We start from the raw sequence: 54216 nt of genomic DNA, 5'->3' as shown, positions 1-54216 counted from the left end.
CCGTCGAGCAGCGCCTCGGCGACGGCGAGCCCCCAGCCGATGAACCGGGGCACGCGCGGCCCGAGCGCCCCCACGATGCCCAACGCCCGCTCGGCGGCCGTGCGGTGGGCCTCGGAGCCGGTGTGCGCGGCGTAGCTCAGCAGGGCGCCCGCGGCGGCCGACCAGCCGGACGGGGTGGCGTTGTCGGTGGGGTCCTGGGGGCGGCGGATGAGCCGTTCGGCGTCGGCGGCGGTGTCGTAGAGCGCGCCGGAGCCGGGGTCGGTGAAGCGGTCGAGGACTTGGCCGAGGAGCAGTCCGGCGAAGTCCAGCCAGACGCCCTCGCCGGTCACCGAGGCGAGCGCCAGGAAGCCCTCGGCGACGTCGGCGTAGTCCTCCAGGACACCGGAGTTGGGCCCGACGCGGCCGTCCTTGCTGGTGCGGGCGAGCCGGCCGTGCTCGTCCAGATGCACCCGCACCAGCAGGTCCGCGGCGCCGAGGGCGGCCTCGACCAGGTCGGGGCGGTCGAAGTAGGCGCCGGTCTCGGCGAGCGCGGCGATGGCGAGGCCGTTCCAGGCGGCGACGACCTTGTCGTCCCGGCCGGGCGCGGTCCGCAGGGCGCGGGCCGCCAGCAGCCGGCTCTTGACGGAGGCGATCTTCTCGGCGTCGAACACACCCTCGTCCTGCGGGAGTCGCAGGACCGACTGGCCCTCCTCGAAGGTGCCCTCCTCGGTCACCCCGAAGAACTGGGCGGCGACTTCGGCGTCGTCGCCGAGGACGTCGCGCAGTTGCTCGGGCGTCCACACGTAGTACGCGCCCTCCACGTGCCGCCCGCTGCCGTCGTCGCTGTCCGCGTCGAGCGCCGAGGCGAACCCGCCGTCGTCGGTGCGCAGTTCACGGACGAGGAAGTCGGCGGTCTCCAGGGCGACCCGGCGGGCGAGACCGGACCCGGTCACCCGCCACAGGTGTGCGTACACCCGGCACAGGAGGGCGTTGTCGTACAGCATTTTCTCGAAGTGCGGCACCGTCCAGTCCCGGTCGACGGAGTACCGGGCGAACCCGCCGCCGAGCTGGTCGTAGATGCCGCCGCGGGCCATCCGCTCACAGGTGTCCTGCGCCATCTGGAGCGCGCCCTCGGCCCCGGTGCGCGCGTGGTGGCGCAGCAGGAACTCCAGCACCATGGACGGCGGGAACTTGGGCGCGCCGCCGAATCCGCCGCGCTGCGGGTCGTACTCACGGGTCAGCCCGAGCAGCGCCTGCGCCAGTTCCTGCTCCCCCGGCGGCCGGGTGCCCTCGTGCGCGATCTCCCGCTGCGCCAGGTCCCGGACGATCTTCCCGGCGACCTCGCCGACCTCCTCGCGCCGGGTGCTCCACGCCTGCTGGACTCCTTCCAGCACCTGCCGGAAGGAGGGCATGCCGTGCCGGGGCTCGGGCGGGAAGTAGGTGCCGAAGTAGAACGGCTCGGCGTCCGGGGTGAGGAACACGGTCATCGGCCAGCCACCCTGGCCGGTGGCGGCCTGCACGGCCTCCATGTAGACGGCGTCGACGTCCGGCCGCTCCTCACGGTCGACCTTGACGCTGACGAAGTGCTCGTTGAGGTAGCCGGCGGTCTCCTGGTCCTCGAAGGACTCGTGGGCCATGACGTGGCACCAGTGACAGCTGCTGTACCCCACGCTGAGCAGCACCGGCATCCCCCGACGCCGAGCCTCCTCGAACGCCTCCGGACACCACGGCCACCAGTCGACCGGGTTGTCCGCGTGCTGGAGGAGGTAGGGCGAGGTCACGCCAGCCAACCGGTTCATACGGACCAGCCTCTCACAACGCCCGATAGCCCTCGCGGAGCCCACGAGCCCCGCTCGCGCTCGCACTGACGAGTCGGGCGATGACAGCGGGGTCGCGAGTTCACTGGCCCCAGTGACAGCTGCTGTCCCCCACGCTGAGCAGCACCGGTCTGCCGCTTTGGCGCGGCTCCTCGAAGGCCTCGGCCAACCAGGGCCACCAGTCGACGTGGTTGGCGGCGTGCTGGAGCAGACACGGCGACGCCTTATGGGCCAGTCGGTTCACCGTTCCACTCTCCCGTGAGCCCGGTCATCTCCCCATGCGTCGGGTCCGGGTCCCTCACGACAGCCCTGGAGTATGCGCGTCGGGGCATGCGTCCGGACCGCCACACCCGGTGGGGGTGGCGGTCCGGAGGGCCCGGTGTCAGCGCCGGGGGGCCGCGGTGTCGGCCGGGTGGCCGGTCTCCCCCTGCACGTCGGAGGGCTCCTTGAAGTCGACCTTCCGCATGTGCTTGTTCATCGACTTCATCAGGCCCCACACCGCCAAGGCCATCACCGCGAACACGATGAAGCCGAGGACACCGGGGGTGACCTTGTTCTGGTCGAGATCGGCGAGGGAGACGAGGTCCGTCGCTGCCAGGCTCACGCTTGCGCTCATATCAGGCATTGTCGCGGATGCCCGCGAAGAGGTCGTCCTCGGGGAGGGAGGTGTCCACGAGCGACTTCGCGAGCTCGTACTCCTCCGTCGGCCAGACCTCCTTCTGCAGCTCCATCGGCACCCGGAACCAGCCGCCGTCCGGGTCGATCTGCGTGGCGTGCGCGATCAGCGCCTTGTCGCGGACCTCGAAGAAGTCCGCGCACGGAACATGCGTGGTCAGAGTGCGTTCGGTGCGCTCCATCTCGCTCCAGCGCTTAAGCCACTCCCCGTACGGCGACTCCAGACCGCGGTCGAGCATCGCCTGGTGCAGGGCCTCGGTGCGCGGGCGGTTGAAGCCCTGGTTGTAGTACAGCTTCAGCGGCTGGAAGGCGGGCCCGAACTCGTCCTCGGGGTACTTCTCGGTGTCCGCCGCGCCCTCGAAGGCCACCATCGAGATCTTGTGGGTCATGATGTGGTCGGGGTGCGGGTAGCCGCCGTTCTCGTCGTAGGTGGTGATCACCTGCGGACGGAAGGAGCGGATCTGGCGCACCAGCTCGCCGGCCGCCTTGTCGACGTCCTCCAGGGCGAAGCAGCCCTCGGGCAGCGGCGGCAGCGGGTCGCCCTCGGGCAGCCCGGAGTCCACGAAGCCGAGCCACTCCTGCTTGACGCCCAGGATCTCGCGGGCCTCGTCCATCTCCTTGCGGCGCACCTCGTGGATGTTCGCCTCGATGTACGGGTCGCCCTGGAGCTTGGGGTTGAGGATGGAGCCACGCTCTCCGCCGGTGCAGGTCACCACCAGCACGTCCACCCCCTCGGACACGTACTTCGCCATGGTGGCCGCGCCCTTGCTCGACTCGTCGTCGGGGTGCGCGTGAACGGCCATCAGTCGCAACTGATCAGTCAAGACTCAATCCTCGGTAGGTCGGCGCCCCAAGGGTCAAGGCGCAATCGCGGGCTTCTATAGTGACCGAATCGGGGGGCGATTAATTCCGCGGAGAGGACGATCATGAGTACGGCGAGCACGGGGCTGCCCGCGGGCCGCTACGGCCGCTCCTCGGACGAGCGCGCCGACCGCAAGCTCAAGGTCGCCGCGGTGGTGCTCGGCGCGGCGCTGCTGGCGCTGGTCGGCTACTTCGCCTACCACTACATCGTGCAGACGGAGATAAGCGCCCAGGTCATCACCTTCGAGGCCACGGACAACGCGGTCAAGGCGCACCTGGAGGTCCACAAGGACGCCGGTACGGACGGCTACTGCACCCTGCGCTCGCAGGCGGCGGACGGCACCGAGGTGGGCCGCGCCGACTTCCGCTTCACCGGTTCGGCCACCCGTATCGACAAGGTCGTCACGCTCCGTACGACCGCCAAGGGCACCACGGCCGAGCTGCTGGGCTGCCACGCGGGCTGACCTGGGCTCCGAGCCGCCCGGCCGGTCGCGGCCCGTGGTCCGGCACGCCCGGGCGCCGCGCGGTTCTCGTCCGGAATGTCCGGGGCCTCACCTGCGTTGACGTGATTCTGAGGGCTTATGTCCTCCCCCTTCCGCGGATGAATTGTTAGGCTCGTGGTTTCGCCCATCCATGAGGGAACAGTCTTTCTGGGTAGGGCGATGCTTTGTATTCCCAGTACCGACGAGGAGCACCCTGTGACCCAGACCAGCGAGAACGTCACCTGGCTGACCCAGGAGGCGTACAACAAGCTCAAGGACGAGCTTGCGTACCTTACTGGTCCTGCGCGCACGGAGATCGCCGCCAAGATCGCGGCCGCGCGCGAGGAGGGCGACCTGCGCGAGAACGGCGGGTACCACGCGGCCAAGGAGGAGCAGGGCAAGCAGGAGCTGCGCGTGCGGCAGCTGACCCAGCTTCTCGAGAACGCCAAGGTGGGTGAGGCCCCGGCCTCCGCCGACGGCGCCGTCGCGCCGGGCATGGTCGTCACGATCGCCTTCGACGGTGACGAAGACGACACACTGACCTTCCTGCTCGCGTCCCGCGAGTACGCGAGCGCCGACGTCGAGACGTACTCGCCGCAGTCGCCGCTGGGCGCCGGTGTCATCGGCCACAAGGTCGGCGAGGACGCCGAGTACGAGCTGCCGAACGGCAAGAAGGCCTCGGTGCGGATCCTGAAGGCCGAGCCCTACAACGGCTGAGCCGGCCCCGGTCCGCCGACGGGACCCCCGGCGCCCGCCCTGGGCGCCGGGGGTCCCGTCGTGTGGTTCCGCCGTACCCGCCGTACCGGCTTGCGCGGGCGGGCGCCGGGCTCAGGGGATGACCGTGTAGCCCGCGTCGCGCAGCGCCTGGCCGACCTCGGTGCAGTGTGCGGGGCCCTTCGTCTCCAGGTGCAGCTCGACCTCCGCCTCGCTGAGTCCCAGCCGGGGGTCGGTGCGGACATGGCTGACGTCGAGGACGTTGGCGTCCACCTGCGACAGCACCCCAAGGAGCGTGGCCAGGGCGCCGGGGCGGTCGGTGAGCCGGAGCCGTACGGCCAGGTAGCGGCCCTGCGCGGACATGCCGTGCCGCAGCACCCGCTGCAACAGCACCGGGTCCACGTTGCCGCCGGACAGCACCGCGACGACCGGGCCCTCGAAGTCGCCCGGGGCCGCGAGCAGCGCCGCGACCGGGCTGGCCCCGGCCGGTTCCACCACCAGCTTGGCCCGCTCCAGGCACAGCAGCAGCGCCGCCGACAGCTGGTCCTCGCTGACCGTGCGCACCTCGTCCACCAGCTCGCGGATGATGCCGAACGGCACCACGCCCGGGCGGCCCACCTTGATGCCGTCGGCCATCGTCGACGGGTTCGCCACGGCCACCGGGTGCCCGAGGGCCAGCGAGGGCGGGTAGGCCGCGGCGCCCTCCGCCTGGACGCCGATGATCCGCACGTCCGGCCGGACGGCCTTCACCGCGACCGCGATCCCGGCCGCGAGCCCGCCGCCGCCGATGCCGACGACGATGGTGCGCACCTGCGGGCACTGCTCCAGGATCTCCAGGCCGACCGTGCCCTGGCCCGCGATGATGTCCGGGTGGTCGAAGGGGTGGATGAAGACGGCGCCGGTCCGCGCCGCGTGGTTCTGGGCGGCGGCCAGCGTCTCGTCCACCACCTGGCCGGCCAGCCGCACCTCGGCGCCGTACTCACGGGTCGCGCTGACCTTGGGCAGCGGGGCGCCGTGCGGCATGAACACGGTGGCGTGCACGCCCAGCAGGGAGGAGGCGAGGGCCACACCCTGCGCGTGGTTCCCGGCACTCGCGGCCACCACCCCGGCCGCCCGCTCCTCCGGCAGCAGCCCGGCGATCCGCACATAGGCGCCGCGCAGCTTGAACGAGCCGGTCCGCTGGAGGTTCTCGCACTTCAGTTGTACCGGCGCGCCGACCAGCTGGGACAGGTGCCGGCTGCCCTCCATCGCGGTCGTCCGTGCCACGCCGGAGAGCATCTTCTGCGCTCCGCGCACATCGTCGAGGGTGACGGAACGCAGGGCGGCGGCGGTGCGGTGACTCATGCCTCCAGCATCGCAGCTCGCGTCGGTGCCCGGCGGTCGTGACCAAGCTCCGGGACGGGTTTGCGCAGCGCCGGTACGGTCCGGCGCCGGGCCGCGTACCCTGTCCCCCAACCTTGCAGCCCTTCATGAAGCGAGCCTCCGGCCATGCCCACAACACCTGAAATGTCGATGGACATGACGACCGTCGGTGATCCCGGTCTTCTCGACGCCCTCCAGCACGAGGTCGCGGTGTTCGCGCGCCGAGCCGAACAGACGCGCCTCGGCGGTGTCGGGCAGGTGCGCAACTCCATGGACCGCGCCGCCTATCTGCTGCTCAACCGCCTGGACAGCGAGGGCCCGATGGGCGTCAAGGCACTCGCCGCGGGCATGGGCATCGACTCCTCCACGGTCACCCGGCAGGTGGCCCCGCTGGTCGACACCGGCCTGGTCAAGCGCACCTCGCACCCGGAGGACGGCCGTGCGGTGGTGCTCCAGCTGTCCCCGCGCGGCGCGGCCCGGCTGGCGGAGGTGCGTTCGTCCAGGCGCCGGCTGATGGCCGAGCTGACCCAGGACTGGGCGCCCGAGGAGCGCGAGCAGTTCTGCACCCTGCTGACCCGGTTCAACCACGCCCTGTCGACCCGTACGGCGCAGGGCGGGCCGGCCGCCGCGGAGCGGCCGTCGGCGTCCTGACCGGCCCGGCCCACGGGTGGTGCCCCGAGTCTTGACCCCGGGCCCCGTCCGGCCTCATATGAGACCCGGGTCCCACGTCGTACGCGATGCACCCGTCCCGTACCGGACGGGCCGGACGGGGCCCTCGACGGGGGAGGCGCGGTGCATGATCGGCAGGTGTCCCGGGAGGACCGCCGGGCCCGGGAGTTCGAGTCGTTCGTCGCGGGCGCGGCCGGACGGCTGCTGCGCGCCGCCACGCTGCTCACCGCGGAGGACCCCGACGCCAATCCGCGCGCCCGGCGCCTGCTGACGCTGGCCCTCGGCCACACCTACGCCCGCTGGCACCGGCTGCGCGGCGAGGATCCGTACGACTGCGCGCGCCAGTACCTCGCCGTCCGCTTCACCCGTACCGCCTGGCACCGGCCCTGGGTGCCCGGCCGCGCCCGGCCGGGTCCGCGCGGCCCGCTCGCCGCGCTCACCGCGCAGGAGCGGCTGGTCCTGGTGCTGCGGGTGTACGAGGGGATCCCCGAGGAGCGGACGGCGGCGCTGCTGGGATTCCCGCCGGAGCGCGTGCGCACGATCTGCGACCGTGCGGTCTCCTCGGTGCTGCACCCGGTGCGCCCGCCCGGTCCGCGCGCGCTGGGCGCGAAGGTGGCACCGTCGTGAGCCGCCCGGGTCCCAGGGGCCGGGCCGGTACGGCGAGTGCGACGGGTACGGCACGTCCGGGGAGGGCGGTGTGAACCGGGCCGAGCGGGAGGCCGCCGTGCGGCGGGTGCTGAACGAGCGGCCGGTGCCGGTGCCGCCGGAGCTGCACCCGGAGGCGGTGCGGCGCGGCGAGCGGCTGCTGCGGCGCGGGCGGCTGGTGCGCCGGGTGCTGTGGGTGCTGGCGTGCGCGGCGGCCGTGGCGTTCGGCGTCTGGGCGGTGTACGCGCACCCCTGGGTGGAGCCGCCCTCGCGGACGACTCCACCCGTCGACGGCTGGTGACCGGGCCGGCGCCGGGAAGGGCCCGGCGCCGTGCCGGGCCCCGGTGCGGGTACCGGCACCGGTCCGTACCCGTACCCCGTACCCGGGCTCTAGCCGAGGGCCTGGCGCAGGTCCTCCAGCAGGTCGTCGGCGTTCTCGATGCCGACGGACAGGCGGACGAGGTCGGCGGGGACCTCCAGGGCCGAACCGGCCGCGGAGGCGTGCGTCATCCGGCCGGGGTGCTCGATCAGGGACTCGACGCCGCCCAGGGACTCGCCGAGGGTGAACACCTTGGCGCGGTTGCAGACCTCGACGGCCGCCTCCTCGCCGCCCTCGACCCGGAAGGAGACCATGCCGCCGAAGGCCCTCATCTGCTTGGCGGCGACCTCGTGTCCGGGGTGGTCGGGCAGGCCCGGGTAGAGGACGCTGGTCACGCGCGGGTGGCGGCTGAGCATGTCGGCGACCTTGCCGGCGTTCTCGCTGTGCCGGTCCATGCGCACCGCGAGGGTCTTGGTGCCGCGCAGCACCAGCCAGGAGTCGAAGGGGCCGGCGACGGCGCCCATCGCGTTCTGGTGGTAGGCCAGTTCCTCGCCGAGCGCCTGGTCGGAGACGATCAAGGCGCCGCCGACCACGTCCGAGTGGCCGCCCATGTACTTGGTCAGGGAGTGCACGACGACGTCCGCCCCGAGCGACAGCGGCTGCTGGAGGTAGGGCGTGGCGAAGGTGTTGTCCACCACGAGCTTGGCGCCCGCGTCATGCGCGACCTGGGCGACGGCGGCGATGTCGGTGATGCCGAGCAGCGGGTTGGAGGGGGTCTCCACCCAGACGGCCTTGGTGTGGGAGGTGATCGCGGCGCGTACGGCGGCCGGGTCGCTGGTGTCGGCGACCGACCACTTCACGCCCCAGCGGGTGGCGACCTTGGCGAAGAGCCGGAAGGTGCCGCCGTAGGCGTCGTTCGGGATCACCACGTGGTCACCGGGGGTGAGCAGCGTACGCAGCAGGGTGTCCTCGGCCGCGAGGCCGGACGCGAACGCGAGGCCGCGGCTGCCGCCCTCCAGCGCGGCGAGGTTCTCCTCGAGGGCGGTACGGGTGGGGTTGGCGCTGCGGCTGTACTCGTAGCCGCCGCGCAGCCCGCCGACGCCGTCCTGCTTGTAGGTCGAGACCTGGTAGATCGGCGGGACGACCGCGCCGGTGAGGGGATCCGCGGTGTTGCCCGCGTGGATCGCGAGGGTCTCGAAGTGCTGACTGATGTGCCTGTCGCTCATGTGCACCGAGCGTAGTGCGCCCGGCCGGATACTGACGCCCGGCGGACCCGGTGGGCGGCGGGGGAGAGTTTTCCCTGCGTGAGCGCCGGGGCGGGGGGAGGCGGGGGCGGTACCGGCAGGGTTGGGGCCGGTGGCTGAGCCGGGCCGGGCGGTGGGGCGCAGGGTCGGGCCAGTGGGCCGAGCCGGGCCGGATGGTGGGGTGCCGGGCCGGTGGGCCGAGCCGGGCCGGTGGGCCGAGCCGGGCCGGTGGGCCGAGCCGGGCCGGATAGTGGGGCGCAGGGTTGGGCCGGTGGCCGAGCCGGGCCGGGTGGTGGGGGCTCGGCGCCGCCGGTCGGCCGGCCCGCGGCCGGCTGTCATGAGCCGCACCAGAGTTGTCCACAGGCCGAGGGCGGGGTTGGTCAATTGTCGGTCGTGTCTGGTTCGCTTGGGGCATGGCGATTCTCTGGCTGCTCATGGCGCTGCTCATGCTGAGCTTCGTGGTGCTCCCGCTCGTGCGGCGCAGGCGCGGGATGATCGAGCAGGTGCACCCGGGTCACCCGGACGCCGCCGATCCCGCGGCCTACGGCTTCCTGCGCCAGGAGGAGCTGGACATACGCCTGCCCGGCCCGGACCAGGACCTGCTGGACGCGTTGGAACTGGTGCAGCGCACCCAGGACTACACGGCGGCGGCCCAGCTGCTGGCCGGCACCGAGACGGACGGCGAGCTGCGCTGGCAGCGGGTGCAGGCCCTCGCCGGGGCGGCCGCGCTGGAGCTGCGGCAGCGACCGGGCGGGGTGCACGAGACGCCGGGCGGCCAGTGGCTGCGGGTGTGGCGCGCCGAGCGGCCCCAGGACGCGGGCGCCGCCGCCGTACACGCGGAGTTCCTGGTGCAGCAGGGCTGGCGGGCCCTTGCGGACGGTACGAAGGACTTCCGGCTCATCATGGAGGAGGCGCGGGAAGTGTGCGGGCAGGCGGCCGCCCTGGCGCCCGCCGATCCGGTGCCGCACATCATCGAGCTGGCCGTCGCCCGGGGCCTGGGCTGCTCCCGGGAGGAGTTCGAGCAGCTGTGGCTGAAGGTCCTGGACCGCGCCCCGCACCACATGGGCGCGCACCTGGCCGCGCTGCACTACTGGTGCGAGAAGTGGCACGGCTCGCGTGAGCAGGCGTACGCCTTCGCCGAGGCGGCCGCGGCCCGCGCCCCGCGGGGCTCGCTGCTGGCCGCGCTGCCACTGTTCGCGGTCTTCGAGCACCTGCCCGAGGTGAACCTGGTGCTGAGCCTGTACCGCGGCGAGGTCGTCGCCAAGGCCGTCCTGGGCGCGCAGCACGCGGCGCAGGAGGCCCGCTCGGACGACCCGGTGCTCCCGCACGTCCGCCACATGCTGGTCTTCTTCCTGGTCCGCGCCGAGCGCTGGGCCGAGGCCATGCACCAGCTGATACGGGTGGACGGTCATGTCGGCGCCCTGCCCTGGAGCCTGGCGGCCGATCCGGCGGCCGAGTTCGCCGTCTACCGCGCCCTCGCGGTGGCCGGTTACGAGGCCAACGGCGGCAACCCGGCCAGCCTGCCGCACTGACCCCGGCCGGACCCCGGGAACAACACGATTGCCCTTCTGACCTGCGGTAGGGCATACTCCGGCATCCCCCCACACCGCGGCGCGCGCACCGGCATCCACCGGCGCGGGCGCGCCGTACCCGTCCCTTTCCCGTCTTCGAGGTCCTGTGGGGGGATCCACCCGATGGGCGCAACTCTGCGCGCGCTGCGCGCTCTTGTGCTGCTGCTCGGCTTCTATCTGCTGAGCCTGGTCCTGCTGGCCGCACTGGTCGGCGTCGACATCGCCGCCTTCACCTGGGGCCACGGCCCCGTGGTGTTCAAACTCGGCTTCGTCACCGTGCTGCTGGCCATCCCGGTCGTGCGGGGCATGCTGATGCTGCGCACCCCGAAGGGCGAGGACGGCCCCGGGATCGACGTCACCGAGGCGGCCGAGCCCCGGCTGTGGGCGCTGGTCCGGGAGGTCGCGGCGGCGGCCGGCACCCGCGCCCCCGACCGGATCCGGCTCACCGGCGAGGTCAACGCGGCGGTCAGCGAGGAGCCGCGGCTGCTCGGTCTGCTCCCGGGCCCGCGCCGCCTCTACCTGGGCGTACCGCTGCTGATCGGTCTCACTGAGGCGCAGCTGAGGTCCGTGCTCGGCCATGAGTACGGGCACTTCACCGGCGGCGACACCCGGCTGTCCGCGCTGGTGGTGCGGGGCCGGGTGCAGATCGGCCGGGTCATCGAGCAGTTCCACGAGCGGGCGGACGGCAAGGTGGCCGCCGACCGCGGCAAGCAGGAGCGGGCCGCGGCCAAGCGGGTCGCCAAGGGGAAGAAGGCCAAGGCGGTCGACACCTCGGGCTCCGGGGCGATGTACCGGATGATGGCCGCGATCTACACCCAGTACGCCAAGCTGTACCTGCGCGCCTCCCTGTCCACGGCGCGCGGCCAGGAGTTCGCCGCCGACCAGGTGGCCGCCCGGATCGCGGGGCGCGACGCGACGGCCGCCACGCTGCGCGAGATCCCGGTGCTGTCCGTCTCCCACGGTTTCTACCTGGACTCGTACGCCACCCTGGGGCTGTCGGCCCGGCTGCTGCCGCCGCGCGGCGAGTTCTTCGGCGGCTTCGGCCGCCTGCTGACGGCCCGTGAGCAGGAGCTGGAGCGGTTGCGCACCGAGCTGCCGGAGGAGACGGAGGACGCGTACGACTCGCATCCGCCGATCGCCGAGCGGGTGCGGCGGATCGAGGCGCTGCCCGTCGACGGCCGCGCCGGGGAGGCCACCGGGCCGGCGCTCGCCCTGCTCGCCGACCCGCAGCGGACCCTGGCCGCGCTGGAGGACGCCGTCCTGACCGACGAGGTGCTGGCCTTCGGCCGCGCCACCGGCTGGCCGGAGCTGCTGAACGCCTCGATGGCCTCGGGCCTGTCCGCCGCGCGGACCCCGCTGCACCAGGCGCTGGCCGCCTACACCGGGCAGCCGCCGACGCTGGCCGCGCTGCTGGAGACGGTCGACGACGGCCGGCTGTGGCAGCTGGCCGACCGGTTGCCGCTGTCGCCGGAGGCGTCCGCGGCGCGGGGCCGGGCCCGGCGCGAGTTCGCCCGGCCGGTGCTGCGCCGGTCGCTGCGGACCATGGTGCTGGCCGAGTTCAGCGCACGCTCCCTGCTGAACTGGGAGTTCTCCTGGTCCCGCCCGGCCGAGGTACGGCTGCCCGGCGAGCCGACGGCGGCCGCCGGGGCCGGAGCGGACCCGGAGGCCGCCCTGGAGGCGGCACTGGACGCGGTCCTGGCGGACCAGCCCGACACCGGTGCCCTGCGCGCCCTGCTGCCGCCGGCTCCCCAGCCCGCGTGACTCCCCCTTCCCGCCGGCCTCCCGCCGGCTCCTCCCTGACGAGACGAACGGACCGCACTCACCGATGACCGTCCTCCTGTGGATCCTGGGCATCCTGGCCCTGCCCGTGGTGATCGCCGCCGTGTGGTTCACCGGTGTGTTCCTGAAGGAGCTGTTCTCCCCGAGTCCGCCGGACCCGGACGAGACGGCGATCGCCGCCGAGCAGCGGGGGCTGCTGCCCCCGGAGCGCCAGGACACCGAGCACGCGGCGCCCGTGCCCGCCGCCTGGTCGGCGGCCCTGGAGGGGGCGCGCGGCGGCGACTGGCAGCCGGCGGCGGCACTGCTGGACGCCAACGGGCGCGACTGGGAACGCCGTTCGTCGATCGTCTCGCTGCTGGGCACGTTCGCGGCCCAGGAGGACGGCTGGCTGACGGACTGGGAGGCCGCGCGCCCCGGGGACCCGGACGCGGCCGTGGTCAGGGCGCAGAGCACGGTGTACCTGGCGTGGGAGCTGCGCGGCGCGCAGCGGGCCGGGTCCACCACCCGGGAGCAGTTCGACGGCTTCCACCGCACGCTGGCCGCGGCCCGCGAGGAGATCGCGCGGGCCGCGGAGCTGAACCCCGAGGACCCGACGCCGTACGTGGTGGAGGTCTGGGTGGCGCTGGGTCTCGGGTATCCGCACGCCGAGATGGACAAGCTGTGGGCGGAGATCACCACGCGCGCCCCGCACCACTACGGGGCGCACTACGCGGCGCTCCAGTACTGGTGCGAGAAGTGGCGCGGCTCCAAGCGGCTGGCGTTCGAGTTCGCCGCGCGCGCGGCGGCCGGGGCGCCGCCCGGCAGCCTGCTGACGGCGCTGCCGCTGATCGCGCACTTCGAGCACGACGACACCACCGACGTCGCGGTGGACAGCACCCCCGAGATGCTCGCCCTGGTGGACGCGGGTCTCGCCGACGCCGCGGCCTGCGCGGCCGTCGACCCCGACCGTCCGGGCCTCGCCCAGCTGCGCCACCTGCTCGCCTACCACCTCCACCTCCAGGACCGGCACGAGGCGGCCCTGGAACAGTTCCTGCTGGTCGACGGACATGTGGACGCCCTGCCGTGGAGCTACCGGAGCGACCCGGCGCAGTACTACTGCCGGGTCCGCAACGAGACCGTGGGTGCGGTGGCCGCCTGACCGGGGCCGGGGCGCCGGCGCCTTGAGGTGTCGTCCTCCGCGCCGGCGGAGACAATGGAAGACTCCCCGCGGTGGTGAGGTGGTGTCCCCATGCCGGCATGGCACCTGCGCGACTATCACGACGACGATCTCGACCAGGCCATCCAGATCTGGGACCAGTCCCGGCAGGCCGACGAGGACCCGGTGTTCCCGGTGTCCGAGGTGATGGCCGCGGCGAAGGCCGGGCAGACGGCGGTGGTCGCCGTGGTCGGGGACGAACTGGTGGGGATGGCCGTGGCCCAGGCCCAGGGCAAGCGGGGCTGGATCCTGCTGATGGCGCTCGCCGCCCGCTGGCGCGAACGCGGGATCGGCAGCGCCCTGCTCGCGGAGCTGGAGCGGCGGCTGCGGGCGCTCGGGATCCGGCACATCAGCGCGCTGCTGCCCTCGGGCGCCGCCGGTTCGAAGGCGCTGGTGAACACCGGTTACCGGTGCCGCGACGACCTCGCCTACTTCGAGAAGCTCGAACCGCTCGGCGCCGCCAACGCGGACGTCCTCGCGGCGCTCGGCGGGCGGATGCTGCCCGAGGGGCTGTGGGACGCCATGGCGGGCATGGAGCGGGAGAAGCAGGTCGTGGAGCGCCGGGTGGTGCTGCCGCTGACGGAGCCGGCACTGGCCGACCGCTACGGCGTCGTGCCGCCCAAGTCGGTCATCCTGTTCGGTCCGCCCGGCACCGGCAAGACCAGCTTCGCCAAGGCGGTCGCCTCCCGGCTCGGCTGGCCGTTCGTGGAGCTGTTCCCGTCCCGGCTCGCCGCCGACACCAGCGAGGGGCTGGCCACGGCGCTGCGGGAGGCGTTCGCGGACCTGGCGGAGCTGGACTCGGTGGTGCTGTTCATCGACGAGGTGGAGGAGATCGCCGCCGCGCGTTCCGGCAAGGCGGTCGATCCCGGCCACGGGGTGACCAACGAACTCCTCAAGCTGATCCCCGTGTTCCGCGAGCCCGACGCCCGGCTGCTGGTGTGCGCGACCAACTCCGTACGGTCCCTGGACGCCGCCTTCCTGCGGCCGGGGCGGTTCGACTACCTCATCCCCATCGGCCCGCCGGACCCGACCGCCCGCGCGGCGATCTGGACCCGCTACCTCAGGGACGCGGGCGACTCGGTCGACCTCGATCGGCTGGTCGCCGCCACCGAGCTGTTCACCCCGGCCGACATCGAGTTCGCCGCCCGCAAGGGGGCGCAGTCGGCCTTCGAGCGCGAGGTCGCCGAGCGCCGGGGCCGCCCGGCCTGCACCGAGGACTACATGGCCGCGGTCTCCGAAACTCGCCCCACCCTCACGCCCCGGGCGGTCAAGGAGTTCCGCGAGGACATCGACACGTACACCCGGCTCTGAGCGCCGCCCCGCGCCCGACCCGACGCACGCGCACCCCGTCCGACGCACGCGCACCCGGCCGCGCGCCGCGGGGAAGCGGCGGGCGACCGGGTGCGCGGACGGCCGGGCTCCCGGCTCAGATCGTGGCGGTGTCGATCACGAAGCGGTACCGGACGTCGCTCGACAGCACCCGCTCGTACGCGTCGTTGATCTCGGACGCGCCGATGAGTTCGATCTCGGCGCCGAGGTTGTGCTCGGCGCAGAAGTCCAGCATCTCCTGGGTCTCCGGGATGCCGCCGATGCTGGAGCTGCTGACGCTGCGGCGGTTGCCGAAGAGGGACTGGAGGACGATCTGGACCGGCTCCTCGGGCAGGCCCACGTTCACCATGGCGCCGTCCGTGCGCAGCAGGGACAGGAACGCGGCGAAGTCGAGCGGGGCCGAGACCGTGTTGAGGATGAGGTCGAAGGTGCCCTTGAGGTCCTCGAAGGTCTTCGGGTCGCCGGTGGCGTAGTAGTGGTCGGCGCCCAGCCGCAGCCCGTCGTCCTTCTTGCGCAGCGACTGGGACAGGACGGTCACCTCGGCGCCCAGCGCGTGGGCGATCTTGACACCCACGTGGCCGAGTCCGCCGAAGCCGACGACGGCGACCTTCTTGCCGGGGCCGGCGTTCCAGTGCTTCAGCGGCGAGTAGGTGGTGATACCGGCGCACAGCAGCGGGGCGGCCACGTCGAGGGCGAGGCCGTCGGGGATGCGGACGACGTAGTTCTCGTCCACGACGATCTTCTGCGAGTAGCCGCCGTAGGTGGGCCGGCCGTCCTTGCCGATGCCGTTGTAGGTCATGGTCGGACGCTGGTCGCAGTACTGCTGGAGGCCGGCCCTGCAGTTGTCGCACTCCCGGCAGGAGTCGACCATGCAGCCGACGCCCACGCGGTCTCCGACGGCGTACTTCGTCACTCCGGAACCGACCTCGGAGACGACTCCGGCGATCTCGTGGCCCGGCACCATCGGGAAGATGCCCTTGCCCCAGCCCTCACGGACCTGGTGGATGTCGGAGTGGCAGATACCGGCGAACTTGATGTCGATCAGTACGTCGAACTCGCCGACCGCCCGTCGCTCGATGGTGGTGCGCTCCAGGGGGGCCTTGGGGGCGGGCGCGGCGTACGCGGCAACACTGGTCATGTCGGGGTTCTCCCTCACAGGATCTGGCAGGCGCCGGCTGTCTTTCCACCGAGCGCACCACCAGCGTGCCCCGTCCGGCCCGCGTCACCCAGCCCACGCCTTTGCGTACGACTGCCGTGCCTACCACTGGCGGGATCAGGCTGGCACGCCCACGACCGGCGGCCCCACCGGATACTGGTGGTATGGACGAACAGCCGGAAGCAGCCGTCGCCGGCCCGCCCCTGGACCGGCGGGCCGAGCTCAGCGAGTTCCTGCGCAGCCGGCGGGCCCGGCTGAAGCCGGAGGACGTGGGACTGCCCGACTTCGGCCGGCACCGCCGGGTACCGGGACTGCGCCGGGAGGAGCTGGCGCAGCTGGCCGGCGTGTCGGTGGCGTACTACACGCGCCTGGAACAGGGCAACGGCCGCAATGTCTCGGCGGAGGTCCTGGACTCCATCGCCCGCGCCCTGCGCCTCACCGACGCGGAGCACGCGCACCTGACGCACCTGGCCAAGCCGAAGTCGCACAAGAAGAGGCCCGCGGCCCGCCAGCAGCACGTGCGCCCGGCGCTGCGGCAGCTGCTGGACACGATGGAGGGCGTACCGGCGTACGTCGTGGGCCGGCGCTCGGAGATCCTCGCCTGGAACCGGATGGCGGCCGCGGTCTTCGGGGACTGGGAGGACCTGCCGGCGGCCGAGCGCAACTGGGCGCGGCTGGTGTTCCTGCGGCCCGAGTACCGGGAGCTGTTCGTCGACTGGGAGCAGAAGGCGATCGACATCGTCTGCGCCCTGCGCATGGACGCGGGCTGCTGGCCGGACGACCCGCGGCTGTCCGCGCTGGTGGGTGAACTCTCCGTCAAGAGCGAGGAGTTCCGCCGGCTGTGGGCGACGCACGACGTCAAGGAGAAGAGCCACGGCGTCAAGCGGCTGCACCATCCGCTGGTGGGCGACCTGGCCCTGAACTTCGAGTCCCTCCGGCTGTCGGACGGCACCGACCAGTCGCTGCTCGTCTATCACGCGGAACCCGGCTCCCCGTCCGCCGAGTCCCTGCGTCTGCTGGCCAGTTGGGGCACGGACGCCACCCGGGCGGGGACGTCCGCGCAGCCCCTCAGGCCCCGGCGTTCTCCTTCACCGTGATCTTGCCCTTGCGGATGGTGACCAGTCGGGGCGCCTTCTTCGCGAGGGCGGAGTCGTGGGTGACCATGACGAAGGTCAGCCCGTGCTCCTGCCACAGGCGTTCGAGTACGTCCATGATCTCGTCGCGCATGCCCTCGTCGAGGTTGCCGGTCGGCTCGTCGGCGAGCAGCACCTTGGGCCTCTTCACCAGCGCGCGGGCGATGGCGACGCGCTGCTGCTGACCGCCGGACATCTCCGAGGGCAGGTGGGTGAGGCGTTCGCCGAGGCCCACGGAGTTCAGCGCGTCGGCGGCCAGTTCGCGCCGTTCCTTCGCCTTGATGCCGAGGGGGACGAGGGCGGTCTCCACGTTCTCCTGGGCGGTGAGGGTGGGGATGAGGTTGAAGGACTGGAAGACGAAGCCGATGTTCTCGCTGCGGACCCGGGTCAGCCGGGCCTCGCCGAGCGTGGCCAGGTCCGTGCCGTCGAGGACGACCTGACCGGAGGTGGGGCGGTCCAGGCCGCCGAGCATCTGGAGGAGGGTGGACTTGCCGCCGCCGGTGGGGCCCTGGATGACGAGGCGGTCGCCGTCGCCGATGGTCAGGTCGACGCCGTCGAGGGCGTGGACGGTCTCCTTGCCCCGGGTGTAGCGCTTGGTGACGTTCTTGAGGTCGTACATGGTGGCTCCTGGGAGGGTTGGGGGTGGGTGCGCCGCGCGGCCGTTACTCCACCCGTCGCAGCGCGTCCGCCGGTCGCAGCCGCGACGCGCGCCAGCCGCCGAACGCCCCCGCGATCAGGCCGCCCGCCACCGCGAGGCACACCGCCAGGACGATGGTCGTCACGCTCACCGGGGCGGTGAGGGCGATCTCCAGGGACTTCGCCGCCTGCCGGCCGGGTCCGCCGAAGCCGGCGCCACCGCCGCCGAACGCGCCGCCGCCGGGCCGCCCGGCGCCGAAGCCGCCCCCGGTCGCGCCCAGTTGGGCGGAGAGGGTGGGGCTGATCGCGGTGACGACGTAGGCGCCCGCGAGGCCCAGGGCGATGCCGAGGACGCCGCCCACCAGGCCGTTGACGACGGCCTCGCCGACCACCTGCCGGGTGACCCGGCCCGATTTCCAGCCCAGCGCCTTCAGGGTGCCGAACTCGCGGACCCGGCGGGAGACCGCGGAGGAGGTGAGCAGCCCGGCGACCAGGAACGCGGCGACGAGCACGGCGATCGACAGCCACTTGCCGACGTTGGTGGCGAGCGAGGAGGCGGTGGACAGGGAGCCCGAGACCGTCTTGGCGAGGTCGGAGGAGGTGGTGACCGTGGTACCGGAGACGTTCTTCTGGATGGCGCTCTTGACGGTGTCGATGCGCTGGGAGTCGGTCGCCCTGACGTAGATCGTGGTGACCTTGTCCTTCTCGTCCGCGAGGGTCTGCGCCTGCTTCAGCGGGATGTACAGGTTGGCCGCGGAGTCGCCGCTGTCCGCGGTGGCGATGCCGATCACCTTGTACGCGGTGCCCTTGATGGTGACGGTGGAGCCGACCTTGTACTTCTTCTCCTTGGCGTAGGCCGAGTCGGCCACCGCCACCTTGGCGTCGGTCTCGGTGGTCTTGAAGCCGCGGCCGCTGGTGATCTTCGAGGAGGTCAGCGGGCCGAGCCCGGTCCGGGTGACGTCGGTGCCGTAGACCGAGTACTGGTTGATGCCGAAGTCGGCGCCGCCGCCCTTGACTTCGCCCTGCGGGCCGCCGGAGGCGCCGCCGCGCCGGAAGCCGCCGGCACCGCCGTCCTGCCGGAACTGGCCGCGGGTGAAGGTGCCGCTGACCTTGACCACGGAGAGGTTCAGCCCGCCGGCGGCCGCCGCCACGCCCCGCTGGCCCGCGACCTTGTCGACGGTGGAGGAGGCGAGGGTGGTGAAGCCCTGCACCCGGACCCGGTCGCTGCTCTGCGTCGTCTTGTCGCCCTCGCCGCGCGCGCCGAACTGGAAGCGGGGCTGCTGGGAGCCGGCGGCCGCGGGCGTGGCCGCCTTGGTGACCGTCATGTCCGTACCGAGGCCGTAGAGCGACTGCAGGACCTTGTCCTGGGCCTTGCCCATGCCGTTGGCCACGGAGTTGACCACGATGACCAGCGCGATGCCCAGCGCGAGGCCGGAGGCGACGACGAGCGCCGCCTTCCTGCGGCGACGCAGTTCGCGTCTCAGGTAGGTGAAGAACATGGCGGCACGTTAGGAGCGCGGCGTGACGACACCCTGAGGCCGTCCTGAGAGGGCGATGAGAAGGCCCGGAAACGGCGAGTGCCGCCCCCCGAGGGGGGCGGCACAGGCACGGGGTGCGGGAGGGGCTCAGACGGCCGAACCGGCCTTCCACTGGGCCCAGTCCATGTTCCAGCCGTTGAGGCCGTTGTCCGGGGAGACGGTCTTGTCGCCGGTGTGCCGGATGACCACGACGTCGCCGATCAGCGAGTGGTTGTAGAACCAGGCGGCCGGGGTGCTCGGGTCGCCGGCGCCCTTGACGTCCCGGAGGCCGACGCAGCCGTGGCTGGTGTTGACGCTGCCGAACACCGAGGGGGCGCCCCAGTAGTTGCCGTGGATGAAGGTGCCGGAGGTGGTCAGGCGCATGGCGTGCGGCACGTCCTTGATGTCGTACTCGCCCTTGCCGTCGTCGTCGGTGAAGCCGACCGTCGCGCCGTTCATGCGGGTCTGCTTGAACTTCTCCGAGATCACCATCTGCCCCTCGTACGTGGTGTGCTCGGGGGAGCCGGCGGAGATCGGGATGGTCTTGACGACCTTGCCGTCCTGCGTGACCTTCATCTGGTGGGTCTGCGCGTCGACGTAGGAGACCTGGTTGCGGCCGATGTGGAAGGTGACCGTCTTCTGCTGGACGCCGTAGACGCCGTTGGCACCCTGGACGCCGTCGAGGGCGAGCTTCAGGGTGACGGTGGAGCCTTCCTTCCAGTAGTCCTGGGGTCGGCAGTCCATGCGGTTGGCGTTGAACCAGTGGCAGGCGACCTCCTGGCCGCTGCTGGAGGTGACCGTGATGCCCTTCTGCACGGCCGCCTTGTTGGTGATCGCCTTGTCGAAGTTGATCGAGACCGGCATGCCCACGCCGACGGTCGAGCCGTTGTCCGGGGTGAAGGTGCCGATGAAGCTGTTGCTCGGGGAGACGGTGGTGAAGGACGCGTTCTCGTGGGCTATGCGGCCCTGCGAGTCCTTGGCCTCCGCGGCGATCTTGTAGGTGGTGGAGCGTTCCAGCTGGACCGTCGGCTTCCAGCTGGTCTTGTCCGCGGACAGCTGGCCGGCGACGCTCTTGCCGTCCTCGGTGGTCATGGTGACCGTGGTGAGCGTGCCCTTGCTGACCGTGACGGTGCCGGAGTTGTTGATCGACGCGTTGTTCGAGCCGTCCTTCGGCGTCACCGCGATCTGCGCCTCCGACGACTTCTTGGCCGCCGCCGCGTCCGCCTGGGCCTGCGATGATTCGCCGTTGCCGTGGGCCGAGGCCTTGTCCCCTCCGGAACAGGCCGAGAGCATCAGCACACCACCGAGCAGAGCGGACGCGGCCACCAGGCCCTTGCGCCGCTTACCGTCCGTCATCACAAACTTCTCCATCGTTGCCGAGTCGCAGATAACCCCGAGAGTTCCCCGTGAGGACCTTCAACGCTACGGCCGGTTCGTCCCGTTCCGGATCCGCCGGATTGTGGGGCACACCACCTCCGCCAGGTGATGGGCGGTCCCCCGCCGGGCGGTGCGTGGTGCGTGGCCGTTCCGTACGCCCCCCGAGACGGCGAAACCCCGGACGGCGGTTGCCGTCCGGGGTCAGGAGTGCCCCGGGACGCTCAGCCGATGCCGTCCTCTTCTTCGTCGTCGTGCCCATCATCCCCGTCCATGTCCCATTCGGGCGAGTCCGGGTCGTAGTCGATCCGCTCGCTCGACCAGGAGGCCTGCTGGAGCTCCACCCCGGGCACCTCGCTGACCAGGTCGAACGGATCCACGAGATACGCCAGCGCCTCCGCGGTGTCTTCCGTCACAGCACTCTCGGCCTGGCCGCGCTCGGCCTGGGGCAGCTCCGGATCGGCGGCGATCCGACGCAACGCGGCCTTGGCCACCGCGTCCTCGTCCCGCACCTCGACCACCAGCTCCACGCGAAGCCGCACAAAACGTGATGTCTCTTCGTCGTTCATGGCGCGAGCGTACGGCCGAAACCTCCCGTGACTTTCCCGTGACCCGCGCCTTTCACTAACATCGCCTCACACGGCCAATTCGCCAGCGTCACAAGGGGATCGATATTCCGTGTCATCCGCTCGCCGCCCGTTGCTGACCGCCACCGCCGCGGGCACCCTGCTCTGCGCCCTGTGGTTCGTCCCGTCCGCGAACGCGTCCCAGGAAACCCCGGCGAGAGACACGGCGTCCGGTTCCGTCCCGGCCCCCTCCGCGCCGGTCGCCGAGCAGGCCAGGGCGGTCTCGGCGGACACCGCGCGGACCGGTACCGGGGCGGCGGACGGCACCGCCCAACTCGCCGACACCGGTAGCCCCGACACCACGCCCTACGTCGTCGGCGGCACCCTGTTCCTCGCCCTGGGCGCCGGATTCGTGGTGTATTCGGTGCGCCGCGAACGCCTGGGTTTTTAATCTCCCTTGACTGATCTTTCACGGCGATTACATAGTTCGCTCATGAAGAGATCATCGGGCGTGCGACTGTGCGCCGCCGTCGCTGTGAGCGCGCTGTCGTTCGCCCTTGTCACGGGCTGTTCCGGGGAATCTTCGGACAGTTCCTCGGACGCCAAGGGCAAGAGCCCCGAAAGGGCGCTGAGTGCGGCCGAGTTGAAGAAGCTGGTCGTCACCGGGGACGAACTGCCCGGGTTCGACGTGGGGCCGGTCAAGCAGGCCGAGACCAAGCAGGTCACCACCGACAACGCGGACTGCCGCCCCCTGACACAGGTGCTCAGCGGGCTCCCGCCCGTCGACGCGCGGGCCAGCGCCGACCAGCTCGCCACCGAGAAGGCGCAGAAGCAGCCCGCGAGCAAGCCGACGTCCCTGGATGACCTGGACGAGGACGAGTTCGCGGGCGCGCTGCAGAAGTCCCTGGACCGGGACGTCACCACGGTGACGCTCGCCTCGTACGACGGCAACGGCGCCGAGCAGGCCCTGAAGGCGGTGTCGGCCGCGGTGAAGGCGTGCGCGGGCGGCTTCGTCGGCCAACAGGCGGGCAGCAAGGTGAACTTCACCAAGGTGACCGAGGAGAAGGCCGCGGGCGGCGGCGACGGCTCGGTGGCGTTCGCCGCGTTCAGCAGGACGGACGGGGAGACGGCCCCGGTCTACGGCGAGGTCGACCGGTACGGCACCACCCTGTCCGGCTACTTCACGGTGAACCTGGGCTCGATGATGGCCAAGAAGGCGTACGCGGTGACGCCGGCCGTGGTGAAGGCCCAGGAGGCCAAGCTCAAGTGACGTAAGCCAGGGGCCCTGTCCGACGACAGGGCCCCTTTTTTTTCACGGCTCGCCGCGCACGGCCTACCGCAACGGGCCGGTGACCGTCTCCGCGGCGGCGACCAGGTGGCCGCCGCGCACGAAGGCGTCGGCCGCGGCCAGGTCGGGGGCGAGGAAGCGGTCCGGGCCGGGGCCCTGGACGCCGGCGGCGCGGGCGGCCTCGATCACGGCCCGGGAGGCGGGCGCCGGGCTCAGGCCCTCGCGCAGCTCCAGGGCGCGGGTGGCCGCGTACAGCTCGACGGCGATGATCCGGGTGAGGTTGTCCACGGCGGTGCGCAGCTTGCGCGCGGCCGACCAGCCCATGGAGACGTGGTCCTCCTGCATCGCGGAGGACGGGATGGAGTCGGCCGAGGCCGGTACGGCGAGCCGCTTCATCTCGCTGACCAGGGCGGCCTGCGTGTACTGGGCGATCATCAGACCGGAGTCCACGCCGGCGTCGTCGGCGAGGAAGGGCGGCAGGCCGTGGCTGCGGTTCTTGTCCAGCAGCCGGTCGGTGCGCCGCTCGGCGATGGAGCCGAGGTCGGCGGCGGCGATCGCGAGGAAGTCGAGGACGTAGGCGACCGGGGCGCCGTGGAAGTTGCCGTTGGACTCCACCCGCCCTCCCCCGGAGCCGAAGGCCTGGGAGGTGCCCCCAGGCAGCACCACCGGGTTGTCCACGGCGGAGGCCAGCTCGCGCTCGGCGACCAGGCGGGCGTGCGCCATGGTGTCCCGGCCGGCGCCCGCGACCTGCGGGGCGCAGCGCACCGAGTAGGCGTCCTGGACGCGCGGGGCGTCGTCCTGGTGGTGGCCGGTGAGCTGGGAACCCTTCAGCACGGCCAACATGTTGGCGGCGGAGTCGCCCTGGCCCGGGTGCGGGCGGATGGCGTGCAGCTCGGGCGCGAGCACCTTGTCGGTGCCGAGCAGTGCCTCCAGGGTGAGGGCGGCGGTGACGTCGGCGGACTTGTAGAGGGTGTCGAGGTCGGCGAGGGCCATGATCAGCATGCCGAGCATGCCGTCGGTGCCGTTGAGGAGGGCGAGCCCCTCCTTCTCGCGCAGCTCGACCGGCTGGATCCCGTGCGCGGCGAGCAGTTCGCCCGCGGGCCGTACGACGCCGTCGGGGCCCTCGGCCTCGCCCTCCCCCATCAGGGTCAGCGCGCAGTGCGACAGCGGGGCGAGGTCGCCGGAGCAGCCGAGGGAGCCGTACTCGTGCACGACCGGGGTGATCCCGGCGTTGAGCACGTCCGCCATGGTCTGGGCGACCTCGGGGCGTACGCCGGTGTGCCCGGAGCAGACGGTCTTCAGCCGCAGGAACATCAGGGCCCGGACGACTTCCCGCTCCACGCGCGGGCCCATGCCGGCGGCGTGCGAACGGACGATGTTGCGCTGCAGCTGGGCGCGGAGTTCCGGGCTGATGTGCCGGGTCGCCAGGGCGCCGAAGCCGGTGGAGACGCCGTAGACCGGGTCCGGCTTGGCCGCCAGCGCGTCCACGATCTCGCGGGCCGCGGCCAGGGCGGCCACCGCCTCCTCCGACAGCTCGATGCGGGCACCGCCGCGCGCCACGGCGAGAACGTCGGACGCCGAGACACCGGACGTCCCCACCACCACAGTGTGCATATCCATATTCAGGAGCGTACGCATTGAATGCAGTGGTGTCACTAGTGGGGACCGGGAGCGCCCCTTACGGGACGGTGTGGCCTTCGCCTCACGGGGGCACGCCCTGACGGGGCCGTGGCCGACGTGCCGTGGCCGGCGGATCGGGGTCCGGCCGTCACGGGCGACGGCCGCGGAAGCGGCGGCGTTCGGCACGGGAGGGCGGCGGCTCGTCGGCGAGGCGTACGACCGGATCGTCCGGCCCCTCCCGGCCGGCCACCACGGGCCGGTCCGCGCGCATGGCCTTGGCCCGGTACTGGGCGGCGTCCGCGAGCCGGAAGAGCCGCCGGGCGTCGTCCACCGGGCCGATCGGGTCCTCGGTGGAGGCGACCCCGCAGGCCACCCCCTCGCCCAGCTCCAGCACGCCCGCCCGGCGGCACAGCTCGTCCGCCGCCTTGACCACCTCGTCGGCGGGCGGGCCGACCGCGAGCAGGCAGAACTCGTCCCCGCCGAGCCGCGCGGCGAGGGCACCCGGCACCATCGCCCCGCACAGCGACAGCACCGACCCGAAGCGCTCCAGGAGCCGGTCGCCCACCGCGTGCCCCTGGGTGTCGTTGACCCGCTTGAGCCCGTTGAGGTCGCAGACCACGAGGCTGACGACGGCGCCGTCCGCGCGGTGCCGCTCGATCGCCTCCTCCAGGTGGACGTCGACGGCCCGGCGGTTGGCGAGACCGGTGAGGGAGTCGGTGAAGGCGAGCCTGCGGGCCTCCTCCAGCTGCTCGGTCTGCGCGAGCCCGGCCGCCACGACCGCGGCGAGCACGGTGGCGAAGTCGGCGTCGGCGCGGTCGAAGACCGGAGCCCCGACGGCGCGGGCGACGTACACCTCCCCCCAGGCCCTGCCGTGCAGCACCACGGGGGCGACGACGCAGCAGCCGCGGCCGCGGCGGCGCAGGGCGGCGACGCGCTGGTGGAAGTAGCCGGGGGTGCCGGCGGCGGTGCCCTCGGCGGTCTCCACCCAGGCGTTGGGGCCACCGCCGCCGGCCCAGCGTTCGTGCAGGAACTCGGTGATCTCCGGGAACTGGTGCACCGGGTAGGCCTCGGCCTCCGGGAACTCCTGCTCGTCCGGGCGCCGGTCCCCGACGTTCACCAGCACCCGCAGCCGGCCCAGCTCCCGCTCCCACACCGACAGCGCGGCGAAACTGCCGTCCAGCGCGCGGCAGGCGCCGAGGGCGGCGGCCTGCCACGAGTCGCGGGGGGTGTGCGCCGCGGCCATCCCCTGGGCCAGCGCCACCACTGCGGCAAGCCGCTTGTCGTCAGCCATTACTCCAGGCTAGGGAGGTTTTGGGCGGTTTGTGACGTTGGCGGGCGGCGCGGGTGAGCGGTGGCCCCGGGCACCTACTCGCCCGGCCACTGCGGCTTCCGCTTCTCGTTGAACACGGCGACCCCCTCCGCCCGGTCCCCCGAGAACGCCACCGACCGCCAGGCCGCGTCCTCCACCTCCAGGCCGGTCCGCAGGTCCAGGCCGTGTCCGAGGCGCAGCGCCCGCTTCGCCGCCCGCAGCCCCACCGGGGAGTTCGCCGCGATCCGCGCGCCGAGCGCCAGCGCCTCGTCCCGGTCCCGGCCCTCCTCGACCACCTGGTCCACCAGCCCCAGCTCACCGGCCTCCGCGGCCTCCAGCCGCCGCGCCGAGAAGATCAGCTCGGCCGCCCTGGCCGCCCCGACCCGCCGCGGCAGCAGCTGCGTACCGCCGCCGCCGGGGATCACGCCCACGGACACCTCCGGCAGCCCCACCACGGCCGTGCGGTCGGCCACGATCAGGTCGCAGGAGAGCGCCAGCTCGAACCCGCCGCCCAGCGCGAACCCGTGCACCGCCGCGATCGTCGGCATCGGCAGCTCCAGCACCCCGGTGTACGCGCCCCGCGCCACCGGCCGCTGCCGCATCAGGTCGGCGTCGGTGAAGGAGTTCCGCTCCTTGAGGTCCGCGCCGACGCAGAAGGCCCGCTCGTGCGAGGAGGTCAGGACGACCACGCGCGCGTCCCGGTCCGCCCCGAGCGCCGTGCAGGCGGCCGCGATCGAGCGGGCCATCTCCGTGGAGACGGCGTTCATCGCCTTGGGCCGGTCCAGCACCAGCTCCGCGACGTACCCGTGCCGCCGTACCAGCACGAACTCCCCGAACCGCGCCTCGCTCATCGCATCCTCCGGTACACCTGTTAACGCGGGTTAACCCACTGTCGGCCCGATCATCGCAGCCGCACCCGATCACAGGAAACCCCGCACCGCTACGCCCGTTCGAGTGACATCACGGCCGTCTCCCCCCACATCACCCACAGGAGCGCATAGCGTGCGCTGCGCGGTGGGGGGAGAGGGAACATGCGAGCGACACGTACTCCGATGCGTACGACGACGGCACCGGCGGAGCCGGGCGGCCGGTTCCGCGGCTTCCGGCGCGGCCGGCACCGCAGGCCCCGCCACCGCAGGGCCCTGCTCGCCGTCGGCGGCCTCGCCCTCGCGGCGGCGGTTCTGAGCCTGGTCCGCATCTCCCCGGAGTCCGGCGTCGGCGCCCCGGGCACCGCGGCGGCCGAACCCCGGCTCGGCCCGGGCATCACCCCCGGCACCACTCCGGGACCCGCCCCCAAGGGTGGTTCCGCGACCACCACCGCGACCCGCGCCACCGGCCCCGACGCACTCGCCCCGGCGGCCTCCGGCCCGCGCGGATCGGACACCGCACCGGCACCCGGCGGCTCCGCACAGACGCCCGGCACCCCGGGCCGTTCGGCGGCACCGCCCCGGACGGTCACCGCCGCGCCGAGCGCCCCGCCCCGGCCGACGGCCCCGGCGCCCACCGGCTCCGCCCCGCCCGCCTCGCACCCCGCTCCGGCACCGACGCCCCCGCCCACGCCCGGCCCCGGGCAGAGCGCACCGGCGCCGGGCCCCGGCGGGCTGTGCCTGCCGGTGATCGGCCTCTGCGTGGACGTGACGGAGCCGCGCCGGGGCTGACGGCTACGCTTGCCGGCCGTCCCGGCGGGCGAGCAGCCACGGCTCGACCACGCCGAGCCCGCGCACGGGCCGCTGCCACATCGGCTGGAGCGCGAAGCGGTACGACGGCGGCTCCTCGCCCTCCTTCTCGGCGGCCGCCGCGGCCTCGGCCGCCTGCGCCTCCGAGGCGGGCGCCTCACGGGTGCGGATCAGCTCCTCGGCGAACGCGCTGTCCACCAGCACGGCGTCGCGCGGGGCGATGGAGGTCAGCCGGGAGGCGAGGTTCACCGTCGTACCGAAGACATCGCCCATCCGGGTGGTCACGGTGCCGAAGGCCATGCCGACGCGCAGCTCGGGCATCGTCTCGTCGTTGGCCAGCGTCTCCACCAGGCGCAACGCGATGTCCGCGGCCGTGCCCGCGTCGTCCGCGGCGTAGAGCACCTCGTCGCCGAGGGTCTTGATGAGCCGGCCGCCGCGGGCGGCCACCAGGTCGGCGGCGGTGGTCTCGAAGGCCTCGACGAGTTCGCCGAGTTCCTCCTCCTCCATGCGGCGGGTCAGCCGGGTGAACCCGACGAGGTCGGCGAAGCCCACGGCCAGGCGCCGGTCGACCATCTCCTCGTCGTCGGCGGCCTGGACGACCCGGCCGGTGGCGGCGGCGAGCTGCCGGCGCCAGACGTAGACCAGGAACTCCTCCAGCTCCGGCAGCAGCAGCTCGACCAGGGGGTACGTCACCTCGGTGCGGGTCATGCCGGGCTCGGGGGGCTCGGTCAGGCCCTCCAGGAAGGAATCGATCTGCCACTCCGCCAACCGGGCGGTGGTCTGGCCGGTCGAACGGGCCACCTGCACCGCCATGGCCTCGCTGAGCAGGCCCGCCTCCACCAGACCGGCGAGCCGGCGCAGGGCGAGCACGTCCGCCTCGGTGAGGGCCTTGGCCTGGCCTATGTCCGCGAAGCCCATCGCCCGCCAGAAGCGGGACGCCAGCTCCATGGAGACGCCTGCGCTGCGGGCGGCCTGGAAAGGGGTGTAGCGGCGCTCGGCGCCCAGGATGAGCTGTTCGAGACGGAGCGCGAGCGGATCCTCGCCGGAGTCGGCGGCGCTGGGGTCCGTCCGGCCTTGCTCGCCGGGGCCCGTGTCGTCGACGGTCACGCCTGCTGCCCTTCCGATCTGCCGCGGTCAGGTATCGACCGGCCTCAACTCTACGGCAGGTGTGCGCCAGCTCACTCCGTTGGGTTGCCGACGTCCACTTGTCCCGCACCGGCAGGTCCCCGCGCCCTCGGAGGCCCGTCATCAGCTTGCGGCCCCCGGCCGCCGCACGCACCCGCGGGCCACACGCACCCGGCCCGGCCGGGCGGCCCGCTCCGGGACACCGGGGCCGCGCCCCGCCGTCCCGTCGAGGCGCCGCGCCCCTGTCCCGCCAGGGGTCACGCCGGGCGCAGATGGACGATGTCGCCCGCGCCCACCGGTGCCTGGACGCCCTCCGCCGTGGCGATGACCAGTCGGCCGTCGCCGTCCACGGCGACCGCCTCGCCGACGAGGTCGCGGTCGCCCGGCAGCTGTGCCCGCACGGTGCGGCCGAGCGTCGCGCAGCCCGCCGCGTAGGCCTCCTGGAGGCCGCACGCGGCGGGGTCTCCGTCCGCCGCGCGCCAGCGGCCGTACCAGGTCTCCAGGGAGCGCAGCACGGCCCGCAGCAGCGGGTCGCGGTCCGTGTTCACGGCCCCCGCCAGCAGCAGCGAACCCGCGCCCGCGACCGGCAGTTCGTCCGCCCGCAGCGAGACGTTGAGGCCGAAGCCGATCACCACGCCGTCGTCGCCGGCCCGTTCGAGGAGGATGCCCCCGGCCTTGCGCTCCTCGCCGTCCACGGTCACCAGCAGGTCGTTCGGCCACTTCAGCGCCATGTCCACGCCCGCCGCCCGCGCCAGCCCCGTGGCCACCGCGACGCCGGTGAGCAGCGGCAGCCAGCCCCAGCGCTCGACCGGCACCCCGGCGGGCCGCAGCAGCACGGAGACGAAGAGGCCGGAGCGCGGCGGCGCCGTCCAGCGCCGGTCCAGGCGGCCCTTCCCGGTCGTCTGCTCCTCCGCCACCAGCACCGCGCCCTCCGGGACCGGCCCGGCCGCCACCCGGGCCACCAGGTCGTCGTTGGTGGAACCGGTGCGCTGCACCACCTCGAGTCCGGACCACAGGCCGCCCTCGCGCACCAGGGCCCGGCGCAGGGCGGTCGCGTTCAGCGGCGGGCGGTCCAGATCGGACCAGCGGCCGCGGTTGTCGTCTGCTGCATCTCGGGGCGTCATGCAAGCCACCCTAGGTGTGGCAAACGACGCAGTGCTGATCGGTAGGCCCCGCACTACTCTACGAACGAGTAACCGTCCCCCCTTTTGAGCAGGCAGGGAGCCGCATCCCGATGTCCGAGCCGGAAGAGCGTCAAGAGATCCAAGGGATCGACATTCACACGACCGCGGGGAAACTCGCGGATCTCCAGCGGCGCATCCACGAGGCGACGCACGCCGGCTCGGAGCGCGCCGTCGAGAAGCAGCACGCCAAGGGCAAGCTGACGGCCCGTGAGCGCATCGAACTGCTCCTGGACGAGGGTTCGTTCGTCGAACTCGACGAGTTCGCCCAGCACCGCTCGACCAACTTCGGGCTGGAGCGGAACCGGCCGTACGGAGACGGCGTCGTCACCGGCTACGGCACCGTCGACGGCCGCCCGGTCGCCGTCTTCTCCCAGGACTTCACCGTCTTCGGCGGTGCCCTCGGCGAGGTCTACGGCCAGAAGATCGCCAAGGTGATGGACTTCGCCCTGAAGACCGGCTGCCCGGTCATCGGGATCAACGACTCCGGCGGCGCCCGGATCCAGGAGGGCGTCGCCTCCCTCGGCGCGTACGGCGAGATCTTCCGCCGCAACACCCATGCCTCCGGCGTCATCCCGCAGATCAGCCTGGTCGTCGGCCCGTGCGCGGGCGGCGCGGTGTACTCGCCGGCCATCACCGACTTCACGGTGATGGTCGACCAGACCTCGCACATGTTCATCACCGGCCCGGACGTCATCAAGACCGTCACCGGCGAGGACGTCGGCTTCGAGGAGCTGGGCGGCGCCCGCACCCACAACGCCGTCTCCGGCGTGGCCCACCACATGGCCGGGGACGAGAAGGACGCCGTCGAGTACATCAAGCAGCTGCTGTCCTACCTGCCGTCCAACAACCTCTCCGAGCCCCCGGTGTTCCCCGAGGAGGCGGACCTCTCCCTGACCGACGAGGACCGCGAGCTGGACACCCTCGTCCCGGACAGCGCCAACCAGCCGTACGACATCCGCACGGTGGTCGAACACGTCGTGGACGACGGCGAGTTCTTCGAGACGCAGGCCCTGTTCGCGCCGAACATCGTCACCGGCTTCGGCCGGGTCGAGGGCCACCCGGTGGGCGTCGTCGCCAACCAGCCGATGCAGTTCGCGGGCTGCCTCGACATCGACGCCTCCGAGAAGGCCGCCCGCTTCGTGCGCACCTGCGACGCCTTCAACGTCCCGGTGCTGACCTTCGTGGACGTGCCCGGCTTCCTGCCCGGCGTCGGCCAGGAGCACGAGGGCATCATCCGGCGCGGCGCCAAGCTGATCTACGCCTACGCCGAGGCCACCGTCCCGCTGATCACCGTGATCACCCGCAAGGCCTTCGGCGGTGCCTACGACGTCATGGGCTCCAAGCACCTGGGCGCCGACCTCAACCTGGCCTGGCCGACCGCCCAGATCGCCGTCATGGGCGCCCAGGGCGCGGTCAACATCCTGCACCGGCGCACCCTCGCCGAGGCGGAGGCGAGCGGCGAGGACGTGGAGGCCGTGCGGGCCCGGCTGATCCAGGAGTACGAGGACACCCTCCTCAACCCCTACGTGGCGGCCGAGCGCGGCTATGTCGACGCGGTGATCATGCCGTCCGACACCCGCGCCCACATCGTCCGGGGCCTGCGTCAGCTGCGCACCAAGCGGGAATCACTGCCCCCGAAGAAGCACGGCAACATCCCCCTCTAGGCCCGCCGACCGACAGGAGCCGACATGACGATCAAGGTCGTACGAGGCAACCCGACCCCCGAGGAGCTGGCCGCCGCCCTGGCGGTGGTCCGGGCCCGCGCCGCGGCGGCAGCGGTGGCGCCGTCCGGCGCGCCGGGGCCGCGGGACGCGTGGGCGGACCCGTCGCGGATCGCCGCCGCGCGGGTGCCCCGGCCTGGCCCGGCGTCCTGGACCCGCACCTACTGGCCCAGCTAGGGAGGACCCCAAGGGGACTCCCCAGGGGACACGACGGCGGGGGCCGACTTGAGTACCGGTACTCAGGCGGCCCCCGCCGGCCGGGCCGCACGCTGGGGACATGTTGTGGTCGGACCCGGACGACGAGCCTCCGAAAGAGCTGCGCGACGCGCAGGACATGCTGCGGCGGCTCGGTGTCCTGATGGCCGTCGTCGTCATCCTGGCGATGACCGTGGCCGGTCTGCGGTAGCTCTCGGCGGCCCGCGCCGCATCGTCGCCGGGTGAGCCCCGGCGCATCCGGGTGACTAACCTGACGGCATGACCGCAACGCGCCGCAGGCGACTCGTGCTCGCCTCCCAGTCCCCCGCCCGCCTCGGCCTGCTCCGGCAGGCGGGCTTCGCTCCCGAGGTCGTGGTCAGCGGGGTCGACGAGGACGCCGTCACCGCTCCCACCCCGGCCGAACTGGCCCTCGCCCTGGCCGAGGCGAAGGCCTCCGTCGTGGCGGCGCTGCCCGAGCTGCAGGGCGCCCTCGTGATCGGCTGCGACTCGGTGCTGGAGCTGGACGGGCGCGCGCTCGGCAAGCCCGCCGACGCCGAGGAGGCCACCGCCCGCTGGAAGTCGATGCGCGGCCGGGCCGGTGTGCTCCAGACGGGGCACTGCGTCTGGGACACGCAGGCCAAGCGGTACGTGTCGGCGACCGCCTCCACCGTCGTGCGGTTCGGCGAGCCCAGCGACGAGGAGATCGCCGCCTACGTGGCCACCGGCGAGCCCCTCCACGTCGCCGGGGCGTTCACCCTGGACGGCCGCTCCGCGCCGTTCATCGAGGGCATCGACGGCGACCACGGCAACGTGATCGGTCTCAGCCTGCCCCTGGTGCGCAAGCTCCTCGCCGAACTGGGCGTCGCCATCACGGAGTTGTGGGAACCGGCGAAGTGAACCGGGCGGCGGGGACGGAGTCCTGCGGCTCCTCCCCGTCGCCGTCCTGGGGCTCCTGCGTGCGGCCCGCCACGGGTTCCCCCGCGGGGGCGGCGGCCGGTCCGTGCCCGGCCCTCGGCTCGCCGCCCGCCCCGCCGTCCCCGCCGTCCCCGCCGGGCACGGCCCGCGGTGCGGGGCCGCCGTCGCGGTCGTAGGACACCAGGAGCAGCACGAGGAGCGCGAGCACCACCACCATGACCAGGAAGGCCGTCCAGCCGACCAGGCCCCAGGCGAAGGCGCCCAGCAGGCCGTGCACGACGGCCGCGCTGACCAGCAGCACCCGGCCGAACCCGGCGGGCGCGCGGTCGCGGACCGCCACCAGCAGGGCGACCAGCGCGCACAGCGCGAAGTAGAGGCCGAAGACGACGCCGCCGATCTTCGAGGACGTCGACATCAGATGCGGGTCCAGGCCGGCCATGGACATCTTCTGCCGCTCCACGACCACGCCGAGGAACCAGTTCAGGGCCGCGACGCCGAGCGCCTCCACCAGGAGGACGACGGTCACCACCCACGCCACCGGCCTGCGCACCACCGATCCCCACCCACTCTCGAACCGTTCGCTGTTACCCGCAGTAGTGCGGGGCGCCGTGAACGCTACTAACGGGTAAACCAGGGGACAAGGGTTCGCGCGGCAGCAAAGAATCGTTGGGCCATTCGTAGGGACTCGACAAAGAAACCGAGTGGGGCGCGGCACGCCCTTACAGAGACCTTGGACACATGGGGGGGCTAGGGTTTTCCGGAGGAGTCCTGGGTAGCAAGGTGCCACCGGGACTTTCGCGGGTCGGGCGAGCCTCGCATCACGCTCCGTGTGGGCAAGCTCACCATTGGGGACGGGTCGAAGTGCCGTGTCGGCAGTCCCTAAACTCGGCTTGTTTCAAGGAGGGAGCCAATCGTGCGCAAGGTGCTCATCGCCAACCGTGGCGAAATCGCTGTCCGCGTGGCCCGGGCCTGCCGGGACGCCGGGATCGCGAGCGTGGCCGTCTACGCGGACCCGGACCGGGACGCTCTGCATGTCCGCGCCGCGGATGAGGCGTTCGCCCTGGGCGGTGACACTCCGGCGACCAGTTACCTGGACATCGAGAAGGTGCTGAACGCGGCCCGCGAATCCGGTGCGGACGCCGTCCATCCGGGTTACGGCTTCCTCTCGGAGAACGCCGAGTTCGCGCAGGCCGTGATCGACGCCGGTCTGAACTGGATCGGCCCGCCGCCGCAGGCCATCCGCGACCTGGGCGACAAGGTGGCGGCCCGGCACATCGCCCAGCGCGCCGGCGCCCCGCTGGTGGCGGGCACGCCGGACCCGGTCAGCGGTGCCGACGAGGTCGTGGCCTTCGCCGAGGAGCACGGCCTGCCGATCGCCATCAAGGCCGCCTTCGGTGGCGGTGGCCGCGGTCTGAAGGTCGCCCGCACCCTCGAAGAGGTGCCGGAGCTGTACGACTCCGCGGTGCGCGAGGCGGTCGCCGCCTTCGGCCGCGGCGAGTGCTTCGTGGAGCGCTACCTGGACCGTCCGCGGCACGTGGAGACCCAGTGCCTGGCCGACAAGCACGGCAACGTGGTCGTCGTCTCCACCCGTGACTGCTCCCTCCAGCGCCGCCACCAGAAGCTCGTGGAGGAGGCCCCGGCGCCGTTCCTGTCCGACGAGCAGCTCGCCGAGCTGTACCGCGCCTCCAAGGCCATCCTCAAGGAGGCCCGCTACGAGGGCGCGGGCACCTGTGAGTTCCTGGTCGGCCAGGACGGCACGATCTCCTTCCTGGAGGTCAACACCCGCCTCCAGGTCGAGCACCCGGTGACCGAGGAGGTCGCCGGTATCGACCTGGTCCGCGAGATGTTCCGCATCGCCGACGGCGAGGAACTGGGCTACGGCGACCCGGAGCTGCGCGGGCACTCCTTCGAGTTCCGCATCAACGGCGAGGACCCGGGCCGCAACTTCCTGCCCGCCCCCGGTACGGTCACCACGTTCGCCCCGCCGTCCGGTCCCGGTGTCCGCCTGGACGCCGGCGTCGAGTCCGGCTCGGTCATCGGCCCGGCGTGGGACTCGCTGCTCGCCAAGCTGGTCGTCACCGGCCGCACCCGCAAGGAGGCCCTGGAGCGGGCCGCGCGGGCGCTGGACGAGTTCCAGGTCGAGGGCATGGCGACCGCGATCCCCTTCCACCGCGTCGTGGTCAGGGACCCGGCCTTCGCCCCCGAACTGACGGGTTCCACCGAGCCGTTCAAGGTCCACACCCGCTGGATCGAGACCGAGTTCGTCAACGAGATCAAGCCCTTCGCCGCGCCGGCCGACGCCGAGTCGGAGGAGGACGCGGGCCGCGAGACCGTCGTCGTCGAGGTCGGCGGCAAGCGCCTGGAGGTCTCCCTCCCGTCGTCGCTGGGCATGTCCCTGGCCCGCACCGGCCTCGCCGCCGGTGCCAAGCCGAAGCGCCGCGCCGCCAAGAAGTCCGGCCCCGTGGCCTCCGGTGACACCCTCGCCTCCCCGATGCAGGGCACCATCGTCAAGATCGCCGTGGAGGAGGGCCAGGAGGTCAAGGAGGGCGACCTGGTCGTCGTCCTGGAGGCCATGAAGATGGAGCAGCCCCTCAACGCGCACAAGGCCGGCACCATCAAGGGCCTCAACGCGGCGGTGGGCGCGTCCATCACCTCGGGCGCGGCGATCTGCGAGATCAAGGACTGATCCCGCTTCCCACGCGACACACCGGCCCCCGGCTTTCCGCCGGGGGCCGGTGGTGTTTCCGGGAGCGGGCGGCTCACCGGGCGCCACGCCCGGGCCCCGCCCAGCGCCCGCGTTCGAACCGGTCTCCGCGTCCGGCCGTCGCTCCTCCCCGGAGCCGGCGGTCCCCTCCCCTGGGCGCGGCCAAGCCCCCCTGGTCACCCACCGCCCTCGGCAGCCGACCCGGCCGGGTCCTCCGCCGGAGCCGGCGCGGCGTTCAGCGGCGGCGCAGGTCGGCGACCCTCGGCCGGTCCGAGGGGGACGGCTGGTCGTTCAGGGACGGGGCGGAGCGGAGGGTGTTGGCGGGGTGCTGGCCCCTGCGTGGCCCCGGCAGCTGGGCGCGGCGACCTGCCGGGACCTGGTCACCCCCCGGGTTCCCGTTCGCCCCGGCCACGGCGATCTGCACCCCCTGATCGGCGAGGGCCTGCAACTCGGTGGCGGCGCGGTCGTCGTGGGCGGGCGGTTCGTCGGTGACCAGGCGGGTGATGAGATCGGTCGGCACGGTCTGGAACATGGTGTCCGTGCCGAGCTTGGTGTGGTCCGCGAGGACCACGACCTCGGCCGCGGCCTGCACCAGCGCCCGGTCGACGGAGGCGGACAGCATGTTGGAGGTGGACAGGCCCCGCTCGGCGGTCAGCCCGCTCCCGGAGAGGAAGGCCTTCGACACCCGCAGCCCCTGGAGCGACTGCTCGGCCCCGGAGCCGACGAGGGCGTAGTTGGAGCCGCGCAGGGTGCCCCCGGTCATCACCACCTCCACCCGGTTCGCGTGGGCCAGCGCCTGTGCGACCAGGAGGGAGTTGGTGACCACCGTGAGACCGGGCACGCGGGCGAGCCGGCGGGCCAGCTCCTGCGTGGTCGTACCGGCTCCGACCACGATCGCCTCGCCCTCTTCGACGAGGCCGGCGGCGAGATCGGCGATCGCCGTCTTCTCGGCGGTCGCGAGATGGGACTTCTGCGGGAAGCCGGACTCCCGCGTGAAGCCACCCGGCAGTACGGCACCGCCGTGCCGGCGGTCGAGGAGTCCTTCTGCCTCCAGTGCCCGCACGTCCCGCCGTACGGTCACTTCGGAGGTCTGGACGACGCGGGCGAGTTCACGGAGCGACACCGCACCGTTGGCTCGCACCATTTCGAGGATCAATTGGCGACGTTCAGCAGCGAACACGAAACTGACAGTAACCCCAGCGACCGTCTGCTTTCAGCAGTTTGCGCCGAATAACAGAAGTTGTTCGCATGGCGTTACCCGAAGTGGTATAGGACCTACCCACCACGACTATGCCGACCGCATACCCGGCAACTCCCCGTGACCAGCGGGGAGTTGCCGGGACCGTCAGCCCTCGGCGCTCGCCTTGCGGGTGTGCAGCTGCCGGGCGACCTCCGCGATCGACCCCGAAAGGGAGGGATAGACCGTGAACGCGTTCGCGATCTGTTCGACCGTCAGGTTGTTGTCCACGGCGATCGAGATGGGGTGGATGAGTTCCGAGGCGCGCGGCGCGACGACCACACCGCCCACGACGATCCCGGTGCCCGGCCGACAGAAGATCTTGACGAAGCCGTCCCGGATGCCCTGCATCTTGGCGCGCGGGTTGCGCAGCAGCGGCAGCTTGACGACCTTGGCGTCGATCTTGCCCGCGTCCACGTCCGCCTGCGTGTAGCCGACGGTGGCGATCTCGGGGTCGGTGAAGACGTTGGAGGAGACCGTCTTGAGGTTCAGCGGGGCCACCGCGTCGCCCAGGAAGTGGTACATGGCGATCCGGCCCTGCATGGCGGCGACGGACGCGAGCGCGAAGACACCGGTCACGTCACCGGCGGCGTAGACGCCCGGCGCGGTGGTGCGGGAGACCTTGTCGGTCCAGATGTGCCCGGAGTCGCGCAGCTTGACGCCGGCCTCCTCCAGACCGAGGTTCGCGCTGTTCGGGATGGCGCCGACGGCCATGAGGCAGTGGCTGCCGGTGATGACCCGGCCGTCGGCGAGGGTGACCTCGACACGGTCGCCGACGCGCTTGGCGGACTGCGCGCGGGACCGGGCCATGACGTTCATGCCGCGGCGGCGGAAGACGTCCTCGAGGACGGCGGCGGCGTCCGGGTCCTCGCCTGGCAGCACGCGGTCGCGGGAGGACACGAGGGTGACCTTGGAGCCGAGGGCCTGGTAGGCGCCGGCGAACTCGGCGCCGGTGACGCCGGAGCCGACCACGATCAGCTCTTCCGGCAGCTCGGTGAGGTCGTAGACCTGGGTCCAGTTGAGGATGCGCTCGCCGTCGGGCTGGGCGTCGGGCAGCTCGCGGGGGTGGCCGCCGGTGGCGATGAGCACGGCGTCGGCGGTGAGGGTCTCCTCGGTGCCGTCGGCGACGGTGACGACGACCTTCCTCGACCCGTCGAGCGCCTGCATCCCCTCCAGGCGTCCGCGACCGCGCATGACCCGGGCGCCGGCGCGCGTCACGGACGCGGTGATGTCGTGCGACTGCGCCAGCGCGAGCCGCTTGACCCGTCGGTTGACCTTGCCCAGGTCCACGCCGACGACGCGGGCCGCCTGCTCCAGCGGCGGGGTGTCGTCGGCGACGATGATCCCGAGTTCCTCGTACGACGAATCGAAGGTCGTCATGACCTCGGCCGTGGCGATCAGGGTCTTCGACGGCACGCAGTCGGTCAGTACCGACGCTCCGCCCAGACCGTCGCAGTCGACGACGGTCACCTCCGCCCCGAGCTGCGCGGCCACCAGCGCCGCTTCGTATCCGCCGGGTCCGCCACCGATGATCACGATCCGAGTCACGTACTCCATTGTCCCGCACCCTTCAAGGTGCTACTGCCCGGGGGCCGCGGTGACCCCGTTCACGGGACGAACCCCCACCCCTCCGGGGCGCCACCGGCTCCCGTCCGGGGCGCGCGGGGCACGTCCCGGCGCTGCCGTACCCTCTCCCCATGTCGCTCTATGCCGCGTACGCCGGCAACCTCGACGCCCGGCTGATGGCCCGCCGCGCCCCCCACTCCCCGCTGCGCGCCACCGGCTGGCTGAACGACTGGCGGCTGACCTTCGGCGGCGAGCAACTCGGCTGGGAGGGCGCGCTGGCGACGATCGTCGAGGGCCCGCCGGCCCAGGTGTTCGTCGGCCTGTACGACATCGCCCCCATGGACGAGGAGTCCCTGGACCGCTGGGAGGGCGTCGGCCTCGGCATCTACCGGCGCGTCCGGGTCCGCGTCCACACCCTGGACGGCGAGCGGCCGGCCTGGACCTACGTCCTCAACGACTACGAGGGCGGCCTCCCCTCGGCCCGCTATCTGGGCGAGGTCGCCGACGCGGCCGAATCCGCCGGCGCACCCCACGACTACGTGATGGAGCTGCGCAAGCGCCCCTGCTGAGCCGCACCGGCAGCCACCTCGCGGTCACTGCCGACAACAGTTCGTCGGAAACGACAAGACAACGATCGCAATCCGGTGAGGTCTGTCATCTACGCGCGTAGGCGAAGAGCGGCTACCCTCGTCCCCGTGAACGCATCTCTTCTTCCGGACGACATCCAGGGCGACCCCTACGCCGCCGCCGACGCCGCCGCCGCGCGCCTGCGCGAACTGACCGGCGCCGAGACCCACGACGTCGCCCTCGTGATGGGCTCCGGCTGGGCTCCGGCCGTCGACGCGCTGGGCGCCCCCGACGCGGAGTTCCAGGTCACCGAGCTGCCGGGCTTCCCGCCGCCGGCCGTCGAGGGGCACGGCGGCAAGATCCGCTCGTACTCCTTCGGTGACAAGCGCGCCCTGGTCTTCCTGGGCCGCACCCACTACTACGAGGGCCGCGGCGTCGCCGCCGTCGCGCACGGCGTCCGCACGGCCGTCGCCGCCGGCTGCAAGACCGTGGTGCTCACCAACGGGTGCGGCGGTCTGCGCGCGGGCATGCGCCCCGGCCAGCCGGTCCTGATCAGCGACCACATCAACCTCACGGCCACCTCGCCGATCGTGGGCGCCAACTTCGTCGACCTGACCGACCTGTACTCGCCCCGCCTGCGCGCCCTGTGCAAGGAGGTCGACCCCTCCCTCGAAGAGGGCGTCTACGCGCAGTTCCCCGGCCCGCACTACGAGACCCCGGCCGAGATCCGCATGGCCCGCGTCATCGGCGCGGACCTGGTCGGCATGTCCACGGTCCTGGAGGCCATCGCCGCGCGCGAGGCCGGCGCCGAGGTCCTGGGCATCTCCCTGGTCACCAACCTGGCCGCCGGCATGACGGGCGAACCCCTCAACCACGAGGAGGTCCTCCAGGCGGGCCGCGACTCGGCCGCCCGCATGGGGGCGCTGCTCGCCCAGGTCCTGGGCAAGCTGTAGGACCGAGCGCCGCGGCACCGCGGCGCTCACCGCGGGGCGGGGCGGCGTAGGGGCCGCCCGGCTCCGGTGACCGGCCGGCGCGCGGACCGCCGCGGTGCCCGGTACCGCCGCGGCACCGCTCGCCCCCGCCGCGACGCCCGCGAGGCCGCGCCCCGGGGCCGAGCGCCGCACCGGTCGTACCCGCCGTCCGAGCCACCCCTCTCGGCCGGCGGCGGCCCCGGCCCGTTCACTCCTCGGCCGGCGAACCGGTGGGCCGGGCGGGCAGAAGAAGCGGGGGCCGGGGGCGCAGCCCCCGGGGGACCAGGCAGACACAGGAGAGGTTGATCCCAAGGTGCACGACGATCTCATCGCCCGGGCCAAGGCGTGGCTCGCCGAGGACCCCGACACGGACACCCGTGCCGAACTCGCCGCGCTGATCGACGCCGGTGACGTCGAGGAGCTGGCGGCCCGCTTCGGCGGCACCCTCCAGTTCGGCACCGCGGGCCTGCGCGGCGAACTCGGGGCCGGCCCGATGCGCATGAACCGCAGCGTCGTCATCCGCGCCGCCGCCGGTCTCGCGGCGTACCTGAAGAAGAACGGCACCCCGCACGGGGGCGACGACGCCGGTCTCGTGGTCATCGGCTACGACGCCCGCCACAAGTCCGCCGACTTCGCCCGCGACACCGCCGCCGTGATGACCGGCGCCGGCCTGCGCGCCGCCGTGCTCCCCCGCCCGCTGCCCACCCCCGTGCTGGCCTTCGCGATCCGGCACCTGGGCGCGGTCGCGGGCGTGGAGGTCACCGCCAGCCACAACCCGCCCCGGGACAACGGCTACAAGGTGTACCTGGGCGACGGCTCCCAGATCGTGCCGCCCGCCGACGCGGGGATCGCCGCCGAGATCGACGCGATCGCCTCGCTGAACGACGTACCGCGCCCGGAGGCCGGCTGGCAGGTCCTGGACGAGTCGGTCCTGGAGGCGTACCTGGCCCGCACGGACGCCGTGCTGGCCGCCGGTTCCCCCCGCACCGCCCGCACCGTCTACACGGCGATGCACGGCGTCGGCAAGGACGTGCTGCTCGCCGCGTTCGCCCGGGCCGGCTTCCCGGAGCCCGAGCTGGTCGCCGAACAGGCCGAACCCGACCCGGACTTCCCGACGGTCGCCTTCCCCAACCCGGAGGAGCCGGGCGCGATGGACCTGGCCTTCGCGCGGGCCCGCGCGACCGGCCCCGACCTGGTCGTCGCCAACGACCCGGACGCCGACCGCTGCGCCGTGGCCGTGCGGGACGGCGGCGACTGGCGCATGCTGCGCGGCGACGAGGTCGGCGCGCTGCTCGCCGCCCACCTGGTCCGCCGCGGCGTGAGCGGCACCTTCGCGGAGTCGATCGTCTCCTCCTCCCTGCTCGGCCGGATCGCCGGGAAGGCGGGGCTGCCGTACGAGGAGACGCTCACCGGCTTCAAGTGGATCGCCCGCGTCGACGGCCTGCGCTACGGCTACGAGGAGGCCCTCGGCTACTGCGTGGACCCCGAGGGCGTGCGCGACAAGGACGGCATCACCGCGGCCCTGCTGATCACGGAGCTGGCCTCGGAGCTGAAGGAGGAGGGCCGTACCCTCCTCGACCTGCTGGACGACCTCGCCGTCGAGCACGGCCTGCACGCCACCGACCAGCTGTCCGTCCGCGTCCAGGACCTCTCCCTGATCGCCGACGCGATGCGCCGTCTGCGCGAGCAGCCGCCGACCGGGCTGGCCGGCCTGGCCATCACCCGCGCCGAGGACCTGACCAAGGGCACGGACCGGCTGCCGCCGACCGACGGCCTGCGCTACACCCTCGACGGCGCCCGCGTCATCGTCCGGCCCAGCGGCACCGAGCCCAAGCTGAAGTGCTACCTGGAGGTCGTCGTCCCGGTCGCGGACCACGCCGGCCTGCCCGCCGCCCGCACCCGCGCGACGGCGCTCCTGGACGCCCTCAAGCGCGACCTCTCGGCGGCCGCGGGCATCTGACCACCACCCCCACCGAGCAAGGGGCACCCCCGGACCCCCGACCGTCCCCGGGGGTGCCCCTCATCCATGTGACGGCCCGGCGTCGGGTACCGGGCGCGGGCAATCCCCCTCGGCACCCTGCGCGCGGCCCGCGCCCTGCGAGGACGACCGCGCCCGCTGCCGTCCGGCCGGGCCGGACACCGGCGGTGCGGATCGGACACTCACCACCCGCGGCGCCGACGGCCGCGCCGGAACCGGTCGGGTCTGCCCGAGGAAACCGCCGGACGACGGCGGCGAAGCGGCCTTCCCGGCCGGTCCGCCACGGCCCGGCGTCACCCGTTCGTCGCCAGCAGGATCACCAGCAGCACGGCCCCCACCACGGCCGGCGCCGCCAGCTCGTAGGCCCAGCGGACCGTCGTCTCCCCCTGGGCGGACTCTTCCTTCCCGCGCCGGTCCAGGGTTTCGCGGAGGTCGTCCATGACCTTGTCGGACGACGCCCGGGTCGGCCCGCCGTCGGCGCCGCGCGCGGTGAGCGCGCCGAAGCCGAAGGCCCCGGCACCGGTCGCGGGGCCTCCCGACGCCGAACGCCGGGCCGCGTTCGCCGCCCGCTGCTCGGCCTTCTTGCGGGCGCGCAGCGAGACCGGGACGGCCCACAGCTGGTACTTGGTGCCGGACTTGGCCAGCACCTCGTTCGTGTAGCTGGAGCGCAGCGCCTCCACCTCGCCCCAGGGCAGGCTGATCACCCGGAACGGGTTGCGGATCCGCAGCCGGTCGTCGTTGGCGAAGACGGCGGGGCGCAGGGTGAAGGCGATCACCAGCGGAAAGAGCATGATCATCGCGGCGAGGGCCAGCCATGGCGTGCGGCCGTGACCGCGGAACAGCGCGTCGAAGCCCAGCCAGGCGACGACCGCGAGCAGCAGCACGCCACCCACGAGCCCCATGGGCGAGCGGTAGATCCGGTCCTTCACGGTGGGCACCGGAGGCTGCGACGCGGGTGACTTGTGGTCCGGGGTCGTCATGGCCCGATTGTGCACGACGGGCGCACGGCCGCCGCCACGCGCCCCGGTACCCGTACCCATCCGTGATGTGCCGCGGTCCCGGTCCCCCTGGGAGCCCTCTCCCGCCACCGGGGGAGGGACGCGGGGGTGTACAGCCGCTACGCGCGTAGATATGCTCGTCTGGTGACCATGCCCACCACTGCACCCCCAGCACATGCGCTCGCCGACGTCACCGCGTCCGACAGCACGCTGCGCCGCTTCCTGCACGGGCTGCCCGGCGTCGACGCGGTCGGCCTGGAGGCGCGCGCCGCGTCCCTCGGCACCCGTTCCATCAAGACCACCGCGAAGGCGTACGCCATCGACCTCGCCATCTCGATGGTCGACCTGACGACGCTGGAAGGCGCGGACACCCCGGGCAAGGTCCGGGCGCTCGGCGCCAAGGCCGTCCACCCCGACCCGACGGACCGCGCGACCCCGGCCACGGCCGCGGTCTGCGTCTACCCCGACATGGTGGCCGTCGCCAAGGAGGCCGTCGCCGGCTCCGGCGTGAAGGTCGCCTCGGTCGCCACCGCCTTCCCGGCCGGCCGCGCCGCCCTCGACGTGAAGCTGGCCGACGTCCGCGAGGCCGTCGCCGCGGGCGCCGACGAGATCGACATGGTCATCGACCGCGGCGCGTTCCTCGCGGGCAAGTACCTCAAGGTGTACGACGAGATCGTGGCCGTGAAGGAGGCCTGCGGGACGAGCGCCCGGCTGAAGGTCATCTTCGAGACGGGCGAGCTGTCGACGTACGACAACATCCGCCGCGCCTCCTGGCTCGGCATGCTCGCGGGCGCCGACTTCATCAAGACCTCCACGGGCAAGGTCGCCGTCAACGCGACGCCCGCCAACACCCTGCTGATGCTGGAGGCGGTGCGCGACTTCCGCGCCCAGACCGGCGTCCAGGTCGGCGTGAAGCCGGCCGGCGGCATCCGCACCAGCAAGGACGCCGTCAAGTTCCTCGTCCTGGTCAACGAGACGGCCGGCGCGGACTGGCTGGACAACCACTGGTTCCGCTTCGGCGCCTCCTCGCTGCTGAACGACCTGCTGATGCAGCGTCAGAAGCTGGCCACCGGCCGCTACTCCGGCCCCGACTACGTGACGGTGGACTGAGACCTCATGGACATGGAAATGCTGTCATCCGCATTCGAGTACGCACCGGCGCCCGAGTCCCGCTCGGTCGTCGACATCGCGCCGTCCTACGGCCTCTTCATCGACGGCGAGTTCGTCGAGGCGACCGGCGGCAAGGTCTTCAAGACCGTCTCGCCGTCCACCGAGGAGGTCCTGTCGGAGGTCGCCGAGGCCGCCGATGAGGACGTCGACCGCGCGGTGCGGGCCGCCCGCAAGGCCTTCGAGAAGTGGTCGGCGCTGCCCGGCGCCGAGCGCGCCAAGTACCTGTTCCGCATCGCCCGGATCATCCAGGAGCGCAGCCGCGAACTGGCCGTCCTGGAGACGCTGGACAACGGCAAGCCGATCAAGGAGACGCGGGACGCCGACCTCCCGCTGGTCGCGGCCCACTTCTTCTACTACGCGGGCTGGGCCGACAAGCTCGACCACGCCGGCTTCGGCGCGAACCCTCGCCCGCTGGGCGTGGCGGGCCAGGTCATCCCGTGGAACTTCCCGCTGCTGATGCTGGCGTGGAAGATCGCCCCGGCGCTGGCGACCGGCAACACGGTCGTCCTGAAGCCCGCCGAGACGACCCCGCTGTCGGCGCTGTTCTTCGCGGACGTGTGCCGCCAGGCGGGCCTGCCCAAGGGCGTCGTCAACATCGTGACCGGTGCCGGGCGTACCGGCGCGGCGCTGGTCGCGCACCCGGACGTGAACAAGGTCGCGTTCACGGGCTCGACGGCGGTCGGCAAGGAGATCGCGCGGACCGTGGCCGGCACGCGCAAGAAGCTCACCCTCGAACTGGGCGGCAAGGGCGCGAACATCGTCTTCGACGACGCCCCGATCGACCAGGCCGTCGAGGGCGTCGTGAGCGGCATCTTCTTCAACCAGGGCCAGGTCTGCTGCGCCGGTTCGCGCCTCCTCGTGCAGGAGTCGGTCCAGGACGAGCTGCTGGACGCGCTCAAGCGCCGGCTGTCCACGCTGCGCCTGGGCGACCCGCTGGACAAGAACACCGACATCGGCGCGATCAACTCCGCCGAGCAGCTGGCCCGGATCACCGCGCTGGCCGAGAAGGGCGAGGCGGAGGGCGCCGAGCGCTGGTCCCCGGCCTGCGAACTGCCCTCCTCCGGTTACTGGTTCGCGCCGACGCTCTTCACGAACGTCACCCAGGCGCACACCATCGCCCGCGAGGAGATCTTCGGCCCGGTGCTGTCGGTCCTGACCTTCCGCACCCCGGACGAGGCGGTCGCCAAGGCGAACAACACGCAGTACGGGCTGTCGGCGGGCATCTGGTCCGAGAAGGGCTCGCGGATCCTGGCGGTGGCGAGCAAGCTGCGCGCGGGCGTGATCTGGTCCAACACGTTCAACAAGTTCGACCCGACCTCGCCGTTCGGCGGTTACAAGGAGTCGGGCTTCGGCCGCGAGGGCGGCCGCCACGGCCTGGAGGCGTACCTCGATGTCTGACGCACGACTTTCCGTCTTCAAGACCTACAAGCTGTACGTGGGCGGCAAGTTCCCGCGTTCCGAGAGCGGCCGGGTGTACGAGGTGACGGACGCGAAGAACAACTGGCTGGCCAACGCTCCCCTGTCGTCCCGCAAGGACGCCCGGGACGCGGTGGTCGCGGCGCGCAAGGCGTTCGGCGGCTGGTCGGGGGCGACCGCGTACAACCGCGGCCAGGTCCTGTACCGGGTCGCGGAGATGCTGGAGGGCCGCCGCGAGCAGTTCGTGCGCGAGGTCGCCGACGCGGAGGGCCTGTCGAAGTCGAAGGCCGCCGCGGTGGTGGACGCGGCGATCGACCGCTGGGTCTGGTACGCGGGCTGGACCGACAAGATCGCCCAGGTGGTCGGCGGCGCCAACCCGGTGGCGGGGCCGTTCTTCAACCTGTCCTCGCCGGAGCCGACGGGCGTGGTGGCCGTACTGGCCCCCCAGGACTCCTCGTTCCTGGGCCTGGTCTCCGTACTCGCCCCGGTGATCGCCACCGGCAACACGGCGGTCGTGGTGGCGAGCGAGAAGTCCCCGCTCCCCGCCCTCTCCCTGGCCGAGGTCCTGGCCACCTCCGATGTCCCCGGCGGCGTGGTGAACATCCTCTCCGGCCGCACGGCGGAGATCGCCGCCCCGCTCGCCGCCCACCAGGACGTCAATGCGATCGACCTCGCGGGCGCCGACGAGGACCTGGCGAAGGAACTGGAGATCGCGGCGGCCGACAACCTGAAGCGAGTCCTGCGTCCCCAGGCTGTGGATTACTCCGAGACCCCGGGCACCGACCGCCTGACGGCCTTCCTGGAGACGAAGACGGTCTGGCACACGACGGGTGCCCTGGGCGCCGCCGGCTCCTCGTACTGACCCGTCCGCCACGGCGAAGAGCCGCGCCCCCCGGTGGAGGGGCGCGGCTTTCGTCGGCGTGCCGCCCTCTCAGCCCTGCCCGCCCCCCAGCAGTCCCACCACCTGTCCGACCACCGGCACCGCCCCGAGCGACTCCGCCTCCGCGATCGGGGCGGTCAGCATCTGGGAGCCCACCGGCCTGAAGTCGGCGACCTGGGTGCCCACTCCGTTGTCGAGGGGGTCGACTCCGGTGCCGGCCAGCGGGTTGGGCTTGAGGCCGGCGACCGGTCCGGTGACGTAGCCGACCGTGCCGGTGAGGACCGTGAGGCCGGCCTGGGGGTCGACCTTGCCGAGGGAGGTGGGCCGCCACGGCACGTCCACGAGCGGGGTGCCCGCGTCCGCGTGGGCCGTCGCCGCGCCCGCGCCCAGTGCCGCGCCCGTGGTCAGCAGGGCGAACAGGGCGCGCCGCGCGGTGGGGTGCTGGGTCTTGCTGTGTCGGGCCATCGCTGGTGCCACCTTCTGGTGCGCAGGGTAATGGTGTCGCGACTCAGGGTAGTTGAGAGGTGACCCGCGCTTCAAAAGCGAACCGCGGGGTCGGCAGGCGGCTCCGCATGCGTCAAACTGGTGTTCCGTGAGCATTCATCCCCCGTCCCCCGCCCGTGTGGTGCTGCTGTGCGGCCCCTCGGGTTCGGGCAAGTCCCTGGTCGCGGCCCGTTCCGGGCTGCCCGTCCTGCGCCTGGACGACTTCTACAAGGAGGCCGACGACCCGACGCTGCCCCTGGTGGAGGGGAGTTCGGACATCGACTGGGACCATCCGCGGTCCTGGGACGCGGACGTCGCCGTCGCCGCCATCACCCGGCTGTGCGCCACGGGGTCGACTCCGGTGCCGGTGTACGACATCTCGCTCAGCGCCCGTACCGGCGAGGAGACGCTGCGGCTGGGCCGTACGCCGCTGTTCATCGCGGAGGGGATCTTCGCCGCGGAGATCGTCGAGTGCTGCCGGGAACTCGGGGTGCTGGCGGACGCGTTGTGCCTGCGCCGGGGCGCGGTCACCACCTTCCGGCGGCGTTTCCTGCGCGATCTGAAGGAGGGCCGCAAGTCGGTGCCGTTCCTGCTGCGCCGCGGCTGGCGGCTGATGCGCGCGGAGCGCACGATCATCGCCCGCCAGGTGTCCCTGGGCGCCCATCCGTGCGACCGGGACGAGGCCCTCGGCCGGCTCGCGGCCGCGGCGGCGGGACGGCAGACACGGCAGCAGACGGCCGCCTGACCGCCGTACGGGAGGGGACGCGGACGCAGGAAAGCCGGAGAAGACGCAGAAGAGGGACTGGTCGGGCCCCCCGGACCGACCAGTCCCTCTCCGTTCGCTCCCCCGTGTTCCCCGTGTTCCCCCCTGCTCCTCCCCCGTGGGTCCACCACCCCCCAGTGGTTCCCCCGTCGGTCCCCCGTGTTCTCCCCCGTTCTCCCGGGCCGCCCCCCAGCGGCCCGGCCCCCCGCCCTCAGGCGACCAGTTCGCCGAAGGCGTCCTCCTCGTCACGGCCGAAGCTGAGGACCTCGTCCTCGCGCAGCCGGCGCAGCGAGCGCCAGATGCTGGACTTCACCGTGCCGACACTGATGTTGAGTATGTCCGCGATCTCCGGGTCCGTACGGCCCTCGTAGTAGCGCAGGACCAGCATGGTGCGCTGCAGCTCGGGCAGCCGGGCCAGCGCCTGCCACAGGACCGCGCGCAGCTCGGTGCCGCGCATCGCGTCCGTCTCGCCGGGCGTCTCCGGCAGTTCCTCGGTCGGGTACTCGTTGAGCTTGCGCCGTCGCCAGGCGCTGATGTGCAGGTTCGTCATCGTGCGCCGGAGGTAGCCGCCGACGGCCGCCTTGTCGCTGATCCGGTCCCACGCCCGGTAGGTCGAGAACAGCGCGCTCTGCAGCAGGTCCTCGGCCTCGAAACGGTCGCCGGTCAGGTGGTAGGCGGTGGCGTACAGGGAGGCGCGGCGCTCCTGGACGTAGGCGGTGAACTCCGCCTCCGTCAGCGAGCGACGCTCCCCCGCGTCCTCCCCGTACGCGCCCGCCCCCTGCGTCTGCGCCGCACCCGCGTCGACCACCGTCATGTACGGCTGCTGCGCGCACCCGGTGTGCTGACGCCCGGTGCCGCGAGCACACCCCCGCCCTCCCCCGCGCTCGAACGCGTTCGCGCGGGAAGGACCCCCCTCGGCACCGGACTTCTCGGAACCCCGGTGCACGTCGTGCAGACGCGTGACCACTGCGCTGGTGCTGATGCTGTGCAGCGTGTTCATCTCGCGCTCCCCGTCGTGGACTTCCGGTGATTCGGTCGGGCTCCCGGCCTCGCCCGGTCGTACTCCGGGCTCCGCCTGGTCGTGTTCCGGGCTGTTCCGGCCGGTGCGGCCGGATCCGGCTCCTCGCCGTGCCCGTGACCAAAAGACTGCCGCGATCACTTCATCGCCGTGTCCGCCGACTGTCACAGACCTGTCACAGGACCCCGGACACCGGCCGCGTCACAGGAGGTGCACAGCCGGTGATGATCGTGCGGGCCTGTGCGGACAGGTCGTACGGCACCCCGCCCATGGGCCAGAATGGGCGGGTGCCTTCCCTGTTGCTGATCGAGGACGACGACGCCATCCGCACGGCCCTGGAGCTCTCCCTGACGCGCCAGGGGCACCGTGTGGCCACCGCCGCCAGCGGCGAGGACGGTCTGAAGCTGCTGCGTGAACAGCGGCCGGACCTGATCGTGCTGGACGTGATGCTGCCCGGCATCGACGGGTTCGAGGTGTGCCGGCGCATCCGGCGCACCGACCAGCTGCCCATCATCCTGCTGACCGCGCGCAGCGACGACATCGACGTGGTCGTCGGACTCGAGTCCGGCGCCGACGACTATGTGGTCAAGCCGGTCCAGGGGCGGGTGCTGGACGCCCGGATCCGGGCCGTGCTGCGGCGCGGGGAGCGGGAGTCCAGCGACTCGGCGACCTTCGGCAACGTGGTCATCGACCGCTCGGCGATGACCGTGACGAAGAACGGCGAGGACCTCCAGCTCACCCCGACCGAGCTGCGGCTGCTGCTGGAGCTGAGCCGGCGGCCCGGCCAGGCGCTGTCGCGGCAGCAGTTGCTGCGGCTGGTGTGGGAGCACGACTACCTGGGCGACTCCCGCCTGGTGGACGCGTGTGTGCAGCGGCTGCGCGCCAAGGTGGAGGACGTGCCCTCGTCCCCGACCCTGATCCGTACGGTCCGTGGTGTCGGCTACCGCCTGGACGCTCCTCAGTGACCGATACGCAAGGGGGGCTGCGCGGCTGGGCCGCGGGCCGTAAGGGAAGTCTCACGCGGCTCAGGTTCACGAGTCTCAGGCTGCGGCTGGTCGTCGTCTTCGGGCTCGTCGCCCTCACCGCGGCGGTGTCCGCGTCGGGCATCGCCTACTGGCTCAACCGCGAGGCCGTGCTCACCCGCGCCCAGGACGCGGTGCTGCGCGACTTCCGGCAGGAGATGCAGAACCGCGCGGGCGCCCTGCCGGCCCACCCCACCCAGGACGAACTCCAGCGCACCGCCGGTCAGATGGCCTCCAGCAGCCAGAGCTTCAGCGTGCTCCTGGTCGGCCAGGACGCGCACGGCAAGACGGTGTACGGCAACTCGGGCGGCATCAACGGCTTCTCGCTGGAGGACGTGCCCACGTCGCTGCGTACCGCGGTGAACCGGCAGCAGAAGGTCTCCGGCGTCAACAAGCAGCCGTACCACCTGTACTGGCAGCGGGTCGTGGACCACGGCACGCCCTACCTGGTCGCCGGCACGCGGGTGATCGGCGGCGGCCCGACCGGTTACATGGCGAAGACCCTGGAGCCGGAGGCGAAGGACCTCGACTCGCTGGCCTGGTCGCTGGGCATCGCCACCGGGCTCGCACTGATCGGCGCCGCGCTGCTCGCGCAGGCCGCGGCCACGACCGTGCTCAAGCCGGTGCACCGCCTCGGCGTCGCCGCGCGGCGGCTCGGCGAGGGCAAGCTGGACACCCGGCTGCGGGTCTCCGGGACGGACGAACTCGCCGATCTGTCCCGGACGTTCAACAACGCGGCGGCGGCCCTGGAGAAGCGGGTCGCGGACATGGCCGCGCGGGACGAGGCGTCCCGGCGCTTCGTCGCCGACATGAGCCATGAGCTGCGTACGCCGCTCACCGCCATCACCGCCGTCACCGAGGTGCTGGAGGAGGAGCTGGACTCGGAGGCGGGCGGCATCGACCCGATGATCGAGCCGGCGGTCCGGCTGGTGGTCAGCGAGACCCGGCGCCTGAACAACCTGGTCGAGAACCTGATGGAGGTCACCCGCTTCGACGCGGGCACCGCCCGGCTGGTCCTGGACGACGTCGACGTCGCCGACCAGATCACCGCCTGCATCGACGCCCGCGCCTGGCTGGACGCGGTGGAACTGGACGCCGATCGCGGCATCCACGCCCGCCTCGACCCGCGCCGCCTGGACGTGATCCTCGCCAACCTGATCGGCAACGCGCTCAAGCACGGCGGCTCGCCGGTACGGGTCTCGGTGCGTGAGGACTCCGACTCGGTGGTCATCCGGGTCCGCGACCACGGCCCCGGCATCCCCGAAGAGGTCCTCCCCCACGTCTTCGACCGCTTCTACAAGGCCAGCGCCTCCCGCCCCCGCTCCGAGGGCAGCGGCCTCGGCCTGTCCATCGCGATGGAGAACGCCCACATCCACGGCGGCGCGATCACGGCGGCCAACTCCCCTGAGGGCGGCGCGGTGTTCACCCTCCGCCTGCCCCGGGACGCCTCGCTGCTGACGGAGGACCCGGCGGAGAACGGCGGCGGGAACGGCGGCGACGCCCCGGCGAAGGAGGAATCGTGACGCCGGTACGACGCCGGGGCCTGCTGGCCCTCCCCCTCCTGGCCGTCCTGCTCACCGGCTGCGGCATCCGGGCCACCCAGGTGCCGACCGACTTCGGCCCGGCGCCCTCGCGCGTCCCGTGCTCGCTGGCGGGCCCCGACCTGGCGACCCAGACGTCGCAGGGCGTCCCGGTCCAGGTCTTCCTCCTGTGCCGGGAGTCCCTGGTCGCGGTGGACCGCACGGTACGGGTCCCCGAGGGCACCCCGGACGCCAGGCGGCGGGTGATGGTGGCCCAGGGCCTGCTGGACGAGCTGGCGACGACCCCCTCCCCGGCGGAGCGCTCGGCGGGCTACACCACCCGCGTCCCGGGCAGCCTCACGGTCTCCGGACCCGCTTCGCACGATCCCGAGGACACCCTCCGCCTCGGCACGCCCCCGTCCCGCCTCCCCTCCGCCGCCCTCGCCCAACTGGTCTGCACCCTCTCCGACTCCGCCGCCACGGAAGCCGACGGCTCGGTCGTCCTCGGCGGCCCCGCACCCTCCCCCCTCCGCCGCTACGCGTGCACGGAAGAGGTCCGCAACAGGCCGGGCGGTACGCCGCCGCCGCAGAGCGAGGTGACGGAGGGCGCGGGGTAGCGATCCGCGAGGGCCCCTTGGTGACGTTCCGCCGCCACGCTCGTTGGCAGTCCGCGTGTACCGCACGCACGGAGCGGGCCAAGGGGGTTGGCGATGATCGGCACTTCACGGCAGGCGATCTGGGAGTTCTTCGGCACGGAACTCAAACGGCGCCGGGAGGACGCGGGACTCACCCAGGTGGAACTGGGCGCGCTCGTCTTCATCTCGGGCGCGTACATCGGGCAGTTCGAGCAGGCGATCCGCAAACCCCAGCTGGACATCGCCCAGCGCATCGACAAGGCCCTGGGGACGGACGGCATCTTCGAGCGCCTGTGCCGAAAGCTGATCAACGACCGGCGGTACGCGGATTACTTCGTGGAGGTCGTGGAGCTGGAGCGGCTCGCGACACGGATCTGCGAGTTCGCGCCCACGGCGATCCCGGGCCTGCTCCAGACGCCGGACTACGCCCGCGCGGTCACCCTCGCGGCCAACCCGTTCGTCACGGACGAGTACGTGCAGGACATCGTCACGGCCCGAGGGGAACGGGCGCACATCCTCAAGGACGCGACACGGCCCGAGTACTGGGTCATCCTGCACGAGAACGTGCTGCGCATCCCGGTCGGCGGCTCCGAGACGATGGCACGCCAACTGGAGCACGTCGCCGGGCTGATGAAGCAGCGCGTGGTGCGGGCGGCCGTGATCCCTTACGCAGCGGCAGCACACGCTGCTATGACCGGGGATCTGCGGCTCATGGACTTCGAGGACGCCCCTCCGGTCGCCTACACGGAGACGTCGTTCTCGGGGACGTTGATGGACGATCCGGCTGTGGTGAAGCGTGCACAGCGTGCATACGATCTACTCAGGGTCGCCGCGCTGTCTTCGGAGGCGTCCCTGGCCCTGATCGAGTCGATGGCTGAGGACTACAGACGATGCGCGAGTACGACCTGATCAACGCCAACTGGTTCAAGAGCAGTTACAGCAACGGCGAGGGCGGCAACTGCGTCGAGGTCACGTACGACTTCCTGCGCGATGCGAGCTGGTTCAAGAGCAGCTACAGCAACGGCGAGGGCGGCAGTTGCGTCGAGGTCGCCGACGGCTTCCCCGGTGCCGTGCCCGTCCGTGACAGCAAGATGGCCGACGGTCCCGCGCTGGTGATCGGGGCGGCGGCGTGGACGGAGTTCGTCGATGCCGTGGGGTCCGCCCGCTTCTAGCCGGCGGCGCCGCCCGCTGTCCGTGCCCTGCCGGGCAGCGGCACCGCGCCGGTGCCCCGCATCCCTCTCACACCGACCCCAAAGCCCCTATGCGGAACCGATCGTGCAGACCCACGCGTCTACGGGGGCGTGCAGCGTCAAGGGGACTTCGGCGGCAGCGCCGCCATCCGCATCCGTGCGGCAGGCGGCATCCTCCTCCTCGCCCACCTCGCCTACGTCGCCTGGCTGATGCTGCGACCTCTGGACGTGCCGTGGGTGACGCCGCCCAACCTGCACCCCCTCGCCGGCATCCGGGCCGACCTGGCCCTCGGGTGGCCGGCCGCGGTGAAGCCGCTGGGCGAGGGGATCGCCCTGCTCGCGCCGCTCGGCGTGCTGCTGCCGATGGCCCACGGCCGGCTCACCGTCTCGCCGCTCGCCTCCCTGCTCCGCACCGCCGCCGCGGCCGCCCTCGTCTCCCTCGGCATAGCCCTGTTGCAGACGGGGGTCCCCGGCCGGGTCGTGGACGTCGACTCGATGCTGCTGAACACGACCGGCGTGATCCTCGCCCATCTGCTCGTCGTACCCGCGGCCCGGGCGCGTCTGCGCAGGTGGGAGGAGGCGCGCGAGGAGTCGGACCGCGAGTCGGCCACCGTCCAGGAGGAGCTTTCTCAGGGGCGGACCCCGAGGATTCCCAGGGTCGGAATAGCTCCCTAGAGTGACGCTTCGTCCGCTTCGCACCCGTATCGTCGAAGTCAGTTGGAACGAGCGATCGACGACCACGGAGGACAGCGACATGACCGCCCTTGCCCGCCCCACCCACGGCCGCATGATCGGCGGAGTGTGCGCGGCCCTCGCCCGCCGCTTCGGCACCTCCGCCACCACGATGCGGGTGATCTTCCTGCTGTCCTGCCTGCTGCCGGGCCCGCAGTTCCTGCTCTACATAGTCCTGTGGATCCTGCTGCCGTCCGAGGACAAGGCCCACGCCACCAGTTGGTGACCCATATGCCACCGGGGCGCCCCGGTCGGTTCCGGAGCGCCCCAGCGGTGTCGTACGAGCCGTGCCGTACGGCGGTGGCGTCAGCCGAGCGGAAGGCCGTTCAGGCCCATGCCGTGCGTGGGCAGGCCGGTCTTGCCCACCGGCAGACCGCCGAGCAGCCCCGCGACGGGCGCGGTCGGCCCCTGCGCGAGCACCTTCTGCACGGCCGGCCGCGCGGCGGCCACTCCGGCACCCAGGGCGTTCTGCCCCTGGGTGGCCGCCTCGACGGTTCCCGGCAGCGCCTTGGTGACGTTCTCGGCCGGCAGCGACGTGGCCACGCTGTCCAGGGCCTGCGGGGTGGCGGGGGCCGCCTGGGCGGCGCCCGCGCCGACGGCGGCGATGGCGGCACCGAGGGCGGCGACACCGAGGGTCTTGGCGGCAGACTGCTTCATGGTGAATGCGTCCTTGAATGCGGAGACGGGGAGAGGGCAGATCGCAAACGATCCGAGCGGTCCACGACGGTAAACACCGTATGCCGCACCCCGCAAACACCGAAATGCGGACACGTGGTGAGAACGCGTCCGCATGTCGAATCCAAAAAGGCGGTGCGCTACTCCTCGAACCCGGCAGAACCGCTGGTCGGAGCGGTCTGCTGAAACAGCCATTCGGATTTCAGCTCCGCGTATCCGGGCTTGATGACGTCATTGATCATCGCAAGCCGTTCATCGAAAGGAATGAACGCTGATTTCATCGCATTGACGGAGAACCATTGGATGTCGTCGAGCGTGTAACCGAACGCGTCGACAAGATGCTCGAACTCCTGGCTCATGCTGGTGTGCGACATCAGACGGTTGTCGGTGTTCACCGTGGCCCGGAAGAACAGCCGGCGCAGCAGCCCGATCGGATGCTCGGCGTACGACGGCGCGGCCCCCGTCTGGAGGTTGGAGCTGGGGCACAGTTCCAGCGGGATCCGCTTGTCCCGGACGTACGACGCGAGCCGGCCGAGCCGCACCGACCCGTCCGGGCGGACCTCGATGTCGTCGATGATCCGCACCCCGTGTCCGAGCCGGTCGGCGCCGCACCACTGGAGCGCCTGCCAGATGGA

The 54216-nt window shown here is 72.5% G+C and carries 56 protein-coding genes (2 of these 56 running past the window's edge); 32 read left to right on the top strand and 24 right to left on the bottom strand.

Translation table 11 applies throughout. The features are described 5' to 3' along the window. The 4 genes from ACSP97_RS22510 to mca all read right to left on the bottom strand — a co-directional run. Positions 1 to 1778, bottom strand: the 5' portion of a protein-coding gene (locus tag ACSP97_RS22510) for a thioredoxin domain-containing protein (protein WP_440553963.1). Its footprint begins 253 nt before the window's first position; the window shows 1778 of its 2031 coding nt (coding positions 1-1778); its start codon is at positions 1776 to 1778; its stop codon lies off the left edge, out of view. Positions 1779 to 1878: 100 nt separating this feature from the next. After that, positions 1879 to 2040, bottom strand: a complete 162-nt coding sequence (locus tag ACSP97_RS22505) for a DUF255 domain-containing protein (protein WP_355145799.1) — start codon at positions 2038 to 2040, stop codon at positions 1879 to 1881. Positions 2041 to 2178: 138 nt separating this feature from the next. Further along, positions 2179 to 2421, bottom strand: coding sequence for a hypothetical protein (locus ACSP97_RS22500; RefSeq protein WP_355531939.1), 243 nt, complete (start codon positions 2419 to 2421; stop codon positions 2179 to 2181). Then, positions 2414 to 3274, bottom strand: coding sequence for a mycothiol conjugate amidase Mca (mca, locus tag ACSP97_RS22495; RefSeq protein ID WP_070029484.1), 861 nt, complete (start codon positions 3272 to 3274; stop codon positions 2414 to 2416). The genes ACSP97_RS22500 and mca overlap by 8 nt, the downstream gene beginning before the upstream one ends. A gap of 123 nt (positions 3275 to 3397) precedes the next feature. Between mca and ACSP97_RS22490 the strand changes: the two genes are divergently transcribed. Further along, positions 3398 to 3796: a DUF4307 domain-containing protein gene (locus ACSP97_RS22490; RefSeq protein ID WP_355145795.1), complete on the top strand. Its 399-nt coding sequence runs from the start codon at positions 3398 to 3400 to the stop codon at positions 3794 to 3796. Positions 3797 to 4030: 234 nt separating this feature from the next. Continuing rightward, a complete protein-coding gene (gene greA, locus ACSP97_RS22485) occupies positions 4031 to 4531 on the top strand; it encodes a transcription elongation factor GreA (RefSeq protein ID WP_070029486.1) in 501 nt (166 codons plus the stop codon). Positions 4532 to 4642: 111 nt separating this feature from the next. Here the strand turns inward: greA and ilvA are convergent, their stop codons facing one another. Beyond that, entirely contained in the window at positions 4643 to 5872 is a 1230-nt protein-coding gene (ilvA, locus tag ACSP97_RS22480) for a threonine ammonia-lyase (protein WP_440553959.1), read from the bottom strand. Positions 5873 to 6034: 162 nt separating this feature from the next. Here ilvA and ACSP97_RS22475 point away from each other — a divergent pair, with 162 nt between their 5' ends. The 3 genes from ACSP97_RS22475 to ACSP97_RS22465 all read left to right on the top strand — a co-directional run bounded on the left by ACSP97_RS22475 (position 6035) and on the right by ACSP97_RS22465 (position 7505). After that, positions 6035 to 6541: a MarR family winged helix-turn-helix transcriptional regulator gene (locus tag ACSP97_RS22475; RefSeq protein ID WP_382011190.1), complete on the top strand. Its 507-nt coding sequence runs from the start codon at positions 6035 to 6037 to the stop codon at positions 6539 to 6541. A 141-nt stretch (positions 6542 to 6682) separates the two neighbouring features. Continuing rightward, positions 6683 to 7186 carry a sigma factor-like helix-turn-helix DNA-binding protein gene (locus tag ACSP97_RS22470; protein WP_440553957.1) on the top strand — a complete coding sequence of 168 codons (504 nt, stop codon included), beginning with the start codon at positions 6683 to 6685 and terminating at the stop codon, positions 7184 to 7186. 70 nt (positions 7187 to 7256) lie between these two features. Beyond that, the gene (locus ACSP97_RS22465) at positions 7257 to 7505 is read left to right on the top strand and encodes a hypothetical protein (RefSeq protein ID WP_355145787.1); all 249 of its coding nucleotides are present in this window, start codon (positions 7257 to 7259) and stop codon (positions 7503 to 7505) included. Positions 7506 to 7594: 89 nt separating this feature from the next. On the opposite strand, the gene ACSP97_RS22460 is transcribed toward ACSP97_RS22465, so the two are convergent. Beyond that, positions 7595 to 8749 (bottom strand): cystathionine gamma-synthase, encoded by a 1155-nt coding sequence (locus ACSP97_RS22460; RefSeq protein WP_355324130.1) that lies wholly within the window; start codon positions 8747 to 8749, stop codon positions 7595 to 7597. Between the two features lie 431 nt (positions 8750 to 9180). Between ACSP97_RS22460 and ACSP97_RS22455 the strand changes: the two genes are divergently transcribed. The 4 genes from ACSP97_RS22455 (at position 9181) to ACSP97_RS22440 (ending at position 14623) form a co-directional block, all read left to right on the top strand. Further along, complete coding sequence (locus ACSP97_RS22455) at positions 9181 to 10299, top strand: hypothetical protein (RefSeq protein WP_358301206.1); 1119 nt, start codon at positions 9181 to 9183, stop codon at positions 10297 to 10299. A gap of 162 nt (positions 10300 to 10461) precedes the next feature. After that, positions 10462 to 12099 (top strand): M48 family metalloprotease, encoded by a 1638-nt coding sequence (locus ACSP97_RS22450; RefSeq protein ID WP_364727478.1) that lies wholly within the window; start codon positions 10462 to 10464, stop codon positions 12097 to 12099. Between the two features lie 64 nt (positions 12100 to 12163). After that, the gene (locus ACSP97_RS22445; RefSeq protein ID WP_440553954.1) at positions 12164 to 13255 is read left to right on the top strand and encodes a hypothetical protein; all 1092 of its coding nucleotides are present in this window, start codon (positions 12164 to 12166) and stop codon (positions 13253 to 13255) included. A 90-nt stretch (positions 13256 to 13345) separates the two neighbouring features. Continuing rightward, positions 13346 to 14623, top strand: coding sequence for an ATP-binding protein (locus tag ACSP97_RS22440; protein ID WP_355145777.1), 1278 nt, complete (start codon positions 13346 to 13348; stop codon positions 14621 to 14623). 115 nt (positions 14624 to 14738) lie between these two features. On the opposite strand, the gene ACSP97_RS22435 is transcribed toward ACSP97_RS22440, so the two are convergent. Next, entirely contained in the window at positions 14739 to 15779 is a 1041-nt protein-coding gene (locus ACSP97_RS22435) for an NAD(P)-dependent alcohol dehydrogenase (protein ID WP_440553952.1), read from the bottom strand. Between the two features lie 182 nt (positions 15780 to 15961). On the opposite strand from ACSP97_RS22435, the gene ACSP97_RS22430 reads away from it, so the two are divergent. Then, positions 15962 to 16894, top strand: coding sequence for a helix-turn-helix transcriptional regulator (locus tag ACSP97_RS22430; protein WP_355145773.1), 933 nt, complete (start codon positions 15962 to 15964; stop codon positions 16892 to 16894). Here the strand turns inward: ACSP97_RS22430 and ACSP97_RS22425 are convergent. From ACSP97_RS22425 to ACSP97_RS22410, 4 genes are all read right to left on the bottom strand, one after another. Continuing rightward, positions 16866 to 17549 carry an ABC transporter ATP-binding protein gene (locus ACSP97_RS22425; RefSeq protein WP_355145771.1) on the bottom strand — a complete coding sequence of 228 codons (684 nt, stop codon included), beginning with the start codon at positions 17547 to 17549 and terminating at the stop codon, positions 16866 to 16868. The two genes, ACSP97_RS22430 and ACSP97_RS22425, sit on opposite strands and share 29 nt — an antisense overlap. A 43-nt stretch (positions 17550 to 17592) precedes the next feature. Beyond that, entirely contained in the window at positions 17593 to 19065 is a 1473-nt protein-coding gene (locus ACSP97_RS22420; RefSeq protein ID WP_358270770.1) for an ABC transporter permease, read from the bottom strand. 126 nt (positions 19066 to 19191) lie between these two features. Further along, positions 19192 to 20439: a L,D-transpeptidase gene (locus tag ACSP97_RS22415; protein ID WP_355145767.1), complete on the bottom strand. Its 1248-nt coding sequence runs from the start codon at positions 20437 to 20439 to the stop codon at positions 19192 to 19194. A gap of 242 nt (positions 20440 to 20681) precedes the next feature. Next, positions 20682 to 21026 (bottom strand): hypothetical protein, encoded by a 345-nt coding sequence (locus tag ACSP97_RS22410; RefSeq protein ID WP_355145765.1) that lies wholly within the window; start codon positions 21024 to 21026, stop codon positions 20682 to 20684. 109 nt (positions 21027 to 21135) lie between these two features. Between ACSP97_RS22410 and ACSP97_RS22405 the strand changes: the two genes are divergently transcribed. Next, positions 21136 to 21474 carry an LAETG motif-containing sortase-dependent surface protein gene (locus tag ACSP97_RS22405; protein ID WP_355145763.1) on the top strand — a complete coding sequence of 113 codons (339 nt, stop codon included), beginning with the start codon at positions 21136 to 21138 and terminating at the stop codon, positions 21472 to 21474. A 42-nt stretch (positions 21475 to 21516) separates the two neighbouring features. Further along, the gene (locus ACSP97_RS22400; RefSeq protein WP_440553948.1) at positions 21517 to 22293 is read left to right on the top strand and encodes a hypothetical protein; all 777 of its coding nucleotides are present in this window, start codon (positions 21517 to 21519) and stop codon (positions 22291 to 22293) included. Between the two features lie 63 nt (positions 22294 to 22356). On the opposite strand, the gene hutH is transcribed toward ACSP97_RS22400, so the two are convergent. The 3 genes from hutH to ACSP97_RS22385 all read right to left on the bottom strand — a co-directional run bounded on the left by hutH (position 22357) and on the right by ACSP97_RS22385 (position 26091). Next, positions 22357 to 23925 carry a histidine ammonia-lyase gene (gene hutH / locus ACSP97_RS22395; protein ID WP_355324590.1) on the bottom strand — a complete coding sequence of 523 codons (1569 nt, stop codon included), beginning with the start codon at positions 23923 to 23925 and terminating at the stop codon, positions 22357 to 22359. A gap of 154 nt (positions 23926 to 24079) precedes the next feature. Then, positions 24080 to 25222 carry a GGDEF domain-containing protein gene (locus tag ACSP97_RS22390; RefSeq protein ID WP_355145759.1) on the bottom strand — a complete coding sequence of 381 codons (1143 nt, stop codon included), beginning with the start codon at positions 25220 to 25222 and terminating at the stop codon, positions 24080 to 24082. Between the two features lie 74 nt (positions 25223 to 25296). Then, entirely contained in the window at positions 25297 to 26091 is a 795-nt protein-coding gene (locus tag ACSP97_RS22385) for an enoyl-CoA hydratase/isomerase family protein (protein ID WP_440553945.1), read from the bottom strand. A gap of 180 nt (positions 26092 to 26271) precedes the next feature. Between ACSP97_RS22385 and ACSP97_RS22380 the strand changes: the two genes are divergently transcribed. Then, the gene (locus ACSP97_RS22380; RefSeq protein WP_440553943.1) at positions 26272 to 26898 is read left to right on the top strand and encodes a hypothetical protein; all 627 of its coding nucleotides are present in this window, start codon (positions 26272 to 26274) and stop codon (positions 26896 to 26898) included. A gap of 3 nt (positions 26899 to 26901) precedes the next feature. On the opposite strand, the gene ACSP97_RS22375 is transcribed toward ACSP97_RS22380, so the two are convergent. After that, positions 26902 to 28023: an adenylate/guanylate cyclase domain-containing protein gene (locus ACSP97_RS22375; RefSeq protein ID WP_355145755.1), complete on the bottom strand. Its 1122-nt coding sequence runs from the start codon at positions 28021 to 28023 to the stop codon at positions 26902 to 26904. Between the two features lie 275 nt (positions 28024 to 28298). Next, positions 28299 to 29165: a biotin--[acetyl-CoA-carboxylase] ligase gene (locus ACSP97_RS22370; protein WP_440553941.1), complete on the bottom strand. Its 867-nt coding sequence runs from the start codon at positions 29163 to 29165 to the stop codon at positions 28299 to 28301. A gap of 110 nt (positions 29166 to 29275) precedes the next feature. Between ACSP97_RS22370 and ACSP97_RS22365 the strand changes: the two genes are divergently transcribed. From ACSP97_RS22365 to ACSP97_RS22350, 4 genes are all read left to right on the top strand, one after another. Then, positions 29276 to 30889 (top strand): acyl-CoA carboxylase subunit beta, encoded by a 1614-nt coding sequence (locus ACSP97_RS22365; RefSeq protein ID WP_355145751.1) that lies wholly within the window; start codon positions 29276 to 29278, stop codon positions 30887 to 30889. Between the two features lie 24 nt (positions 30890 to 30913). Continuing rightward, entirely contained in the window at positions 30914 to 31123 is a 210-nt protein-coding gene (locus ACSP97_RS22360) for an acyl-CoA carboxylase epsilon subunit (protein WP_180329689.1), read from the top strand. Between the two features lie 100 nt (positions 31124 to 31223). Then, complete coding sequence (gene mmpB, locus ACSP97_RS22355) at positions 31224 to 31352, top strand: morphogenic membrane protein MmpB (RefSeq protein WP_355145749.1); 129 nt, start codon at positions 31224 to 31226, stop codon at positions 31350 to 31352. A 68-nt stretch (positions 31353 to 31420) separates the two neighbouring features. Then, positions 31421 to 32038 (top strand): Maf family protein, encoded by a 618-nt coding sequence (locus ACSP97_RS22350; protein WP_355531919.1) that lies wholly within the window; start codon positions 31421 to 31423, stop codon positions 32036 to 32038. On the opposite strand, the gene ACSP97_RS22345 is transcribed toward ACSP97_RS22350, so the two are convergent. Further along, positions 32010 to 32606, bottom strand: coding sequence for a hypothetical protein (locus ACSP97_RS22345; RefSeq protein ID WP_391869755.1), 597 nt, complete (start codon positions 32604 to 32606; stop codon positions 32010 to 32012). The genes ACSP97_RS22350 and ACSP97_RS22345 overlap by 29 nt on opposite strands. A 363-nt stretch (positions 32607 to 32969) precedes the next feature. On the opposite strand from ACSP97_RS22345, the gene ACSP97_RS22340 reads away from it, so the two are divergent. Next, positions 32970 to 34742, top strand: coding sequence for an acetyl/propionyl/methylcrotonyl-CoA carboxylase subunit alpha (locus tag ACSP97_RS22340; RefSeq protein WP_355145743.1), 1773 nt, complete (start codon positions 32970 to 32972; stop codon positions 34740 to 34742). Between the two features lie 253 nt (positions 34743 to 34995). On the opposite strand, the gene ACSP97_RS22335 is transcribed toward ACSP97_RS22340, so the two are convergent. Both ACSP97_RS22335 and ACSP97_RS22330 read right to left on the bottom strand, forming a co-directional pair. Next, positions 34996 to 35904: a DeoR/GlpR family DNA-binding transcription regulator gene (locus ACSP97_RS22335; RefSeq protein WP_440553936.1), complete on the bottom strand. Its 909-nt coding sequence runs from the start codon at positions 35902 to 35904 to the stop codon at positions 34996 to 34998. Between the two features lie 201 nt (positions 35905 to 36105). Further along, complete coding sequence (locus ACSP97_RS22330) at positions 36106 to 37554, bottom strand: NAD(P)H-quinone dehydrogenase (RefSeq protein WP_355145739.1); 1449 nt, start codon at positions 37552 to 37554, stop codon at positions 36106 to 36108. A 140-nt stretch (positions 37555 to 37694) separates the two neighbouring features. On the opposite strand from ACSP97_RS22330, the gene ACSP97_RS22325 reads away from it, so the two are divergent. The 3 genes from ACSP97_RS22325 (at position 37695) to ACSP97_RS22315 (ending at position 41061) form a co-directional block, all read left to right on the top strand. After that, positions 37695 to 38132: a gamma-glutamylcyclotransferase gene (locus ACSP97_RS22325; RefSeq protein WP_355145737.1), complete on the top strand. Its 438-nt coding sequence runs from the start codon at positions 37695 to 37697 to the stop codon at positions 38130 to 38132. Between the two features lie 126 nt (positions 38133 to 38258). Continuing rightward, positions 38259 to 39083: a purine-nucleoside phosphorylase gene (locus ACSP97_RS22320; protein ID WP_355145735.1), complete on the top strand. Its 825-nt coding sequence runs from the start codon at positions 38259 to 38261 to the stop codon at positions 39081 to 39083. A 331-nt stretch (positions 39084 to 39414) separates the two neighbouring features. Further along, the gene (locus ACSP97_RS22315) at positions 39415 to 41061 is read left to right on the top strand and encodes a phospho-sugar mutase (RefSeq protein WP_440553934.1); all 1647 of its coding nucleotides are present in this window, start codon (positions 39415 to 39417) and stop codon (positions 41059 to 41061) included. Between the two features lie 311 nt (positions 41062 to 41372). Here the strand turns inward: ACSP97_RS22315 and ACSP97_RS22310 are convergent, their stop codons facing one another. Then, complete coding sequence (locus ACSP97_RS22310; protein ID WP_355533280.1) at positions 41373 to 42059, bottom strand: PH domain-containing protein; 687 nt, start codon at positions 42057 to 42059, stop codon at positions 41373 to 41375. A 168-nt stretch (positions 42060 to 42227) separates the two neighbouring features. On the opposite strand from ACSP97_RS22310, the gene deoC reads away from it, so the two are divergent. Genes deoC through ACSP97_RS22295 form a run of 3 tightly spaced genes read left to right on the top strand, consistent with a single transcriptional unit; the run spans position 42228 to position 45525 of the window. Next, on the top strand, positions 42228 to 43187 hold the full coding sequence (deoC, locus tag ACSP97_RS22305; RefSeq protein ID WP_355146049.1) for a deoxyribose-phosphate aldolase: 960 nt from the start codon (positions 42228 to 42230) through the stop codon (positions 43185 to 43187). A gap of 21 nt (positions 43188 to 43208) precedes the next feature. Continuing rightward, the gene (locus ACSP97_RS22300) at positions 43209 to 44645 is read left to right on the top strand and encodes an aldehyde dehydrogenase family protein (protein WP_355146047.1); all 1437 of its coding nucleotides are present in this window, start codon (positions 43209 to 43211) and stop codon (positions 44643 to 44645) included. Next, complete coding sequence (locus ACSP97_RS22295) at positions 44638 to 45525, top strand: aldehyde dehydrogenase family protein (protein ID WP_355145729.1); 888 nt, start codon at positions 44638 to 44640, stop codon at positions 45523 to 45525. The genes ACSP97_RS22300 and ACSP97_RS22295 overlap by 8 nt, the downstream gene beginning before the upstream one ends. A gap of 69 nt (positions 45526 to 45594) precedes the next feature. On the opposite strand, the gene ACSP97_RS22290 is transcribed toward ACSP97_RS22295, so the two are convergent. Next, the gene (locus tag ACSP97_RS22290) at positions 45595 to 46008 is read right to left on the bottom strand and encodes a hypothetical protein (RefSeq protein WP_355145727.1); all 414 of its coding nucleotides are present in this window, start codon (positions 46006 to 46008) and stop codon (positions 45595 to 45597) included. A 160-nt stretch (positions 46009 to 46168) separates the two neighbouring features. Here ACSP97_RS22290 and ACSP97_RS22285 point away from each other — a divergent pair, with 160 nt between their 5' ends. Further along, entirely contained in the window at positions 46169 to 46771 is a 603-nt protein-coding gene (locus ACSP97_RS22285) for a uridine kinase family protein (RefSeq protein WP_440558467.1), read from the top strand. Positions 46772 to 47000: 229 nt separating this feature from the next. On the opposite strand, the gene ACSP97_RS22280 is transcribed toward ACSP97_RS22285, so the two are convergent. Next, the gene (locus tag ACSP97_RS22280; RefSeq protein ID WP_358270783.1) at positions 47001 to 47789 is read right to left on the bottom strand and encodes a SigE family RNA polymerase sigma factor; all 789 of its coding nucleotides are present in this window, start codon (positions 47787 to 47789) and stop codon (positions 47001 to 47003) included. A 305-nt stretch (positions 47790 to 48094) separates the two neighbouring features. Between ACSP97_RS22280 and afsQ1 the strand changes: the two genes are divergently transcribed. The 7 genes from afsQ1 to ACSP97_RS22245 all read left to right on the top strand — a co-directional run bounded on the left by afsQ1 (position 48095) and on the right by ACSP97_RS22245 (position 53132). Continuing rightward, complete coding sequence (afsQ1, locus tag ACSP97_RS22275) at positions 48095 to 48772, top strand: two-component system response regulator AfsQ1 (RefSeq protein ID WP_026248263.1); 678 nt, start codon at positions 48095 to 48097, stop codon at positions 48770 to 48772. Further along, positions 48769 to 50352: a sensor histidine kinase gene (locus tag ACSP97_RS22270; RefSeq protein ID WP_440553930.1), complete on the top strand. Its 1584-nt coding sequence runs from the start codon at positions 48769 to 48771 to the stop codon at positions 50350 to 50352. The genes afsQ1 and ACSP97_RS22270 overlap by 4 nt, the downstream gene beginning before the upstream one ends. Next, positions 50349 to 50966 carry a hypothetical protein gene (locus ACSP97_RS22265; protein ID WP_440553928.1) on the top strand — a complete coding sequence of 206 codons (618 nt, stop codon included), beginning with the start codon at positions 50349 to 50351 and terminating at the stop codon, positions 50964 to 50966. The genes ACSP97_RS22270 and ACSP97_RS22265 overlap by 4 nt, the downstream gene beginning before the upstream one ends. A 93-nt stretch (positions 50967 to 51059) precedes the next feature. Next, on the top strand, positions 51060 to 51893 hold the full coding sequence (locus tag ACSP97_RS22260; protein WP_440553926.1) for a helix-turn-helix domain-containing protein: 834 nt from the start codon (positions 51060 to 51062) through the stop codon (positions 51891 to 51893). Then, the gene (locus tag ACSP97_RS22255) at positions 51875 to 52156 is read left to right on the top strand and encodes a DUF397 domain-containing protein (RefSeq protein WP_440553924.1); all 282 of its coding nucleotides are present in this window, start codon (positions 51875 to 51877) and stop codon (positions 52154 to 52156) included. Before ACSP97_RS22260 ends, ACSP97_RS22255 begins: the two co-directional genes overlap by 19 nt. A gap of 129 nt (positions 52157 to 52285) precedes the next feature. Then, positions 52286 to 52849, top strand: a complete 564-nt coding sequence (locus tag ACSP97_RS22250; RefSeq protein ID WP_358675900.1) for a VanZ family protein — start codon at positions 52286 to 52288, stop codon at positions 52847 to 52849. 79 nt (positions 52850 to 52928) lie between these two features. Next, positions 52929 to 53132, top strand: a complete 204-nt coding sequence (locus ACSP97_RS22245; RefSeq protein WP_440553922.1) for a PspC domain-containing protein — start codon at positions 52929 to 52931, stop codon at positions 53130 to 53132. 80 nt (positions 53133 to 53212) lie between these two features. On the opposite strand, the gene ACSP97_RS22240 is transcribed toward ACSP97_RS22245, so the two are convergent. Together ACSP97_RS22240 and ACSP97_RS22235 are read right to left on the bottom strand one after the other, a co-directional pair. Then, on the bottom strand, positions 53213 to 53563 hold the full coding sequence (locus ACSP97_RS22240; protein WP_355145711.1) for an ATP-binding protein: 351 nt from the start codon (positions 53561 to 53563) through the stop codon (positions 53213 to 53215). Positions 53564 to 53721: 158 nt separating this feature from the next. Then, a protein-coding gene (locus ACSP97_RS22235) for an adenosine deaminase (RefSeq protein ID WP_355145709.1) crosses the window boundary here: on the bottom strand, positions 53722 to 54216 show its 3' portion. 693 nt of this gene lie beyond the right edge of the window; only the last 495 of its 1188 coding nucleotides appear in the window; the start codon falls outside the window, past its right edge; the stop codon is at positions 53722 to 53724.

This window comes from Streptomyces sp. SCPE 10 (genome assembly GCF_051980735.1).
Taxonomy (GTDB): Bacteria; Actinomycetota; Actinomycetes; order Streptomycetales; family Streptomycetaceae; genus Streptomyces; species Streptomyces misionensis.
The sequence above is the reverse complement of the archived record's forward strand: the minus strand, read 5'-3'. Positions and strand labels throughout refer to the sequence as shown.

What these genes read in the sequence shown, in the direction of transcription:
- ACSP97_RS22280 (WP_358270783.1), bottom strand. Translation starts at nt 47,789, where the DNA reads ATGAACACGCTGCACAGCATCAGCACCAGCGCAGTGGTCACGCGTCTG.
- ACSP97_RS22350 (WP_355531919.1), top strand. Translation starts at nt 31,421, where the DNA reads ATGACCGCAACGCGCCGCAGGCGACTCGTGCTCGCCTCCCAGTCCCCC.
- ACSP97_RS22415 (WP_355145767.1), bottom strand. Translation starts at nt 20,439, where the DNA reads ATGACGGACGGTAAGCGGCGCAAGGGCCTGGTGGCCGCGTCCGCTCTG.
- deoC (WP_355146049.1), top strand. Translation starts at nt 42,228, where the DNA reads ATGCCCACCACTGCACCCCCAGCACATGCGCTCGCCGACGTCACCGCG.
- ACSP97_RS22325 (WP_355145737.1), top strand. Translation starts at nt 37,695, where the DNA reads ATGTCGCTCTATGCCGCGTACGCCGGCAACCTCGACGCCCGGCTGATG.
- ACSP97_RS22310 (WP_355533280.1), bottom strand. Translation starts at nt 42,059, where the DNA reads ATGACGACCCCGGACCACAAGTCACCCGCGTCGCAGCCTCCGGTGCCC.
- hutH (WP_355324590.1), bottom strand. Translation starts at nt 23,925, where the DNA reads ATGCACACTGTGGTGGTGGGGACGTCCGGTGTCTCGGCGTCCGACGTT.
- ACSP97_RS22255 (WP_440553924.1), top strand. Translation starts at nt 51,875, where the DNA reads ATGCGCGAGTACGACCTGATCAACGCCAACTGGTTCAAGAGCAGTTAC.
- ACSP97_RS22380 (WP_440553943.1), top strand. Translation starts at nt 26,272, where the DNA reads ATGCGAGCGACACGTACTCCGATGCGTACGACGACGGCACCGGCGGAG.
- ACSP97_RS22445 (WP_440553954.1), top strand. Translation starts at nt 12,164, where the DNA reads ATGACCGTCCTCCTGTGGATCCTGGGCATCCTGGCCCTGCCCGTGGTG.
- ACSP97_RS22365 (WP_355145751.1), top strand. Translation starts at nt 29,276, where the DNA reads ATGTCCGAGCCGGAAGAGCGTCAAGAGATCCAAGGGATCGACATTCAC.
- mmpB (WP_355145749.1), top strand. Translation starts at nt 31,224, where the DNA reads ATGTTGTGGTCGGACCCGGACGACGAGCCTCCGAAAGAGCTGCGCGAC.
- ACSP97_RS22435 (WP_440553952.1), bottom strand. Translation starts at nt 15,779, where the DNA reads ATGACCAGTGTTGCCGCGTACGCCGCGCCCGCCCCCAAGGCCCCCCTG.
- ACSP97_RS22335 (WP_440553936.1), bottom strand. Translation starts at nt 35,904, where the DNA reads ATGGTGCGAGCCAACGGTGCGGTGTCGCTCCGTGAACTCGCCCGCGTC.
- ACSP97_RS22460 (WP_355324130.1), bottom strand. Translation starts at nt 8,749, where the DNA reads ATGAGCGACAGGCACATCAGTCAGCACTTCGAGACCCTCGCGATCCAC.
- ACSP97_RS22370 (WP_440553941.1), bottom strand. Translation starts at nt 29,165, where the DNA reads ATGACGCCCCGAGATGCAGCAGACGACAACCGCGGCCGCTGGTCCGAT.
- ACSP97_RS22425 (WP_355145771.1), bottom strand. Translation starts at nt 17,549, where the DNA reads ATGTACGACCTCAAGAACGTCACCAAGCGCTACACCCGGGGCAAGGAG.
- ACSP97_RS22385 (WP_440553945.1), bottom strand. Translation starts at nt 26,091, where the DNA reads ATGAGCGAGGCGCGGTTCGGGGAGTTCGTGCTGGTACGGCGGCACGGG.
- ACSP97_RS22390 (WP_355145759.1), bottom strand. Translation starts at nt 25,222, where the DNA reads ATGGCTGACGACAAGCGGCTTGCCGCAGTGGTGGCGCTGGCCCAGGGG.
- ACSP97_RS22455 (WP_358301206.1), top strand. Translation starts at nt 9,181, where the DNA reads ATGGCGATTCTCTGGCTGCTCATGGCGCTGCTCATGCTGAGCTTCGTG.
- ACSP97_RS22260 (WP_440553926.1), top strand. Translation starts at nt 51,060, where the DNA reads ATGATCGGCACTTCACGGCAGGCGATCTGGGAGTTCTTCGGCACGGAA.
- ilvA (WP_440553959.1), bottom strand. Translation starts at nt 5,872, where the DNA reads ATGAGTCACCGCACCGCCGCCGCCCTGCGTTCCGTCACCCTCGACGAT.
- ACSP97_RS22420 (WP_358270770.1), bottom strand. Translation starts at nt 19,065, where the DNA reads ATGTTCTTCACCTACCTGAGACGCGAACTGCGTCGCCGCAGGAAGGCG.
- ACSP97_RS22500 (WP_355531939.1), bottom strand. Translation starts at nt 2,421, where the DNA reads ATGCCTGATATGAGCGCAAGCGTGAGCCTGGCAGCGACGGACCTCGTC.
- ACSP97_RS22330 (WP_355145739.1), bottom strand. Translation starts at nt 37,554, where the DNA reads ATGGAGTACGTGACTCGGATCGTGATCATCGGTGGCGGACCCGGCGGA.
- ACSP97_RS22450 (WP_364727478.1), top strand. Translation starts at nt 10,462, where the DNA reads ATGGGCGCAACTCTGCGCGCGCTGCGCGCTCTTGTGCTGCTGCTCGGC.
- ACSP97_RS22245 (WP_440553922.1), top strand. Translation starts at nt 52,929, where the DNA reads ATGACCGCCCTTGCCCGCCCCACCCACGGCCGCATGATCGGCGGAGTG.
- mca (WP_070029484.1), bottom strand. Translation starts at nt 3,274, where the DNA reads ATGGCCGTTCACGCGCACCCCGACGACGAGTCGAGCAAGGGCGCGGCC.
- ACSP97_RS22440 (WP_355145777.1), top strand. Translation starts at nt 13,346, where the DNA reads ATGCCGGCATGGCACCTGCGCGACTATCACGACGACGATCTCGACCAG.
- ACSP97_RS22475 (WP_382011190.1), top strand. Translation starts at nt 6,035, where the DNA reads ATGTCGATGGACATGACGACCGTCGGTGATCCCGGTCTTCTCGACGCC.
- ACSP97_RS22410 (WP_355145765.1), bottom strand. Translation starts at nt 21,026, where the DNA reads ATGAACGACGAAGAGACATCACGTTTTGTGCGGCTTCGCGTGGAGCTG.
- ACSP97_RS22430 (WP_355145773.1), top strand. Translation starts at nt 15,962, where the DNA reads ATGGACGAACAGCCGGAAGCAGCCGTCGCCGGCCCGCCCCTGGACCGG.
- ACSP97_RS22490 (WP_355145795.1), top strand. Translation starts at nt 3,398, where the DNA reads ATGAGTACGGCGAGCACGGGGCTGCCCGCGGGCCGCTACGGCCGCTCC.
- ACSP97_RS22360 (WP_180329689.1), top strand. Translation starts at nt 30,914, where the DNA reads ATGACGATCAAGGTCGTACGAGGCAACCCGACCCCCGAGGAGCTGGCC.
- ACSP97_RS22295 (WP_355145729.1), top strand. Translation starts at nt 44,638, where the DNA reads ATGTCTGACGCACGACTTTCCGTCTTCAAGACCTACAAGCTGTACGTG.
- ACSP97_RS22290 (WP_355145727.1), bottom strand. Translation starts at nt 46,008, where the DNA reads ATGGCCCGACACAGCAAGACCCAGCACCCCACCGCGCGGCGCGCCCTG.
- ACSP97_RS22240 (WP_355145711.1), bottom strand. Translation starts at nt 53,563, where the DNA reads ATGAAGCAGTCTGCCGCCAAGACCCTCGGTGTCGCCGCCCTCGGTGCC.
- ACSP97_RS22400 (WP_440553948.1), top strand. Translation starts at nt 21,517, where the DNA reads ATGAAGAGATCATCGGGCGTGCGACTGTGCGCCGCCGTCGCTGTGAGC.